48 protein-coding genes (1 of these 48 running past the window's edge) are annotated in these 57,671 nt (G+C 62.0%); 31 read left to right on the top strand and 17 right to left on the bottom strand.

Annotated features, from left to right (window positions below; translation table 11 throughout):
• Nucleotides 1–592: the 5' portion of an aldo/keto reductase gene (locus E7T06_RS01435; RefSeq protein ID WP_136364075.1), read on the bottom strand. Its footprint begins 392 nt before the window's first position; the window shows 592 of its 984 coding nt (coding positions 1–592); the start codon lies at nt 590–592; its stop codon lies off the left edge, out of view.
• A gap of 329 nt (nt 593–921) precedes the next feature.
• Between E7T06_RS01435 and E7T06_RS22025 the strand changes: the two genes are divergently transcribed.
• Complete coding sequence (locus E7T06_RS22025; protein ID WP_276605540.1) at nt 922–1,053, top strand: hypothetical protein; 132 nt, start codon at nt 922–924, stop codon at nt 1,051–1,053.
• Nucleotides 1,050–2,069, top strand: coding sequence for a Brp/Blh family beta-carotene 15,15'-dioxygenase (locus E7T06_RS01430; protein WP_168733317.1), 1,020 nt, complete (start codon nt 1,050–1,052; stop codon nt 2,067–2,069). The genes E7T06_RS22025 and E7T06_RS01430 overlap by 4 nt, the downstream gene beginning before the upstream one ends.
• A gap of 25 nt (nt 2,070–2,094) precedes the next feature.
• Here E7T06_RS01430 and E7T06_RS01425 read toward each other — a convergent pair whose 3' ends face one another.
• Both E7T06_RS01425 and E7T06_RS01420 read right to left on the bottom strand, forming a co-directional pair.
• A complete protein-coding gene (locus tag E7T06_RS01425) occupies nt 2,095–3,153 on the bottom strand; it encodes an aldo/keto reductase (protein ID WP_136364073.1) in 1,059 nt (352 codons plus the stop codon).
• 66 nt (nt 3,154–3,219) lie between these two features.
• Nucleotides 3,220–4,266 carry an aldo/keto reductase gene (locus tag E7T06_RS01420; RefSeq protein ID WP_136364072.1) on the bottom strand — a complete coding sequence of 349 codons (1,047 nt, stop codon included), beginning with the start codon at nt 4,264–4,266 and terminating at the stop codon, nt 3,220–3,222.
• A 150-nt stretch (nt 4,267–4,416) separates the two neighbouring features.
• Here E7T06_RS01420 and E7T06_RS01415 point away from each other — a divergent pair, with 150 nt between their 5' ends.
• The 7 genes from E7T06_RS01415 to dgoD all read left to right on the top strand — a co-directional run bounded on the left by E7T06_RS01415 (nt 4,417) and on the right by dgoD (nt 11,895).
• The gene (locus E7T06_RS01415; RefSeq protein WP_136364071.1) at nt 4,417–4,974 is read left to right on the top strand and encodes a TetR family transcriptional regulator; all 558 of its coding nucleotides are present in this window, start codon (nt 4,417–4,419) and stop codon (nt 4,972–4,974) included.
• Nucleotides 4,975–5,341: 367 nt separating this feature from the next.
• Nucleotides 5,342–6,253, top strand: a complete 912-nt coding sequence (locus E7T06_RS01410) for a YsnF/AvaK domain-containing protein (RefSeq protein ID WP_136364070.1) — start codon at nt 5,342–5,344, stop codon at nt 6,251–6,253.
• A 53-nt stretch (nt 6,254–6,306) separates the two neighbouring features.
• Nucleotides 6,307–6,606: a WGxxGxxG family protein gene (locus E7T06_RS01405; RefSeq protein ID WP_136364069.1), complete on the top strand. Its 300-nt coding sequence runs from the start codon at nt 6,307–6,309 to the stop codon at nt 6,604–6,606.
• Nucleotides 6,607–6,979: 373 nt separating this feature from the next.
• Nucleotides 6,980–8,899, top strand: coding sequence for an NPCBM/NEW2 domain-containing protein (locus E7T06_RS01400; protein WP_136364068.1), 1,920 nt, complete (start codon nt 6,980–6,982; stop codon nt 8,897–8,899).
• Between the two features lie 240 nt (nt 8,900–9,139).
• Nucleotides 9,140–10,087 (top strand): sugar kinase, encoded by a 948-nt coding sequence (locus E7T06_RS01395; RefSeq protein WP_240740792.1) that lies wholly within the window; start codon nt 9,140–9,142, stop codon nt 10,085–10,087.
• A gap of 30 nt (nt 10,088–10,117) precedes the next feature.
• On the top strand, nt 10,118–10,750 hold the full coding sequence (locus E7T06_RS01390; RefSeq protein ID WP_136364066.1) for a bifunctional 4-hydroxy-2-oxoglutarate aldolase/2-dehydro-3-deoxy-phosphogluconate aldolase: 633 nt from the start codon (nt 10,118–10,120) through the stop codon (nt 10,748–10,750).
• A complete protein-coding gene (gene dgoD, locus E7T06_RS01385; protein WP_136364065.1) occupies nt 10,747–11,895 on the top strand; it encodes a galactonate dehydratase in 1,149 nt (382 codons plus the stop codon). Before E7T06_RS01390 ends, dgoD begins: the two co-directional genes overlap by 4 nt.
• Nucleotides 11,896–11,913: 18 nt before the next feature.
• Here dgoD and E7T06_RS01380 read toward each other — a convergent pair whose 3' ends face one another.
• Nucleotides 11,914–12,867: a DUF808 domain-containing protein gene (locus E7T06_RS01380; RefSeq protein ID WP_136364064.1), complete on the bottom strand. Its 954-nt coding sequence runs from the start codon at nt 12,865–12,867 to the stop codon at nt 11,914–11,916.
• A gap of 418 nt (nt 12,868–13,285) precedes the next feature.
• Between E7T06_RS01380 and E7T06_RS01375 the strand changes: the two genes are divergently transcribed.
• Nucleotides 13,286–14,923 carry a carboxylesterase/lipase family protein gene (locus E7T06_RS01375; protein WP_136364063.1) on the top strand — a complete coding sequence of 546 codons (1,638 nt, stop codon included), beginning with the start codon at nt 13,286–13,288 and terminating at the stop codon, nt 14,921–14,923.
• A gap of 180 nt (nt 14,924–15,103) precedes the next feature.
• Nucleotides 15,104–16,630 carry a sensor domain-containing diguanylate cyclase gene (locus tag E7T06_RS01370; RefSeq protein ID WP_136364062.1) on the top strand — a complete coding sequence of 509 codons (1,527 nt, stop codon included), beginning with the start codon at nt 15,104–15,106 and terminating at the stop codon, nt 16,628–16,630.
• A gap of 59 nt (nt 16,631–16,689) precedes the next feature.
• Here the strand turns inward: E7T06_RS01370 and E7T06_RS01365 are convergent, their stop codons facing one another.
• The 3 genes from E7T06_RS01365 to E7T06_RS01355 all read right to left on the bottom strand — a co-directional run bounded on the left by E7T06_RS01365 (nt 16,690) and on the right by E7T06_RS01355 (nt 20,229).
• Complete coding sequence (locus tag E7T06_RS01365) at nt 16,690–17,418, bottom strand: hypothetical protein (RefSeq protein WP_136364061.1); 729 nt, start codon at nt 17,416–17,418, stop codon at nt 16,690–16,692.
• Between the two features lie 140 nt (nt 17,419–17,558).
• On the bottom strand, nt 17,559–19,817 hold the full coding sequence (locus E7T06_RS01360; RefSeq protein ID WP_136364060.1) for a hypothetical protein: 2,259 nt from the start codon (nt 19,815–19,817) through the stop codon (nt 17,559–17,561).
• Nucleotides 19,818–19,941: 124 nt separating this feature from the next.
• Nucleotides 19,942–20,229, bottom strand: coding sequence for a hypothetical protein (locus E7T06_RS01355; protein ID WP_136364059.1), 288 nt, complete (start codon nt 20,227–20,229; stop codon nt 19,942–19,944).
• 742 nt (nt 20,230–20,971) lie between these two features.
• On the opposite strand from E7T06_RS01355, the gene E7T06_RS01350 reads away from it, so the two are divergent.
• The 8 genes from E7T06_RS01350 to E7T06_RS01315 all read left to right on the top strand — a co-directional run bounded on the left by E7T06_RS01350 (nt 20,972) and on the right by E7T06_RS01315 (nt 30,524).
• Nucleotides 20,972–21,250: a hypothetical protein gene (locus tag E7T06_RS01350; RefSeq protein ID WP_136364058.1), complete on the top strand. Its 279-nt coding sequence runs from the start codon at nt 20,972–20,974 to the stop codon at nt 21,248–21,250.
• 89 nt (nt 21,251–21,339) lie between these two features.
• Nucleotides 21,340–22,812: a GT4 family glycosyltransferase PelF gene (pelF, locus tag E7T06_RS01345; RefSeq protein ID WP_136364057.1), complete on the top strand. Its 1,473-nt coding sequence runs from the start codon at nt 21,340–21,342 to the stop codon at nt 22,810–22,812.
• Nucleotides 22,809–24,365, top strand: coding sequence for a hypothetical protein (locus E7T06_RS01340; RefSeq protein WP_136364056.1), 1,557 nt, complete (start codon nt 22,809–22,811; stop codon nt 24,363–24,365). Before pelF ends, E7T06_RS01340 begins: the two co-directional genes overlap by 4 nt.
• Nucleotides 24,366–24,440: 75 nt before the next feature.
• Nucleotides 24,441–25,436 (top strand): GDP-mannose 4,6-dehydratase, encoded by a 996-nt coding sequence (locus tag E7T06_RS01335; RefSeq protein WP_136364055.1) that lies wholly within the window; start codon nt 24,441–24,443, stop codon nt 25,434–25,436.
• Between the two features lie 102 nt (nt 25,437–25,538).
• Nucleotides 25,539–26,327: a sugar phosphate nucleotidyltransferase gene (locus tag E7T06_RS01330; RefSeq protein ID WP_136364054.1), complete on the top strand. Its 789-nt coding sequence runs from the start codon at nt 25,539–25,541 to the stop codon at nt 26,325–26,327.
• A gap of 9 nt (nt 26,328–26,336) precedes the next feature.
• Complete coding sequence (locus tag E7T06_RS01325) at nt 26,337–27,443, top strand: NAD(P)-dependent oxidoreductase (RefSeq protein WP_136364053.1); 1,107 nt, start codon at nt 26,337–26,339, stop codon at nt 27,441–27,443.
• Nucleotides 27,424–29,580 (top strand): hypothetical protein, encoded by a 2,157-nt coding sequence (locus E7T06_RS01320; RefSeq protein WP_240740791.1) that lies wholly within the window; start codon nt 27,424–27,426, stop codon nt 29,578–29,580. The genes E7T06_RS01325 and E7T06_RS01320 overlap by 20 nt, the downstream gene beginning before the upstream one ends.
• Nucleotides 29,581–29,615: 35 nt before the next feature.
• Nucleotides 29,616–30,524 carry an endo alpha-1,4 polygalactosaminidase gene (locus tag E7T06_RS01315; protein ID WP_168733316.1) on the top strand — a complete coding sequence of 303 codons (909 nt, stop codon included), beginning with the start codon at nt 29,616–29,618 and terminating at the stop codon, nt 30,522–30,524.
• A gap of 190 nt (nt 30,525–30,714) precedes the next feature.
• On the opposite strand, the gene E7T06_RS01310 is transcribed toward E7T06_RS01315, so the two are convergent.
• Complete coding sequence (locus E7T06_RS01310) at nt 30,715–32,202, bottom strand: endo alpha-1,4 polygalactosaminidase (protein WP_240740790.1); 1,488 nt, start codon at nt 32,200–32,202, stop codon at nt 30,715–30,717.
• Between the two features lie 877 nt (nt 32,203–33,079).
• Between E7T06_RS01310 and E7T06_RS01305 the strand changes: the two genes are divergently transcribed.
• Nucleotides 33,080–33,997, top strand: coding sequence for an aldo/keto reductase (locus tag E7T06_RS01305; protein ID WP_136364051.1), 918 nt, complete (start codon nt 33,080–33,082; stop codon nt 33,995–33,997).
• A 16-nt stretch (nt 33,998–34,013) separates the two neighbouring features.
• Here the strand turns inward: E7T06_RS01305 and E7T06_RS01300 are convergent, their stop codons facing one another.
• A complete protein-coding gene (locus E7T06_RS01300; protein ID WP_136364050.1) occupies nt 34,014–34,619 on the bottom strand; it encodes a TetR/AcrR family transcriptional regulator in 606 nt (201 codons plus the stop codon).
• A gap of 225 nt (nt 34,620–34,844) precedes the next feature.
• Here E7T06_RS01300 and E7T06_RS01295 point away from each other — a divergent pair, with 225 nt between their 5' ends.
• Complete coding sequence (locus E7T06_RS01295; protein ID WP_136364049.1) at nt 34,845–35,660, top strand: SDR family NAD(P)-dependent oxidoreductase; 816 nt, start codon at nt 34,845–34,847, stop codon at nt 35,658–35,660.
• A gap of 172 nt (nt 35,661–35,832) precedes the next feature.
• Here the strand turns inward: E7T06_RS01295 and E7T06_RS01290 are convergent, their stop codons facing one another.
• From E7T06_RS01290 to E7T06_RS01280, 3 genes are all read right to left on the bottom strand, one after another.
• Complete coding sequence (locus tag E7T06_RS01290; RefSeq protein ID WP_136364048.1) at nt 35,833–37,026, bottom strand: permease prefix domain 1-containing protein; 1,194 nt, start codon at nt 37,024–37,026, stop codon at nt 35,833–35,835.
• The gene (locus E7T06_RS01285) at nt 37,019–37,348 is read right to left on the bottom strand and encodes a PadR family transcriptional regulator (protein WP_136364047.1); all 330 of its coding nucleotides are present in this window, start codon (nt 37,346–37,348) and stop codon (nt 37,019–37,021) included. Before E7T06_RS01285 ends, E7T06_RS01290 begins: the two co-directional genes overlap by 8 nt.
• Before the next feature lie 307 nt (nt 37,349–37,655).
• A complete protein-coding gene (locus tag E7T06_RS01280; RefSeq protein ID WP_136364046.1) occupies nt 37,656–38,756 on the bottom strand; it encodes a Gfo/Idh/MocA family oxidoreductase in 1,101 nt (366 codons plus the stop codon).
• Between the two features lie 225 nt (nt 38,757–38,981).
• Between E7T06_RS01280 and E7T06_RS01275 the strand changes: the two genes are divergently transcribed.
• From E7T06_RS01275 to E7T06_RS01255, 5 genes are all read left to right on the top strand, one after another.
• The gene (locus E7T06_RS01275; RefSeq protein ID WP_136364045.1) at nt 38,982–39,437 is read left to right on the top strand and encodes a tellurite resistance TerB family protein; all 456 of its coding nucleotides are present in this window, start codon (nt 38,982–38,984) and stop codon (nt 39,435–39,437) included.
• Nucleotides 39,438–39,614: 177 nt separating this feature from the next.
• Complete coding sequence (locus E7T06_RS01270; RefSeq protein ID WP_136364044.1) at nt 39,615–40,190, top strand: TerD family protein; 576 nt, start codon at nt 39,615–39,617, stop codon at nt 40,188–40,190.
• A gap of 123 nt (nt 40,191–40,313) precedes the next feature.
• Nucleotides 40,314–41,540, top strand: coding sequence for a TerD family protein (locus E7T06_RS01265; RefSeq protein WP_136364043.1), 1,227 nt, complete (start codon nt 40,314–40,316; stop codon nt 41,538–41,540).
• Nucleotides 41,537–42,802 carry a VWA domain-containing protein gene (locus E7T06_RS01260; RefSeq protein ID WP_136364042.1) on the top strand — a complete coding sequence of 422 codons (1,266 nt, stop codon included), beginning with the start codon at nt 41,537–41,539 and terminating at the stop codon, nt 42,800–42,802. The genes E7T06_RS01265 and E7T06_RS01260 overlap by 4 nt, the downstream gene beginning before the upstream one ends.
• 38 nt (nt 42,803–42,840) lie before the next feature.
• Entirely contained in the window at nt 42,841–43,422 is a 582-nt protein-coding gene (locus E7T06_RS01255) for a TerD family protein (RefSeq protein ID WP_136364041.1), read from the top strand.
• Between the two features lie 65 nt (nt 43,423–43,487).
• Here E7T06_RS01255 and allE read toward each other — a convergent pair whose 3' ends face one another.
• Genes allE through E7T06_RS01235 form a run of 4 tightly spaced genes read right to left on the bottom strand, consistent with a single transcriptional unit; the run spans nt 43,488 to nt 48,217 of the window.
• A complete protein-coding gene (gene allE / locus E7T06_RS01250; protein ID WP_136364040.1) occupies nt 43,488–44,255 on the bottom strand; it encodes a (S)-ureidoglycine aminohydrolase in 768 nt (255 codons plus the stop codon).
• Nucleotides 44,252–45,613 (bottom strand): allantoinase, encoded by a 1,362-nt coding sequence (locus E7T06_RS01245; RefSeq protein WP_136364039.1) that lies wholly within the window; start codon nt 45,611–45,613, stop codon nt 44,252–44,254. Before E7T06_RS01245 ends, allE begins: the two co-directional genes overlap by 4 nt.
• Nucleotides 45,603–46,847 (bottom strand): allantoate amidohydrolase, encoded by a 1,245-nt coding sequence (locus E7T06_RS01240; RefSeq protein WP_136364038.1) that lies wholly within the window; start codon nt 46,845–46,847, stop codon nt 45,603–45,605. Before E7T06_RS01240 ends, E7T06_RS01245 begins: the two co-directional genes overlap by 11 nt.
• Nucleotides 46,844–48,217: an aldolase/citrate lyase family protein gene (locus E7T06_RS01235; RefSeq protein ID WP_136364037.1), complete on the bottom strand. Its 1,374-nt coding sequence runs from the start codon at nt 48,215–48,217 to the stop codon at nt 46,844–46,846. Before E7T06_RS01235 ends, E7T06_RS01240 begins: the two co-directional genes overlap by 4 nt.
• Nucleotides 48,218–48,353: 136 nt before the next feature.
• On the opposite strand from E7T06_RS01235, the gene E7T06_RS01230 reads away from it, so the two are divergent.
• The 5 genes from E7T06_RS01230 (at nt 48,354) to guaD (ending at nt 56,259) form a co-directional block, all read left to right on the top strand.
• Nucleotides 48,354–49,697 carry a glycerate kinase gene (locus E7T06_RS01230; protein WP_136364036.1) on the top strand — a complete coding sequence of 448 codons (1,344 nt, stop codon included), beginning with the start codon at nt 48,354–48,356 and terminating at the stop codon, nt 49,695–49,697.
• Between the two features lie 277 nt (nt 49,698–49,974).
• Complete coding sequence (locus tag E7T06_RS01225; protein WP_136364035.1) at nt 49,975–51,417, top strand: FAD binding domain-containing protein; 1,443 nt, start codon at nt 49,975–49,977, stop codon at nt 51,415–51,417.
• Nucleotides 51,414–53,768: a xanthine dehydrogenase molybdopterin binding subunit gene (gene xdhB, locus E7T06_RS01220; protein WP_136364034.1), complete on the top strand. Its 2,355-nt coding sequence runs from the start codon at nt 51,414–51,416 to the stop codon at nt 53,766–53,768. Before E7T06_RS01225 ends, xdhB begins: the two co-directional genes overlap by 4 nt.
• A 317-nt stretch (nt 53,769–54,085) precedes the next feature.
• Nucleotides 54,086–54,925, top strand: a complete 840-nt coding sequence (xdhC, locus tag E7T06_RS01215; RefSeq protein ID WP_136364033.1) for a xanthine dehydrogenase accessory protein XdhC — start codon at nt 54,086–54,088, stop codon at nt 54,923–54,925.
• Complete coding sequence (gene guaD, locus E7T06_RS01210; protein ID WP_136364032.1) at nt 54,922–56,259, top strand: guanine deaminase; 1,338 nt, start codon at nt 54,922–54,924, stop codon at nt 56,257–56,259. The genes xdhC and guaD overlap by 4 nt, the downstream gene beginning before the upstream one ends.
• A 46-nt stretch (nt 56,260–56,305) precedes the next feature.
• Here the strand turns inward: guaD and E7T06_RS01205 are convergent, their stop codons facing one another.
• On the bottom strand, nt 56,306–56,542 hold the full coding sequence (locus E7T06_RS01205) for a KGG domain-containing protein (protein WP_136364031.1): 237 nt from the start codon (nt 56,540–56,542) through the stop codon (nt 56,306–56,308).
• Nucleotides 56,543–57,671 lie beyond the last annotated feature (1,129 nt).

The following is a 57,671-nucleotide window of genomic DNA, read 5'->3' as shown; positions in this document are numbered from 1 at the left end:
TGATGCCCACGTCATGCTCCCGCGCCGCTGCAAACAATTCCTCGGCAGGCTTGAGCCGGAAGGCGTTGAAGATGATCTGCACCGTCGCCACATGGGGATGCTGAATGGCCGTCAGGGCTTCTTGCACCGTTTCCACACTTACGCCGTACGCCCGCAGCAGGCCGCCCTGCACCATCTCATCAAGCGCGGCGTACACGTCATCCCGCTCATACACTTCACTCGGCGGGCAGTGCAGCTGCAGCAGATCCAGCGTTTCCACCCCCAGATTATTCAGGCTCCGTTCTACAAAAGCCCGCAAGTTCTGGCGGGTGTAGCCCGCGGCGGTGTGTGGGTCAAGGCGGCGGCCCGCTTTGGTGGCTACCACAAATGGCTCGGATCGCTCGCGGCGCAGGCGGGCCAGCAGTTTTTCGCTGTGGCCGTCGCCGTACACGTCCGCCGTATCAAAAAAATTGACGCCGAGATCGAGGGCGCGGTGCAGCGCGGTCAGGCTGGTGGCGTCGTCTACCGCGCCCCACGTGCCGCCGATGGCCCAAGCGCCGAAACCGATGGGGGAGACGAGGTGCCCCGTTTTGCCAAGTCGTCTGGGTTCCATTGTTGCTCCTGTACAGGCTAGAAATCCTGTGTGGGTTGAAGTTAAGGTGAACGTTCGAACCGGGAATGCTGTGTCCGACAAGTTTGAGGCCACCATAGCGTGCTGCCCGCCTCCCCAAAGACTTTCTGAAGCAGAGCCAAAGCCCGTTTGAGCGCCGCCCCAAACTGACCGCGCCAACTGTATGAACTGCTGAAGCGGGCTTCTGAGGCTTTGATTAGGGTAGGCGCAAGAAACCGAGCAACCATCCGGCAAGCGGCCTTGACACATGTGGGGCTTCCCTGTTCGTGGTGTGGGCAAACAACGATTGCTGAACGGCTTTCAGGAGGAGCGTGACCGTTTTGATCCTATCCACAGTGCTGCTTTCGCCCTCGCGGCTGTCCTCTCCTGTCGCCGCCGCCAGTGTTCAGCCTGCCCACGCCCCGTCCACCCCCGCTCAGGTTGCCCAAGCTCAGGCCGCATGAAGTGGACTTCTGATCGTGCGGCGGTGAGGTTGTGGCCCCAGTCCCTCCGCACCGCTCCCCTTCCCCTTACTCTGATTCCGTGGAGCAGCATGGCGCTGCTGCTGGTGCTGTGGCTGCTGTTTCCGCAGTCGCTCACCCGCCTGATGTATTTGCCTCTGCTGGTCAGTACGGTGCTGCTGGGCATTCCGCACGGGGCGCTAGACCACCTGATTCCTACCCGGTTGGGCTGGCGCTGGGGGCAACGGCTGGGCGCGGTGGCGCTGTATATCGCGGCCTACGCGCTGTTGGCGGCCCTTACGTTGGGCCTGTGGTGGCTGCTGCCCCGCGCCGCTTTCTGGGGATTCGTGCTGCTGTCGTGCCTGCATTGGGGCCACGGCGATCTGCATTACCTCGAAACGGTGCAGGGCCGCCGCCGCTGGCTGGGGCGCTGGAGCGCGGCTGTGACGCTGTTGGCACGGGGAAGCCTGCCCATTCTGGTGCCGCTGTTGGCCTTTCCGGAATGGTTCGGGCGCTTGGCGTCGGGCGTGGCGCAGGCTTTTGGGCAGGCGGAAGCCACCCTAACGGTCACGGCTCCGCTGTTGTCGCCCACCGTCTTCACCGGGTTGGCGGTGGCGGTGGGCGTCATCCTGCTGGCATATGTGGCCGATACGGTGCGTTCCAGCCGAGTCCCCATGACCGAGTTGGCCGAAACGGGGCTGCTCCTCTTGACCTTTTTAGTGGTACCCGCGCCGCTGTCTATCGGCATTTATTTTACGCTCTGGCACGCTTGGAGGCATCTGGGGCGGTTGCTGGGCCTTCAACCTGTGGCCGCACGCCCGCTGGTACGCCTTGGCCGCGACTTACTGCCCATTTCGCTGATCGCCCTCGCTCTGCTGGGCGGCCTGTACCTGTGGGCAGCTCCGCAAGTAGACAATCTGGAAACCTTCGCCGCGCTGTATCTGGCCCTAATAGCTGCGCTGACGCTGCCGCACGCTCTGTTGGTGGCCGTGATGGACGTGAAGCGCAGCCCCGGCTAAGCGTCGAAGTGGTGCCAAACGAATCTCAGTCTTCCCAACCCTGTACCGAAGCCCCGCCAAACACGGCGTTTTTCAGCATTTTGGTCATTCCGTGCGCCGGGTCAAGCACGCTGCGGTCATGCAGGCGCTTCAGGTGGTCGGGCGTCAGGTGCAGATCAAGTGCCTTGAAACTGTCGTGCAACTGCTCTAGTTTGCTGGCCCCCACGATGGGCGCAGACACGCCGGGTTGCGCCAAGACCCAAGCGAGGGCCACCTGCGCAGGCGGGCACTCGACTTCGGCAGCTATTTCGCGCACGGCGTCCAGCACTTGCCAGTTGTGCTCGGTGAACTTGGTATCGCCAAAGGGGTTGGGGCCGCTGAGCCGCCCTGTCTTGTCTCCCGCTGCGGCACTGGCCCCCGCCGATTCGCGGGTGTATTTGCCACTTAAAAAGCCCGCCCCCAACGGACTCCAAGGCGTAATGCCAATGCCACACGCTTTGGCGGCGGGGACATATTCCTGCTCGATCCCGCGTTCTACGAGGGAATACTGCGCTTGCAAGGCCACTGGGCCGGGGAGTCCATTCTCGGCGGCCAGTGTGGCGGCGCGGGCCAAATACCACGCGGGCACGTTGGAAAAGCCGTAATACCGGATCGTTCCCGCACGCACAAGGTCGCTGAGCGACTGCACCACTTCTTCTGCGGGCGTCACGGCGTCCCAAGCGTGCATCCAGTAGAGGTCGATGTAGTCGGTGTTCAGGCGGCGCAGCGAACCTTCCAGCGCCCGGTGCATGTTTTTGCGCCCATTGCCGCTGGCATTCGGATTGCCGCGCACCGCCCCGAAGGTAAATTTGGTGGCGAGCACCAATTGGTTTCTCAGCTTTCGGGCCGCCGTGTATTGGCCCACCAATTCCTCGCTGCGCCCGCCCGAATACACATCGGCGGTGTCTATAAAGTTGCCACCTGCATCTACGTACTCGTTAAAAATGCTCTCCGACACGTCATCGGTAGACCCCCAGCGCGGCGTGCCGAAGGTCATGGTGCCAAGGGAGAGCGGGCTGACGATCAGACCTGAACGGCCAAGAGTACGGAAATCGGTGAGCTTCATAGGTTCTCCTGCGGGGACATGGGGCCAAGCTTGGGGCGAAAGTGCTGAAGAGGCAATGGCTTGGGCCTACGCCGGACGGCCCGCATCGGCCAACTGCTGTGCCCGCGCCCCGCTCCACATGTCCAGCATCCAGCCGGGATATTCGGCGGGCAGCGCACTGACTTCACTCAAGCGCCGAAGCTCATCTGCGGAGAGTGTCACATCTACAGCGCCCAGATTGTCGTTCAACTGTTCCAGTTTGCGGGTGCCCAGCAGCACACTCGTAACGTGGGGTTGGTGCAGCAGCCAGGCAATCGCCAGTTGCGCGACTGTCGCGTCCTTCTGCTCGGCCAACTCCTGAAGCACGTCTATGACGGAGTAAGCCCGGTTCATGTCGACAGGCGGAAAAGCCATCGCGCCGCGCCGCGTGCCTGCCCCCGCGTCCTGAGTCCGGTTGACTTTGCCGCTGAGCAAACCGCCCGCCAAAGGACTCCAGACCAGCAGACCCAAGCCTTCGCTCTGAGCCATCGGCGCAATTTCGCGTTCCAGATCACGGGCCGCCAACGTGTAATAGGCCTGAAGTGAAGCAAATTTGGTCAGGTGGTGCAGCGCCGAGACGCCGAGAGCCTTGCTGATTTGCCACGCAGCCCAGTTCGACACGCCGATATAGCGCACCACCCCTTGCCTGACCAGATCGTTCAACGCAGTCAGGGTTTCTTCTATGGGCGTGGCCGGGTCAAAACCGTGGAGCTGATAGAGATCGATGTGATCGAGTTGCAGCCGTTCGAGGCTGGCGTGGGCGGCGTCCAGAATGTGCCCGCGCGACGAACCGCGAGCGTTCGGGCCAGTGCCCACATCGCCAAACACTTTGGTAGCCACCACGATCTCATCCCGCCGGACGCCGAGGTTTTTGAGGGCTTGTCCTGTGATGCGCTCGGAGTCGCCGCCCGAATAGGTGTCGGCGGTGTCTATCAAATTGACGCCTGCTTCGATGGCGCGGGCCAACAACGCATCGGCCTCAGCCTGCTCGACTTTGCCCATCGCCGCAAATGGGCCGCTGGCCCCGAAGGTCATGGTGCCGAAGGCCAGTTCTGAAACGAAAAGTCCGGTGTTGCCCAGTTTGTTGTAACGCATAAGTGGTGCCTCCAAAGCGGTGTGGGACGGCGGCTGAACTGCTTCAGCATCCTGAGAATCCTTGTATGCAACCAACTGGTTGCTTGGTAAATGCATTACAGCAGGCCTGCCCCAAGAAGTCAAGCAACCAGTTGGTTGTATGCTCTGGGTGTGAAGAGAGACGCTCAGGCTACACGGCAACGGATTTTGGAGGCAGCTACCGCTGAATTTGCCCGCTACGGCATTGCGGGTGCACGCATAGACCGGATTGCGGAAACTTCGGGCAGCAATAAAGCCATGATCTACGCCTATTACCACAGCAAAGACCAGTTGTTTGACGCCGTATTCGACGCCCTCATCGTTCGCAATATGGACGACGTTCCGGTGGACGTGCAGGACCTCGCAGAGTACGCTGCCCGGCTGTTCGATCAGTTTCAAAAGTATCCCGAAGTCTCCCGGATAGGGGCGTGGGACGGCTTAGAACGTGGCGCGGTAGGCATGAAGATTGAGGCGGTGATCGAGGCCAACCGTCATAAAGTGGCTGAAATTCGTAAGGCACAGGAGGCGGGCGTGCTGAGTGCCACCTTTCCGCCCAATATCCTGCTCGATCTGGTCATTGCCCTGACGCAAACCCGGCCCCTGCTGATGGACGGATCGGAACAAGAAACGGACGATGCTCAACGCAGACAAGCCATCAAGGACGCGGTGAATGCGCTGTTGCGGCAATAGGTTCAGTGCTTTCTCGACCATCGCTGTTGAATCGTTTTCAGAGCGGTATTCACATCACTCCCGTAGGTAGCATTCGCGCGCCCATTGGGTTAATCGTCTACATCACAAGTCATCTGAGGCACGCAGAAGTCTCTCGACAGTATAGCTAAAGCTTCCTCAGGTTTAATCCGAGCTTTAGCTTACGCATCTCCTGTTAATTATATGTTTAAGTCCACCGCTTTAAATTGATTGCTACTGGCAGAGGATGTCCATAAAACTAAATATCCTATGGTCTAAAAATAAATGGGTCTGAATCTGTTCTCAGGGATAGACGGCGACGCTGAATGTCACCATTCACAACGTACGTCTTCACCCTCAAGGAGCCAATATGACCCATTTACATAGACTTTCCCAGATTTCCAACGAGCACAGCGCCGACTTTCAAGATGCAGGCATGTACAGTCCAGTAGGCTCGACTGCCTATTTGTCTGGCAAGCAGCAGTTGGGCATGGTGCGTGACGCCCTTGTGGACGACGATTACGGCAAACTCCGTTACTTGATCGTGGATCAGGATGGTGGCGACCTGAACGGCGCAGTCCTGCTGCCCATCGGCCTCGCCCGTTTTGAAGACGACGGTGTGTACTTCGATGATCTGACCACTACCCAGCTGACCTCACTGCACCGCTACAGCGACGACGAAGATTACACCTTCGACGACCAGAACAGTGACGAGCGCGTGCTTCGCGGAGCCGACCTGGGTGCAGTGGCCCAAACGACGGCAACGCAGACGACGGCAACCGAGGCAATGGCTGTGCCAGCTACAGCAACGGCCACCGCCGCGCAGTCTTACGACTACCGTGACCAAGACACCAGCGACAAGATGTTTAAAGCGCCCGAGCGCCTGCAACTGCTGGAAGAGCGCCTCTCCGTAAACAAAGAGAAGTACCTTGCAGGCAGCGTGCAGGTCACCAAGCACGTCGAAACCCGTGAGGAAAAAGTGCAAGTGCCCGTGATGCGGGAAGAAGTAATCATTGAGCGCCACGCCGTCACCGATTCGCGCCCCGTGGAAGGCCAGGTGCAGTTGGGCAGCGGCAGCGAAACGCTCCGGGTAGACGTAGAGGCCGAACGCGCCAACGTGAGCAAGGAAGCCTTCGTGACCGAAGAAGTGGAAATTGGTAAGCGGGTCGTGACCACGCAGGAACAAGTAACGGGCACGGTAGGCCGCGAAGTCTTGGACGTGAATCAAACGGGTGACGCCCGCATTACTGACGAGACCGAAGACCAGCAGAACAAGCGTTAAGCCCGCTGAATCGCCCACTTCCCCTCTCCCATCTATGTTCTCCGGAGGATCATATGTCTCTAAATAAAAAGCACTTGCTGTTGGCCCTGACTTTGGCTCTCGCGCCCCTGCCTGCCAGCGCACAAACCGAAAGCACCGATACGTCTACGACAACCACCGATACTGCGGCGGCCACCGGGACAGATACCACCGTTCAGACAACCAATAACAATGACAACGGTTTCGATTGGAACTGGCTTGGCCTGCTCGGTCTATTGGGCTTGGCTGGCTTGTCGGGACGGCGTGAAACTGTGGCCCCTGCCCGCACCGAAGTTCGTCTAGGCGGCCCCACTGACGGCCCCCGCCCCAGCTGATCAACTGAGCCGATCAACATAGCTCATCAACTTTCAATCTTAAGAAGTCAGTTCTGGATGTCAGGGCTGGCTTCTTGCGTTGGGTGGTGAATGGGAGCCACTGTTCATGAAGACCCCCTTCCGCAATCGCAACTAAAAACCGAGTGCTACGGCCTTGCCTGCGCTTGGAGACGGCAATCCTTTCAACCCGACGTGTTTCAGAGCTGACCTGACTTTGGCTTAATTTGACCCCGTGCATCACTTTCTGAGTGGCTTCTGACCCGCTTCACACCAGCACTGAACCGGGGCTTTCTAGACTGCCCTCTCCCGGTCTCGCCGCACCTTTGGCCCTGAAATTTCGGCACTTTCTTCGGGACTCACTTGGAGGTTTCCGATGGCCCTGCACCGCCCGTTCCGTTTTTCCCGCCATGCTCAAAGTCTGTTGTTGGTCACGGGTCTGCTGTTGACGGCCTGTTCGCAGCAGACCAACCAGATAGACGCCGGTCAAACAGTCCCCTCCCCCGACGCCACCGATCCCTACGCAGACGGTATAGACCACAGTTGGACGGACTCGCAACCGCTGCTTCAAGGCTTGGGCATCGGCAACGGCAACAACGATCTGTCGGCGCTGAATTGGACTTCGGCCAGCAACGGCTGGGGGCCGGTAGAACGTGACCGCAGCAACGGCGAAACGGCGGCGGGCGATGGGCGTGCCCTGACCATCAACGGCAAAGTGTATGTCAAAGGCTTGGGCGTGCATTCGGTGTCCAGCATCGCCTACGCGCTGGGCGGCCAATGCTCTACCTTCACTGCCGATGTGGGCCTAGACGATGAAATAGACCAGCAAACACGCGGCTCGGTAGTGTTTCAGGTCTTCGCAGACGGAGCCAAACTGTTCGATTCTGGCAAGATGACGGGCAGTAGCACCGTGAAGAACGTGAATGTGAGCGTGGCGGGCAAGAGCGAACTCAAATTGGTGGTGACGGACGCTGGAGACGGGAAATCGTATGACCATGCAGACTGGGCCGCTCCCCGCCTGACGTGCAGTGTGACCAACGCTGGCCCGCCGCCTGCTGCCAGCATAAACGTCACGGTAGACGTGCCTGCCAGCCTCCGCGCTGCGCCTTTCAATGTGGCCCGCACGCTGAAAGTGCCCCCCAATTTCAAGATTTCGGTGTACACCCGGATAGACAAGGCGCGGTTTATGCTGCCGCTGCCGGGCGGCGACCTGCTGGTGTCTCAGCCAAGCACGGGCAAAGTGTTGTTGGTGCGCCCAGACGCAGGCGGCGTTGGCGTGGTCAGCGAGTTTGCCAGCGGCCTCACCTCTCCTCACGACCTCGTGCTGGACGCTCAGGGCGGCGTGAACTATCTGTATTTGGCCGAGAGCAACAAAATCTCGCGCTCGGTGTACGTGGCGGGCGACAGCTCCCGGCGCAGTGCCACCGCCATCATCAGCGGCCTCCCCGACGGCAGCACGCCGGAACTTCAGGGCACTTATTCGCACGCCCTCAAAAACATCGCCATAGACAGCAATCACAAGCTGTATGTATCCGTTGCTTCAGCCACCAATGCCAGCCCCAGCGACGTGACGGCCAGCTTCAAACGCGCAGCTATCTACGTGTACAACGCCGATGGCAGCGGCGGCAGACTGTTTGCACAGGGCATCCGTAACGCCGAGGGGCTGGCCGTGGTTCCGGGCACCACTACGCTGTGGGTGGCCGTGAATAACCGCGACAATATCGCCTATCCTTTCCATAACGACTGGCAAAACGATGGCAGCGGCGACGATTACGGCAAAGTGATTCAGTCCTACGTAGACAACCACCCGCCCGAGGAATTTACCAGCGTGCGCGACGGCGGTAACTACGGCTGGCCCTACTGCAATCCCAACCCCGATGCGGGCTTAGATCTGATGCCCTTTGACCGCGACGTGCAAAATAACGCCGATGGAAGCAAGCTGAATTGCGGCACAATTGACCGCATCAGCAAAGGCATTCAGGCGCATTCCGCCCCGCTGGGCCTGACGTTCCTGCAAGGCTCCAACGTGCCCGCCGCCTACCGCAACGGCGCAGTCATCGGGCTGCACGGCTGCTGGAATTGCTCAGCGTTCGTGGGCCATAAAGTCGTGTATTTTCCGTGGACAGCGCAGGGCACGGCGGGTACCGAACAGGATTTGGTGTCGGGCTGGGTCACGAACGCGGCCAGCAAAGTCCGTTGGGGCCGCCCGGTAGACGCCGTACCGGACGCGGCAGGCAACATCCTGATTTCCGACGACTACGCCAACGCCATCTATAAACTGAGTCCGACGCCCTAGGTTTGGAAGGCATTGGAGAGGGCAGCGGAGAGCAATTCCAGCCTGCACCTCTCCACTCCCATTGTTAACTCGCCTCCCGTGACCTAGAGTAAAAGCGTCCTCCAACCCGTTCCATTCTGGCCCTGCTCAAAGGATGCCCTTGACTGCTCGTATCCACTGTTCCGCATGCCCCAGCTTTGGCCCGACTTCACCGCGTACCAGTTGGCGGATGCTGCCTGATAGTCGCCTCTGGCGGCCCGCTTGAGCGGTGTCCTGACTTACGGCGAAGCCCTGCTGAAGCTGGCGCTGCCGCCTGCACAACGGTTGGAAGGGCTGGGCACGCTACGGGCCGAATGTGCTGGGTCAGAACTGAACGTCGCAGCGGCTCTAGCTATGCTGGGCCGTCCTGCCGCTTGGGTCAGCGCCCTGCCCGCTGGCCCGCTGGGAACTTGGGTGAAAGAGCAAGTTCATGCCCTGCGCGTCACTGATCTCAGCGTCATTCGGGCGGGGCGGCTGGGAACGTTTTATCTGGAAGACCACCATTCGCCGCGTTCCAGCCGCGTCATCTATGACCGGGCGGGCAGTGCGTTTACCGCGCTCATTGCCCCCGACTTTGCACCGGCTTGGCTGGCTGGACGCGCCGCCCTCCATCTCAGCGGCATCAGCTTGGTGCTGGCAGAAGGCCCACGCGCCCTTGCTGTGGCCCTCATTCAGCACGCCAAATCAGCGGGCCTGCTCATCAGCTTTGACGTGAATCACCGCCGTCTGCTGCTGCCTGAAGCCGAAGCGCCCGCTGCCTACCGTGCCGCAATGGAGCAGGCCGATCTGATTTTCGTGGCCCAGCGGGATACCGCCATGCTGGGCGGCTTGCACGGTCTCCGCGCCCTCAATCCTGCTGCTCTGATCGTGCAGACACTCGGCGCGGCAGGCAGTCAAGTGCTTCTGCCTAGTGGAGAAACCGTGACCCAGACAGCTTTGCCAACGCAGGGGCCGGGCCGCATCGGACGCGGCGACGCCTTTGCCGCTGGCTTCCTGCACGCCCACCTGAACGGCGAATCCCCGGCCCGTAGTCTCGCTTTTGCCAGTGCTTGCGCGGCCCTTAAAACCACGACTCCCGGCGACCAGTTGCAGGCCACCGAAGCCGAAGTCTGGGCCGTGCTGGACACTGCAAGCGCATTTGCATACAGCCGGGGCGAGCCGCTCCGATAATGGCCCTCTTGACTCCCTTTGGAACTCCCCATGACTGATCTACTGTCTCACCTGCGCCGCGCCCGCATCCTCGCCATCTTGCGCGGCGTGCCGCCTCAGCACGTGCCCAAACTGATAGAAACCCTGTTGGGCGCGGGCATAGAGCTGTTTGAAGTGGCCCTCAGCGACGACCTCGGTTTGCCGGGACTGCGGGCCGCGCACGCTGCTTTTGGGTCAGATGTACCGCTTGGAGCGGGAACGGTGATCACACCCGAACTGGCGCGGCAAGCCCAGCAAGCCGGGGCTACTTTCCTCGTCACGCCTCACCCGGTGCCGGAAGTCAACGCCTACGCCCGCGCACACGGCTTGGGGTTGCTGGGCGGCGCGTTCAGCCCCGGCGAAATTTACGCTGCATTTCAGGGGGGCTGTGCGGCGGTTAAGGTGTTCCCGGCAGGCGTGCTGGGGCCAGACTATTTCCGGCAGTTGCGCGGGCCGTATCCAGACTTGCCGTTGCTGGCGGTGGGCGGCGTGGATGCGGGCAATCTCCGCGCCTACTTAGACGCCGGAGCGGTGGGCGCAGGCATCGGCGGCGCACTGACCCGCGCCGACTGGAGTAACCCCGATTGGGCCGCGCTGGGCCGCACGGCAGCCGATATCCGGGCACAGGCGGGAGAACCCCTATGAAGATCACCCACCTCGAGACGTTTTTGGTGCCTCCGCGCTGGCTGTTCCTGAAACTGGAGACCGATGAGGGCGTGGTGGGCTGGGGCGAACCCGTCGTGGAAGGCCGCGCCCATACCGTGCAGGCCGCCGTTCACGAGCTGGCCGATGTGCTGATCGGCGCTGATCCGGCCCGGATCGAAGACCTCTGGCAAGTGATGTACCGCAGCGGGTTTTACCGGGGCGGCGCGGTGTTTATGAGCGCCATTGCCGGGATAGATCAGGCGCTGTGGGACATCAAGGGCAAGACGCTGGACACGCCGGTGCATAACCTGTTGGGCGGCGCCTGCCGCGAGCGTATCCGGGTATATTCGTGGATCGGTGGAGACCGCCCCGCCGAAGTGGGCAACGCAGCGCGGCTGGCGCAGGCCGCAGGCTTTACCGCCATCAAGATGAACGCCACCGAAGAACTGCAATACGTGGACTCTGCACACAAAGTAGACCAAGTGCTGGAGCGCGTGCAGGCCGTCCGCGACGCCACCTCTTCCGACTTTGGCATTGCCGTGGATTTTCATGGCCGCGTTCACCGCCCGATGGCGAAAGTGCTGGTGCGCGAGCTCGAGCCGATGCGCCTGCTGTTTATCGAAGAACCGGTGCTGAGCGAGAACATTGAGGCCCTGCGCGATGTGTGCCGCCTCACGAGTACGCCGATTGCCCTCGGAGAGCGGCTGTATTCCCGCTGGGACTTCAAACAGATTTTGCAAGAAGGGCTGGCCGACATTATTCAGCCTGACCTCTCGCACGCGGGAGGCATCACCGAATGCCGCAAAATCGCGTCGATGGCCGAAGCCTACGATGTGGCGCTGGCCCCGCATTGCCCGCTGGGGCCAATTGCGCTGGCTGCCTGCTTGCAACTGGACGCCGTATCGCACAACGCCTTTATTCAGGAGCAGAGTTTGGGCATCCACTACAACGCCGGAAACGATCTGTTGGACTACCTGACCGATCCGTTGGTGTTCGAGTACGCCGCCGGAATGGTGAATATTCCGCAGGGGCCGGGGTTGGGCATACAGGTGAACGAGGACTATGTGCGCGAAATGGCCGCGATAGGCCACCGCTGGAGAAACCCCGTGTGGCGGCATCCTGACGGCAGTGTGGCCGAGTGGTAAAAGAAGTTCGAGCGCCTCTCAGTGCTGGTTCTGACTGGACTTGTTCTTGCTGGGGAGCAGATGCATCACGGCCACGATGATGCCCCCGACGATCACGCCCACAAGTGCAGAACCGAGGGTATCTACCAACCATTCCACGACGGCTTTGGCCGCAGGCAACGCCGCCCCCGCCCCTACTGCCAAATCGTGCAGAACGTGGGCAGGCCCGCCTACACCGAACTTGTCGAGGCCGTCTATGATGATGTGCCCGCCTACCCACAACATGGCCGCCGTGCCGATAACCGACAGGGCCGACATCACGATGGGCATTCCTTTGACCAAGCCGCGCCCGATGCTGCGGGCCGCGCCAGAACCGCTTTTTGCCAGCTTCAGCCCCACATCGTCGGTTTTGACGATGATGCCGACCAAACCGTACACCAGCGCAGTAATCAGAACAGCTACCAAGATCAGAATGATGGCGCGTGAGACAAACGGTTGGTCAGCCACCTCGGCCAACGAAATGGCCATGATCTCTGCCGACAAAATGAAGTCGGTGCGGATGGCCCCGGCCACCATCGCCTGTTCATGCGCCTCGCTGGTCAGTTTGGCCGCCGATTCGTCCGTCGATTCTTTATGTCCTGCCACAGCTTCATAAAGCTTTTCAGCGCCCTCGTAGCACAGATAAGCGCCGCCCACCATCAGCAGGGGCGTCATGGCCCAAGGCAAAAACTGGCTGAGCAACAACGCGGCGGGCAAAATAAACACGATTTTGTTGCGGAGTGATCCTTTGGCAATTCGCCAAATAATCGGCAACTCGCGGTCTGGCGAAAAGCCCACCACGTAGCGCGGCGTGACTGCCGTGTCGTCTACCACGATCCCGATAGCTTTGGTGCCCGCCTTGCCTGCCGCCGCCGCGATATCGTCCAGAGAGGCGGCGGCGACTTTGGCGATGGCCGCCACATCGTCGAGCAGGGCCACCAAACCGCCACTCACAGCCTCACCTCGCCCGAATGCTTGGGCTGTGAAATAAGTGGTGAGGCTCTGCGGCCACTGCCGACAAATGAATGGGGGGAAGGGTGCGGCAAGTTCATCAGGCCTCTAGCCTATCAATCGGCGGACTCGTTCTCCGGGTGTGTCAGGTAGACCTTAAGGGCAAGGGAAGGGTTGACGTTGGGGCGGCAGACGGCCCGCACACTGAATTCTTGCGTCGGCCCCCGACATTTTGGCGCGGGCGCTGAGCTTCCACTCATGCAGACTCCGTAGGGCACGAATTTTTGGCCCGTCTACGCGCCTTTGTCCCTCTCCGTACAGAACATCTTCGTAAGCTTGCTTACCTTGAGGGCAATCTCAGATCGCCGTTCCACTTGACCGGGTGCCGCTCCGCCTCTTTCCTGCTTCCCTTGAGGTTTTTATGTTGAGAACAGCATTTTCCCGGCTCACGGCAACGACCGTGTTGCTCCTCTGTGCGGCGCAGGCCCAAACGCCAGCTACGCAGACTCCAACCACGCAGATTCCCGTGACCGTGCAGACTGATCAGGGGGCCGTCATAGGGCGGCAGGCCGACGCCAACAGCTTTTTGGGGATTCCCTACGCCGCGCCTCCGGTGGGGAGCTTGCGCTGGCAACCGCCGCAGGCCGCGCCCACTTGGACGGCTCCGCGTGACGCCAGCCAGCCGGGGTCAGTGTGTCCCCAAGTCGCCCTCGGCCTGTTTCCGGTGGCCGGGGTCACGCCCGGAGAAGTGCAGGGCAACGAAGACTGCTTGTTTTTGAATGTGTACACCCCCAGATCGGCCACCGTCGACCGCCGCCTGCCCGTGATGGTGTGGCTACACGGCGGCAGCTTTACGCTCGGTTCTGGCAGTGCCTACGACGGCAGCGTGATGGCCGAGAAATACGGCGTCGTGGTAGTCACTCTCAATTACCGCCTAGGAGCGCTGGGCTTCTTGTCGTTGCCTGCGCTGAATACCGAGGCCGCCGACCAGACTTCAGGTAATTACGGCCTCTTGGATCAACAGGCCGCCCTGCGCTGGGTGGGGCGCAACGTCGCCGGATTTGGGGGCAACCCCAGCGACGTGACCATTTTCGGTGAATCGGCAGGCGGCATGAGCGTGTGCGCCCAACTCGCGTCACCGCAGGCAGCGGGACTGTTCCAAAAGGCCATTATTCAGAGTGGGCTGTGTTTCAGTCCGGGCAACACCGTGACTTTGGCGCAGGCCTCGGGCCGCAACGTGCGCTACGCCGACAAATTGGCCTGCCGCCCCACCGACCTGACCTGTTTGCGTCAAGTCGCCCCCGAAACCCTGCTCAAAACCACCGTGCCGGGACTGCGGCCTGCCAGCAATCTGGTCTGGTCGCCCGTGTACGGGGCCGGAATCTTGCCCCTGACCCTTCAGGACGCCTACGCGCAGGGCCGCTTCAACCGGGTTCCCGTGCTGGCAGGCACCAACCATGATGAAGGCCGCCTGTTCGTTTCCGCCGTTTCCCCTCAGGGCAAACCCGTGAGCGTCATTCAGTACTGGGGCGGTTCGGGTCTTCTGGCGGGCGCGGCCAACCTCGGGCGGGTGCTGGCGCAGTATCCCGTCCGGTCTTACTCCACGCCTGCGCTGGCGTTTGCCACTCTCTTCACCGACGCAGTTTTTAGCTGCCCAGCGGTGCGGGTCGGCACGGCGCTGTCTCAGTACGTGCCTGTCTATGCCTTCGAATTCAGCGATCCGCAGGCCGCCACCTCCATCAAAGCGCCCGCCGACTTGCCGGGGCTGGGTTCGGCCCACAGCAGCGGCCTGATCTACGCTTTTCAGACCCCCATCGAGGGCTTAGGCTCTCCGCAGCAGTTCAGCCCGGAGCAGGCCACACTCTCCAATCATCTCAGCGAGGCGTGGGCGACTTTTGCCAAAACGGGCAAGCCAACCGTAACCGGGCAACCGGAATGGGCACCCTTTGACCCCGCCCGCGCCAACGTGCAGGTGTTCACACCCACTGGCGTGCAAGAAAGTACAGCCTTTGCCGCCGATCACAAGTGCGAGTTCTGGACACGCCTGAACTTGAACTGAGCGGCGTACCCTCTTGCGGCCTCCGGTCAGCCCCCGTGTGCCAGCCTTCCTCTCTCAGCCTCGGCGCAGCTTGAATCCAGACCGGTTCGCGCCTTTACTGACGGCTGAGTTTCTTAAATCATCATTGCTATAATTTGTTGTCAGGGACTTGCCAGAATGGAGCGTTTATGATGAGCTTACATGACCGGCGCTCCCTTCCCTGAACAAGAATATGCCCGGCTGTTGGCGCTGGCTCAGTACGAGATTCTCGATACTTTCCCGGAAGAAGCCTTTGACCGGGTGACTCGGCTGGCGGCCCACTTGCTCAAAACACCTGTGGCGATGGTCAATTTTGTAGATCAACACCGGTTGTGGGGCAAGGCGGCTGTTGGTGTAGACCCGGCCAGAATGCCGCGTTCCGAGGCGCTGTGCGCTTGGACGATTCTGCAAGACACGCCTATGGTCGTCGAGAATGCCCACCTCGATTCCCGCTTTTGCCACAACCCACTGGTCACGGGCGACCCGCATATCCACATGTACGCGGGTGCGCCCCTGACCAGCCCCAGCGGACACCGCATCGGCACGCTCTGTGTCGTAGACGATCAGCCCCACCCGCTGACTGCCGCCGATCTACAGGCCCTTCAAGACTTGGCGGCTCTGGTCGTAGATGAACTGGAACTCAGGATCAAGAATCTGCAACTCAGCCGCGAACTCGGGGCGCAGGAGCAACTGGGCCAAGAACTGCGCCGCATCATGGATCACGGCCGAGTGCTGGAAGGCGTCACCAGCCTGATGGATCTCGACCTCGGGCCAGAAGAAATTACGCTGGCGGCGGCGGGCCTGCTCGGAGAGGCTTTGAGCACCGATTACACGGGCCTGATCTTGTTTCAGGGCGATTCCTTGAGGGTAGAGGCCGCCTACATGCATCCTCGCCTGCCCGCTGTGGCGCAGGCCGTCCCAAAGCAACTCTTCAGCTGGCCGGGCACCATGACCCAAACGCTCAGGCACGCCGTTTCTCCGCTGTATCTGGACAACTACGCCGCCCACCCGAACGCCATACAACAAGTCATCGATGCGGGCATCGGGCAAATTGCTTGGCTGCCTCTGGGCACGCGGGGCAAAGTGACCTCGCTGCTGATGACGGTGCGCCTGAACGACAACCCCGTGACCGAGTGGCGCAGCAGTGACCGGGCGCTCTTGGAGGCAGCGGGGCGCAGCGTGCGGAGCGCCCTAGATCGGCGGTTGGTGATGGACGCGGCCCTGCAAGAAGCGCGTCAAGACCCACTGACTGGGGCGCTGAATCGGCGGGCCTTCGAGCAAGACCTGACCGAATGGAGCGCCGTAGACAAGGCGTTTACCCTCGCCATGCTGGATCTGGACGGCCTGAAAACCGTGAACGACGCCGAAGGCCACGCTCAAGGCGACAAAGTACTTCAAGTCTTCGCCGGAACCCTGTCTGTAGAGTTGGGCAAAGCCGCCAACTTGTACCGGGTCGGCGGCGACGAATTTATCTTGCTGTCGGTGACTACCGAAGAAGACGAACTCAACGAGCAGGTCGATGTGGCGGTCCTGGCCGCGCGGCAGGTGTCTGGACTGCGGGGCGTCAGCGTCGGCATTGCCCAAAGCGAGGAAGCGTCTGGCCCGGCGTTGATCGAGTTGGCAGACCGGCGAATGTACGCGGTCAAGCAGCGCCGTCAAGAACGCCGGGCTGCGTTGATGGCCGAATAGAGCAATACGGGATGAAAAGAGTCCTGCATATGTGCTGTCGCCCTCTGCACAAGGTGGACTCACCCCGCTTCTCCCAATTCCCGCCCCAGTTGCTCGGCGGCGCGTAAAGCCGCTTCTTCGGCCTGGGCGCCGTACTGAGAGAGCAGCGCCCGCAAACGCGACAGTTGTTCGACGTCAAGGTGCGCCCGCACACCCGTTTCGGTGATCTGGCCGGGCTGTCCGGTCAGGCCGCGCACCAGCCCCAGCACAAAGCGTTGTTGTGCGGGACTACTGGCGCGAATCTGGCGTTCAGGGTGGGTCAGGCGGTGGTGGGCGGCGGCAGTGGCGCTCTGCATCCGCTGTGCCAGTGAGCCCGTTTGGGCCAGCACATCGGCGGCCCGGATGGTGCGGGCGGCTTGGCGGTACTGCTCCGGGTCAGCGCCGTGGGTGTACGCCCAGCCGTCGGCGCGAACCTCAGCCAACTTGTTCAGGTCAACGGCGTCCAGCAGTTTCCGCAACTCGGTTTCCGTCAAATCCTCGGCGTCTACCAGTTGCGTCAGCACCTCATCTTGCTGCGGCGTGCCTACACGCGTCATCAGCGAGGCCGTTTCGCGCCATGAATCCAGCGCCGCCATCTCCTGAGACACGGGCAGGCTGGGATCAAGGTCATAGAGGGTCAGATCGTGTGTCCGCAGGTGCGCTAGGAGTAGCCGCCCCGCGTTGTGGCGCTCGCCGCCCACGCCCCGGCGGTACAGGTGAATTAGTTTGCGTCCTTTTTCTATGGCAGCGTCTAGGGCGGGCGAAGTCATGGCCTGATTCTGCCCGGTTTGGGTGCTGTGGGTGGGGCAAAGGTGGGGGGCGGTCTAAGAGTCGAGGGTCTCAGCTGCTAGGGCGTAGACGCTGATCGCACATCTCTTTGCTCTACACGCTTTAGCTCACCCCACCAGACCTATCCTGCCACCGCCGCCCGCCCCGCAATTTGCCCCGCGCTGTTCGCTCTCTGCACCGGCAGCAAGGTCAGCTCGTTCCAGCGCCATGTGGCAATGGTCAGGGCAATGTCCAGCGACTTCACGCTCAGTTCCAGCGGGCCGCCGTCTCCGGTTCCGGACAGTGCAAACCAGCAGCCCAGCGGCACTTGTGCGCCCATCTGTTGGCCCGCTTGCACCTCGCAGGCCGCGTGTTGGGTATACACCACTTGGGGGCCGCTGCCCACCCTCACCGCAAACGCATAAGCCGTCTCCGAGCTTTCCAGTTCGGGGGCGCTGTTTTGTACGTCTAGGCGGGCCACCATGTCCCAGCTGCCCGCAGGCACCGAGGGCCACAACAGGCGCAGCAGTGGCGGCTGGGCATACAGTCCGTTCCTGAGAATTTGAAGGTGGCCGCGTTCGGTGGCCACGCGGTAGCCGTTGCTGGTGCGGCATTCGGTGCGACTGGTCACCACGCCTTCGGGTTCGTGCTGGCTGGGATCGGCGGCGCGGCGGGCCGGAGCCGTAGCGGTAGCCGAAATGGGGGCGGCGAGCGGAGTCGGAAACTGTGCGCTGGCCTGCGCCGCCACATCAGTCAGGCCTGCGCGGGTGGCGTAGTACCGTGCCAGAGCCGGCTGAAGCGTCAAATGATGAACGGCCAGGAGGCTTCTGAGTTCCCGGCGTTCGCTGCTACTGAGGGTTCCCGCCAGCGCCACCCGCATCAGTTCGCTGGAAAAACACAGCCCGTCCTCAAGGTCGCTCGCCTGATACATCAAGCCCGGCATCCGTACCGTTTCTTCGGGTGCGGCGGTGGTCAGCAGGCCTAGCGCCGCGCCCTGTGCCAGCACCGCCGGGGCGTCTGATCCCAGCAGCACGTGGGCCACTGCCATGTCCAGCGGGCCGTACATCAGGCTCAGGCGGGCCAGTGCGCCCCGGAATGCAGGCGGCAGCGGGCCGAGTTCGCCCAGCAAGGCGTCGCGTACCCCAGCGGGCAGGGGCAGGCGCGTGCCGGGCAACTCCAGATCGGCTTCAATCAGTTCGCGGGCATGCAGATCAAGGCCGTCGGATTGCTGCACCACGCGGGTGGCGTAAGCGCGGCGTTGATCGGGGCTCAGCAGTTGTTGGCGCTCGCTCACGGCGTCCATCACTTCATGCACCGCCAGTGCGGGCACCTCCAGACGATGCAGGCGCGAGCGGTCTACGGTGCCCAGCGCGTCCCGTAGGGCGTGCTGCCCATCTGCCGAAGACGGCGACAGCACGAGCATCAGGCTGCTGGGTAGATTCATGGCAAACTGCATGCTGGTCGTCAGAAACGGTGTGGCCTGCCCGATATCGTGAATGGCGATGACCAGGGGATGTCCGGTGGCGGCCACCAGCGTCCACGCCCGCACCAGATCTTCTTCCCGGTGGCCGGGTTGGGCCAACAGTGCGTGCGCTTCGGCGTGTCGTTCGGGGGGCAGCAGGCGCAGCAATTGGTGCAAAAAGGCCGCCCGCTGGAGTTCCGGGTGCGGCGACGCCTGCATTTGAAGGGCCTGCCAATCGCTGCCCGCCACCGCGCCCTGAATCAGTTCGCGTTTGCCCTCGCTGCTGCGGCCACTGAGGATCACCAGTTGCGGCGTTTCTCGGGCCCGCTCCAGCAACTGCCGGAAGCGCCGCGTCAGTTCGGTGCGTTCAAATTTGACGCTGCCCATAGCCCGGCTGGGAGCCGGCGTGATGTGCAGCTGCATGCCCAGTTGGTCGGCCCGCGCCCGGATCAGGCCCGCTGCCGCCAAGCGTCCATTTTGCACCGAACGGGCGTACACCCGCGAAAAAGCGGCCTCCACCTCCTGGCTGATCACCCAGCGCTGACTGTCTACCCACTCACGGAATTCGGTGGAACCCAAGTCTTCCAGCCCGCTCAGCGGCAATCCGCTGCCCTGCGACAGCCACTCGCCCAGGCGCGAATCGGGCAAATGATCGGCCTCCCGCAGCCAGCGGTCGAGGTCGGTGGGCAAGGCCGCCTCCAGCAGCGGTTGGTGCGACGGAAACAAGTCCAGATCGAGGTGGCGCAGGCGGTGCAGTTCCACCCGCAAATTCCGCAGGGCGTCGGGGGTATTCCACATCAATTCGGCCAAATGCTCGCGGTGTTGGGGGCGGCGTTGCAGCGTTAGGTAAATCAGGAGCGCCACCGCCTTCAGCGAGGCATTGACGGGCTTGCCGTCTTTGGCGAGGTAACTGTGCCCAAGCAAATGAATGGTCAGCATAGACAACTCCCTGAAATAATGGCAGAGCAAGAGGGCTGAGCAAGCGGTACTGGCAATCGGTGTACACAAGCGGGGGGCGTGGTAAGGATCAGCAAGCCATTCAACCTTAGGGGCGGCGACATGATCAGGTCATGATCGGCAATGCAGAGCAGCCCAAGCAGGAGGGTTCTTTCCTCTGACACAATGATTCTCTCGGATCCCAACTCTTGTATTCGCTCTGTGCCCCTGACTTGATGGTCTGAAGATTCGTTGGCTTGAAAAAGCTTGAGTTCGAATTCCTCTTTGTCATGTCAAGGAAATCGGGCTGTGGATAAAGCAGTTCGGTGACGTCCTGCTGATGCAGAATGCCGAGTGCAACGAACAGCATGTTGCCGAAGAAGCCGATTGCCGACGCGAGGTAGACCGAAGACACAAGCAAGACAAGCTCAACCGTAACCCAAAGGTCTAAAACATGAGGGGAGAAGTGGGAAACTTCCGTTGGCTCTCATGTTACCAGCAGTGGAACGTTTCCAACGTCAATCAAACGTTAAATTCATCCCTGAATAAGTGACCCGAGATTCATATTAAGATCGCTTTGAAGCGTTCATCTAAAGTCAAAGTTGCTTTTCCTCTCTCCAACGTCAGTTGTGGCAGTGAGCTGCATCCCAGCGGGCAGCGATCTTCTGCCCCTTTCTCTGTCGGGCGGCGATTGGCTCGTTGCTTCGGCCAACGCTCTTTGCCTTACAGCGTGAAGAACCTGTTTCTCAGCCGCAGTGGGTTGGTGCGTCCGCTCAAGCTTCTGCCTCAATGCCCCTGATCGGGTCGAAGATCGTACCCAGCGATCAAAAATTCAGGGCGCAGCATCGACCCCAAGATTCCCAATTCTCGGCTCACAGACGGCTCATCTGTATTCATTGACGCAATTTGATCTATATGAGTAACCTAAAAAGCGAGCCGATTTTTAATGAGAGATTAATGCTACTCCTGCGAATTTAACGCGGCTCAACCCTTCTCATAAATACAGTACAGACGCAGACAGTTTTAGGTTTTGGTGCCCAGAGTTTCATCTGTGGGTACGGCTTAAGCCCTGTGTGAAACAGGAGCAGGCGGATACCCGCTGCGGGTGCTAGGGCCGAGACTTAATTTTCTGCGATCAGGACAAGGAGAAAGTGCCTATGACAGACATCAGTCGCACGGAAGCCGCCCAGAGCGTCCCCTTTTTTACGCAGACCGTATTGCCTCCTCAGCATCAGGTGCCTCAGAAGTCTGTGGCTCCGTTTGGCGTGCAGACGGCTGGAACCACGCTGCCGAGCTTGGCGGCGCTGGCCGAAGAACTGCGGCGGTTGCAACAACTGTGCGTGGCTCAGGCGCGTCGACTTGATGAACTTGAAGCCCGCGAACACCTCAACTGGCCCACCAGAAGCGCCTATGCCCACCTTGAAATCGATCCGTAACGGGAGGTGCAGGCGCCGGGTACAGCCGCGCCGCCGTCACCCGCTCTGCACGCCGTACCGCGCCGATTCTGTCCGATCTGGAGGCCTGAATGATCAAGATCGCCCTGCTGTGTGAAGGCACGTACCCGCATATGCAGGGCGGCGTGAGCGTGTGGTGCGATCAATTGATTGCGGGGTTGCCCGAACATACCTTCGACGTGTACGCCATCAGCGGCCAGCGCATCAGCGAGGGCGGTTGGAAATTGCCGCCCAACGTGAAGCGGCTGGTGAGTGTGCCCCTCTGGGACACGCCTTCGCTGAACCGGGACTCTGGCACTGGGCGTGGCTGGCACAATCAGCACGCGCTCGACAGTGCTTATTCTCAACTGCTGTACAGCCTCCTCATCGGCACCAATGACACCGAACTGTTTTTGACGGCCCTGCGGAAAATCTTTGACTACGCTCAACTCGGAGACTTGACGCAGGCGCTGACCACCCGCCACAACACGGTGCAGCTGTACCAGATGTGGCGCACTTACGGGCGCAGCAGCAGTGTGAAGGAACGTCAAGGCGATCTGCTGCTCCAACCTACCCTCGACGACGCTCTGCAGGCCAGCGTGTGGCTGGAGCATTTTTTGCGGCCCCTCTCTTGTCCGCCGCCCCAAGTGGACGTGTGCCACGCGGCGTCCAATGGCCTCAGCCCCTTGCTGGCCTTTGCCTGCAAATGGGCTTACGGCACGCCGTTCGTGCTGACCGAACACGGTATTTATCTGCGCGAACGCTTTTTAGAGATGCGCCACAGCACCCACACGCCCGCCTTCAAGTCGTTCCTGATGCGCTTTTACCGCCTGCTGACCTCGGCGGCGTACCAGATGGCCGACCTGATTACGCCGGGATCGCACTACAACGAACGCTGGGAAGTCCGCAATGGGGCCGACCCAGACCGCATTCGCCCTGTCTACAACGGTGTCAATCCCGCTTTCTTTCCTACGCCCACGGCAGAACCCAGTGCCCCGACCATCAGTTGGGTGGGCCGCATCGATCCCCTGAAAGATTTGGGCACGCTGATTCGGGCCTTTGGCGTAGTGCGGGAAGCCATGCCCGACGCCAAATTACGGATGTTCGGGGCCGTGCCGAAGGGCAATGAGGGCTACGCGCTGCATTGTCAGGCCATGATCGACCAGTTTGGCCTGAACGACGCCGCCACCTTTGAAGGACGGATCGAAGACGTGGTAGACGCCTATCACGCCGGACATATGGTGGCCCTGACCAGTATTTCGGAAGGGTTTCCTTACACCCTCATCGAAGCGATGGCGTCGGGCAAAGCCACTGTGGCGACTGATGTGGGCGGCGTCACCGAGGCGCTGGGCAGCACGGGATTGATCGTGCCGTCGCGGGATCACGGGGCGGTGGCGCAGGCCAGCCTGAGGCTGTTGGGCAACGCGGGCCTCCGCAATACCCTCGGGCAAGCGGCCCGGACGCGGGTGCTGTCGCAGTTTACGCTGGAGAGTTTCTTGCACGTGTACCGCCACATTTACCCGCATGTGGTGTTGCAGAGCAGCGCGGGGCGGTGGGCGCAGTGACGGCCCCGCTGAGAACGGCCCTGACTGCGGCCCAACGTGGTCCGGAACGCCGCTCTTCTGACCCCTTGGCCGTGCTGTCGCGCCACCTGAATCAAGACTGCTTGCATGCCCTCCAACCGCAGGAATTGGCCGCCATTCTGGAAGCCGAAGGCTACACGGACGCGCTGATTCAGGAACGGTACGGTGATCCCAGCGTGTTTGCCTGCGCCGAGCGCCTGTTTCAGTTGGTGCCCTACCGACCGCCGACGCTGGCCCGTGCGGCCGCGCCCACCCTGCGTCCCGGTTCTCTCGGGCGTGACCTGCTGCGCGGCGTGATTTACCTGCTTCCGGCGGTGTGGTCGCCTGCGGTACTGGCCCTGGGCTGGAACGGAAGCCAAAGCGTAGGAGGAGACGCCAGCCAAAGCACCAGTCTCAGCAGCATTCAGGGCGCGGGCCTCGGCCTTCTCATCTCCAGCTTCTTCGGCTGGGGCTGGATGCAGAGCGTGGCCTACTTGGGCTATCTCGGCTTGGCGACCAGCCCAGCAGAGACGGCCAGAATGCTGCGCTGGGCCGGGGCGGGCGCGGTGGCCCTCACGGGTGTGCTGGCGGCGGCGGTGGCCCTGTGGCTGGGGCAAGACCCAGTGCAAGTGGGCGTGGTAGCGCTGAGCATCGCGTGCTATTTGGCGGCCGCCACCACACTTTTGGTTCTCAGCAGCGAAATCCTGTTGGTCATCAGCCTGCTGCCCGCCCTGACATGGACGGGTTTACAGGCGGCCTTCTCGGGCGGCGTGGTGCCCGACAACGCCCCGCAACAAGCCGCCGCAGTCTTGGCGCTGGCCGTGGGATTGCCCGTGGTGGCCGCCCTCTACAGCAGCCAACCCGCCCTGATCGGGGCGATGCAAGCAGCGGCGGCACGGGCGCGGGGCGTTTCTCTGGCCGCTTCGTCGGCCCGCAGATTGGGCTGGGCCGCCTTTCAGCGGGCGTTGCCGCACGCGGGCTACGGCTGGCTGTGCGCCGGATTTTTGTCGCTGGCGCTGCTGCATCCCTTCACGCCGTCTGCCCAGATTGGGGCCGCTGACGCTGCCGGAATGCTGGGCCTGTCGTGGAGCCTCGCGCCGCTGGTGCTGAGCATGGGCGTGCTGGAACTGAGCGTGCGCCGAATCCACGCCGCTCTGAAACAGCAGGCGGGCACGACTGGAACGGTTCGCAGCATCGTCAGAAGCAGCGCGTGGCAGGTGCTCAAGGTGTGCTTTCAGTACACGGCACTCCTGTTCTTCGCTTACGTGTTGGCCCGCCTGTTGGCCCCGGAATTCGGGTTTCAGCGCCCGTCGTGGCTGCTGGTCCTGGGGCATCTGCACGTGGCGGCGGCGCTCCTGCTCAGCGGCCTGCTGATCAATTTTGGGGCGCTACACCGGGTCTTGGGGGCGTGGGCGTTGGCCCTGGCCGCACAAGTGGCCTTGCTGCTGGCGCACGTCGATGTCGTGGGGAGCTACGCCCTCAGCGCAGGCGGCGTGCTGGCGCTCCTGCTGGCCCTGATGTGGCTGGCACTGATGGATATCCGCAACCTCGGCTGAACCTCTGCGCCCTTTCCCTCTGTCTCTCCATTCAAAACCCTCTCTCCAACAGCTGCTGGTTGAAAAGGAACGCCCATGAATAAGCTCGTGACAGTGACAGGTGCAGAAGGATTTATCGGCTCCCATTTGGTAGAGGCCTTGGTCAGAAGCGGTGTGCGGGTGCGGGCGATGGTGCTGTACAACTCGTTCAATGCTTGGGGCTGGCTGGATCAGTTGCCGCCCGACGTGCTGGAGAATGTAGACGTCGTGATGGGCGATGTGCGCGATCCGGTGTCGGTGCGCGAGTGCATGCGGGACGCCGAAGTGGTGTACCATCTGGCCGCCCTGATCGCCATTCCGTATTCCTATCAGGCCCCCCATTCTTACGTACAAACCAATGTGGTGGGCACACTGAATGTGCTGGAAGCTGCCCGCGATCTGCACACGCCGCGGGTCATTCACACCAGCACCAGCGAGGTCTACGGCACGGCGCGGGAAGTGCCCATTCACGAGTCTCACCCGTTGCAGGCACAGTCGCCCTACGCGGCGTCCAAGGTAGGGGCCGACAAGTTGGCCGAAAGTTACCACCTCAGCTTTGGCCTGCCCGTGGTCACGCTGCGGCCCTTCAATACTTACGGCCCCCGCCAATCGGCCCGCGCCGTCATTCCCACCATCATCAGCCAAATCGCCGCCCGCGCCCCGGTGGTCAAAGTCGGCTCTCTGGCTCCTACCCGCGACTTCAATTATGTGTCCGACACGGCGAAGTCCTTCCTCGCGGTGGGCAACGCACCGGCCGCCGACGTGGTGGGGCGCACCTTTAATACCGGAACTGGCGTAGAGGTGTCGGTGGGCGAACTGATCGGGGCCATTGCCGACGTGATGGGCCGGGAGGTGGAAATACAGCAAGAAGCCGTGCGCCTTCGCCCCGACGCCTCAGAAGTCCTGCGCCTCGTGAGCAACAGCGGAGAACTGCGCCGCGTGACCGGTTGGCAGCCCGAATTTCCGCTGCGTTCGGGGCTGGAACGCACCAGCACGTGGTTCCTGGACGGCGGCAATCTGGCCCACTACCGCACGGGGATGTACGTGGTGTAGCAGGTGTTCTAGCGCTCCCCTCTAAGGAGGGCGGTGTAAAGCAACGGGGGGGTTGCCCTCCAACCTTTACCTCTCATTTCATTCCCCAAAAGGAGACTCATCATGCACGCAGTTATTCTGGCAGGCGGCAAAGGCACCCGGCTTCTTCCCTACACCACCTGCGTTCCCAAGCCGCTCGTGCCCATCGGCGACCGCTTTTCCATCCTCGAAATCGTGTTGCACCAACTGTCGCACTTCGGATTCCGGCGCGTGACGCTGGCGATCGGGCATATGGGACCGCTGATCCGGGCCTTCGTGGGTGACGGCGGGCGCTGGGGCCTGAACGTCAACTACTTGCAAGAAACCTCGCCACTGGGCACCATCGGGCCGCTGCTGGGCGCACTGCATACGCTGCCCGAACACTTTTTGGTCATGAACGGCGACGTCCTGACGGACCTCGATTACGGCAAGCTGCTGCGCCAACACAGCGCCTCTGCCGCGCCCGTCACGGTGGCGACCTACGCCCGCGAAGTTCGCAGTGAATTTGGCGTGCTGGATATTCAGGAAGGCGAGATCATCAAGTTCCGTGAAAAGCCCGTCTTCGATTTTATGGTCAGCATGGGCATCTACGGTTTTTCGCGCGCCACGCTCACCAACTACGCGCCCGGCCAACCCTTCGGCTTCGATGATCTGGTTCTGGATTTGCTAGCCCGCAACCAGCATCCGGCCAGCTTTCCGTTCAACGGCTACTGGCTCGATATCGGCCGCCCCGAAGACTATGACCGCGCCAACGCCGAGTTCAACACCCGCCTGCCTCAGCTGATGCCGGGGTTCGCGTCGGACTTGCCGGGCTTTGGTCCCAGCGAACTTGCCGAATCTGCCGACCTGCGGGCCCCGCAGCCCAGCAACTAGGCCGGATGTATGCAGCCCCCTCACTCCCCAACCCCGCGCCTGACCCGCGTGTTGCTGCTCGGCGGCGGCGGTTTTATCGGCCTGCACATCGGGCGGCGGCTGCGGCAACAGCCTGACCTCCTGACGTTGGTGGGGCCGCCCCGCGCCCAGCTGGATTTGGTGCGGGCCAGCGCCTCGGCGTGGGACTGCCTGATCACGGCGGCCCGCCCAGACGTGATTATCAATGCCGCTGGCCGGGTGTCCGGAACCCCGCAAGAGCTGTTCGACGGCAATATGCTGATCGTCTCCGGGTTGCTGGCCAGTCTGAACCGGCTGCAACTGTGGCCCTGGCTGGTGCATCTGGGTTCGGCGGCAGAATACGGCGTCACGGCGCCCGGGCTCCCGGTCAAAGAAGACGCGCCTTGTCACCCCGTCAGCCCTTACGGCGTGGGCAAATTGGCCGCCACGCAACTGATTCAGGAGGCCCTCCACTGGAATACGGCGCGGGGCGTGGTGCTGCGGGTGTTTAATCCGCTGGGCGCGGGCCAAAGCGGGGCCACCTTGCCTGGACACGCCGCGAGCCTGCTGCGCGAGGCCATGCGGCAGCCCAACAGTGCCCCCAGCGGCACCCTTAGCTTCGGTGATCTGTCGAGCAAACGCGATTACGTGGATGTGCGTGACGTGGCCCGCGCCGCCGTGTTTGCTGCCCACTTGGGTCAGTGTCCGTCAGAGTTCGTGTCTGCGGCTCTCCAGCCCTCTGCCCTCCCAAGTGCTGGCGTGCTGAATGTGGGTTCTGGGCAAGCACGCCCCTCCCGCGCTGTGGTGAGCGGCTTGGCGCAATTGGCCGGATTCACGGGCCGCATCACCGAAACAGCTCCCAGTTCGCCGCGTTCCGACACGGTGCAGAGCCAGCAGGCCAGCATTCAGCAACTCTGCGCCCTCGGTTGGTCTCCGCATTACACCTTCGAAGACGCTCTCCACGACCTGTGGTTTCACCCGTCGCCCCTGGATTGGGACGCGCCTTCCGCATTTCCACCGGGTCACCTCCCGTCAGGCTCGATCTTGTCAGGACCAAGCTCACCTGGCCCCCGCTCGCCCGTACCAAAGGAGTCTGCACATGAAAAATCCCGGATCTAGGCATTTAGGGTACAAAACGGCGGCTCAGGCAGTCCTGACCGTGGCAGGACTGCTGCTGCTGGGCGGCTGTATGCAGGACACCAAGACCGTGCAGGCGCAGCCAGATGAGATTCAGGCTGGCGATCAGGGTGCCGACGACTTCAGTCATCTGCAAAACCACCTGCACGCCCCTGCGCTTGCCCCACCTGCCCGGCCCGACGCCCGCAATGTCACGCCGCTGCGGGAGCTTCGTGGAGCCAAGCCCCGGCTGCCTCTGCAAACCCTGAGTCTCACGCCCAATACGAATGTGGTGGCCCTCAAAGTGCTGGTGCTGAGCGCCAACGCTTATGACGGAACCCAAAGCGCCGCGACGACCATGCTGGCGCAGGCGGGCGTGCCCTACGACGTAGTCAATCCCAGTGTGCCGGGCAGTTTCACCGCCGATACGTTGGTGGCCGAAGACGGCACGGGCAAGTATCAGGGTGTCATGTTAACCACTGGGAATCTGGCGTACGAGGCCAGTCCGGGCAACTGGCAAAGTGCGCTGGACTGGGCAGGCTGGAACCTGCTGTGGCAATACGAGCAAGACTACAAGGTGCGCCAAGTGTCGCTGTACACCTACCCCAGCTCCTGGCCCGAAGATTACGGCCTGCGTGACGCTGGGCTGGCGTCGGCCACCGCCAATCCCAAGCTTACGGCGGCGGGCAACGGCGTCTTCACCGACCTGCGCCCCGGAGTCGTCTTGCCCATTCAGTACGCCTACAACTACCCGGCGACGGTGGCTGCCGTGCCGGGCGTCACCACCACACCGCTGCTCAGCGATGCAAATGGCCGCGTGCTGGCGGCCCGCTCGGACACCGCCGGGCGCGAACGGCTGGCCCTGACCTTTGCCCAAAACCCTGATCTGCTGCATTCCGAACTGTTGGGGTACAGCCTCGTCAAGTGGCTCACCAAAGGCGTGCATCTGGGTGAATACCGCCGGTTCAATCAACTCGACATCGATGACTGGTTCTTGCCCGGCGACCTGTACAACGCCACCACTAAAACCGTCAGCCCCGACGCCTTCCGCATCTCGGCCAGCGACGCCCTCTCGTTGTCAGCGCAGCAAACGTCCTTGCGTCAGCGGTATCCGGTTTCTTCAGAATTTAAGTTTGCCATCGTGTACAACGGTGGGGGAGCCAATACCGCCGCACCCCTGAGCTGTGCGACCAACGCCGTCAGCCCTGACCGCCTGACCAGTATGTCGCGCTGCCTCGCCAACAGTTTCGATTGGGTCAGCCACACCCGCGATCACCTGTACATGGATTTCCTGAACTACGACGATTCGTTTGCACAGTTGCAGCCCAATCTGACCATCGGGGCGCAACTGGGCCTGAATATCAGTACCAAGAGTCTGGTTACGGGCGACATGTCGGGGCTGGGCTATTACAACCCGGCGGGCGAAGGCCCCAAAACAGATTTCGGCTTGGCTGCGTCCAATACGAGTTTCTTGTCGGCGGCCCAAAACACAGGCACGCGCTACCTGTCTTCTAACCGCTCTGTGCCCAGCCAGTGGGATGCGGGCTGCATGAACTGCGGCCTGACCCACCCGCTGAACCCCAATATTTTCCTGATTCCGCGCTGGCCCACCAACGTTTTTTACCATGTGACCACGCCCGCGCAGGCAGTCACGGCCTACAACGGCGTGTACGGCCCCACCGGAACGGCTCCGTACTGGCCCGCCGATCTCACCTACAATCAATATCTCGACAAAGAGACCGATTTGGCCCTCGGTCACGTCCTCAGCGGCAGCGCCTACCCGCACTACATGCATCAGGGCAACTTGCGCCAGCACACCACAGGCCGCAGCCTCGCCTCCGACTGGGAATCGGCGCTGCTGACCAAATATTCCAAATACAGCACCCTGCCCCTGAAAACCCTGCGCTGGGACAGCCTCGGAGCCTACATCGAAGCCCGAACCTCTTATATGAAGAGCGGCATGAGCGGCAGTTGGGATAGGGCCGCCAAAACCTTGACGCTGCGTTCTGTGGGCGGTGGAGCAGGCTTCGTCACGGGTGCAGCGGCAAGTGGCCTCGGCAGCAGCGAAGTGTATAGCGGCAATACCATCAGCACGTTTACGTTGGGGGCTGGACAGGTCGTTACGGCGCCTGTGCCCTGATGGGCCGTCTGACCCGTACTTCTCCTCTCCCTCCCGTGCCGTCTTCGGTTCCGGAGCGCAGCCGTCACCGTCATGCTCTGGCGCTGTATTACGGCCAAGACGCCTTGCCGCTGCTGGCCCGCTATCAGCGGGTGGTGGTACAGCCGGGTCATTTCAGCGCCGCTCAGGTGACTTGGTTGCGCCAGCGCGGCGTGCAGGTGTTGGCTTACCTGAGCCTCGGGGAAGACGGCAGCGGCCAACCGCAAGACTGGCTGACCGATGAACCGCCGACCGTCTGGAAGACCCGCTTGGTCAATGCCAGCCATCCGGCGTGGCGGGCACATATTCAGGCACAAGTGATGCGCGGCAATGCTGTGTTCAGCGGCTTTTTTCTGGATACCCTCGACGCGGCTACCCGCGACCCCCGGCAAGTGCGGGGCATGCTGAAACTGGTGCGGTTGGTGCGCCAGTGGGCTGGCCCCCGCTACCTGTTGACCAACCGGGGCGTTGGCCTGCTCCACCGGTTACGTGGCACCGTCAACGGCGTGCTGATCGAATCTTTCTCGACGACTTGGCAGGCCAGTTCGGGCCAGTTCAGTGCAAGTCAACCCGGTGCAGATCAGCCCGGTGCCAATCAGTTCAGTGCCGATCAGCCCAGAACCGATCAGCCCAGTACCGGGCCAGAAGGCTACCGCGCCTACACCAAGCCGGAATTGGAATACACCTCGCACCTGTTAGAGCAAGTGCGGCGGCTGGGTTTAGAGGTGTACGCCCTCGACTACGCCGATACCCCCCAGCTCCGAAGGTTCGCGCTGCGGCGGGCAGCCAGCTTCGGCGTGTCCACGTTCATCAGCAACCGCGAACTCTCGTTGCCCACAGGGTACACGCCGCCGCCCAAGCGGTCTGGAGCTGCCAGACAGAACACCACCGCACAGGGCGGTGGACATAGCAGCCTCGGCCGCTAGCGGGTTGAAAACGTCAGCGCTCTAATTGATCAAGAGCAAACCAATGAAGCCAACTCAGCGGAAACTAGATCAACAGGAGATGCGCCCAGCCGACTGTACAAGTCCGACTGGAACGCATCTTCACTTTAGTTTCGGTCAGGGGGCTTTAGCTTTTGGCTACCCTGCCCACTCACTCTTCACAAAACGCTGATCAGTTGCAGCTTTCGCGTTTGTAACCGGAAGCGTTGCCGCCCGCCAGATTCAAGTCTTTGCGAATGGTATTGATCTTGAGGCTGTTCGACAGATTGCAGTCGAGGGCTGACTTGTATTCCGTATTCAGGGCCAACTTGCCGCGCTTCACGTACTCGGCGAGTGGAGCACATTCGCCGTACTGCTGGCACTCTTCGTTCAAGATGCCGTCGAATTTTTCCACCATCATCTTGCCTGTGCGGTCTTTGAGCAAAATCTTGTCGGGGCCGTTTTTCTGGAGCACCGCCAGCCCGGCGGCGTGCGCCTGATCGGCCACCCAGCCGTTGAAATCGATCTGCTGCTGGGTCGTGATTTTGCCGCCGCTCACATTTTCGTCGTTTTGCAAGTTATCGGGTTCGATGGCCGCGAAGCCTTTGTCCTTGCACATTTTGAAGCGGTTTTTGAGGATGATAGCCAGCACCGAATTGGGTTTGAACACGTCATTGACATCCAAAAAGTACTCGGCGGGCCAATCGGGGTCTTGCTGGATTTTCAGGTAGCTGGGGTACTGGGCAGAATCGGGGCGGCCCGGCTCGTAGCTGCCGACATCCAAATAGCAAACGGTGTAGACGCCCTGACTGTTCAGCTGCGCCACTTTTGCCGCCGAAATATCGAAGCCGTCCAGATCTATCAATTTCACTCCGCTGGGAACGGTGACGTTGCTGTCGCTCCCCGCGCCGATTTGCCAATCCCAAGATACGGTGCCGGTGGGCGGCAGCTTGAGGCCTGTGGTGGGGGCAGCAGGAGGCGTGGGAGTCGGGGCGGGAGCCGGAACCGGAGTTGGAGCAGGAACAGGGGCGGGCGGCGTAGGAACGGGAGTGGGAGCAGGAGGCGTGGGCTTGGGCGGAGTCGGGGTTGGGGCAGGCGTCGTGGCCGCCGTCACCGGGTCGATCAGCAATTCGTCGATCAACGTGCCCCGGTTCCAAGTCTGCTCGCCGTTCAGGAACACCACGCTCAGCCGGTCGCCGGGCGCAAGAGTGAACTTGCCAAACGAGACAGTCGCGTAAGTGGCCGACTTGATCTCTAGCCGTGCCAATTCCACACCGCCGCGCCGCAAGGCCACGACTGGGTTGCCCTGATAAGCCTCGGCCAGTGCCTTGACCCGGATCAGGTAGCTGCCCGCTTTGGTTGTGGCTGGCACAGTGAAACGCACGCTGCTGCCTGTGCTGTACAGCCCCACAGCTTTGCCGCCGCTGGCCGCTGGGTCGTCGATGATTTCGGCGTCGCGCAATGTTCCCGGCTGCACCACCGTTTGCGGCTGGAGTTGTTCACCGGAAAACTGAGTGGCGCGTTCCACAGTCGCCTGCTCGGCTTGAAAGGAGGCCTCAGCCGAGGGGGCCACCGGGTCGGCGGAGGAGAGAACGGAGGTTCCGCAGGCGCTCAGCAACGATGCCGTGACCAACAGCATTAAGGGTGTGCGGCGGGAGTTCAGCGGATTAATAATCTTCATGAGCGGTAGGCTACAGGCCGTTCAATTAATTGCATAACGGAAAATCGACATGTATTATTAGATTTCTCGCTTCGCTAACGCTTTAAGAGGTTTATGTAAATCGTGGAGATCAGTCACATGTAAGGAAAGTGTCAGATCAGGCAATTCAATTATGAATATAACTTTATAAGAACATGAGAACTTGATGCACTTTTCTATCGATCTGGTTCGTTAAAGTAGAATATTTTGGGCGATATGGAGTGGGCCTACGTTTTGTATATATGTTATGAACAAAAACTGACTGCTTTTTGTTGAAGTCGAGTATGTTTAGGTGAGTAAGGCAAGACTTCAAGATCGGCATTCATGCCTATAAAATTCGCGTATTCACTTGAAATTACTTCCACCTGTGAAAGAGTCGTTTTGAAAAGGCCCGTTTCTGGTCAAGCAGTATTGTGAAATCGGCTGCCAGTGGGGTAAAGCCTGTCCCTCGAACCATGAGCCGAGCTGAATCGGTTCAGACATTTGGAGGCTCGCTGGTTGCCAGCGGCTCTGGTCACCTGCTTCCCTCTTCGCTGTTCCCGTTCATCAGTGGTCAGAACACATGAGCAGACTTCATGAAGCAAAAATTAAGACAGCCCTGAAGGCTCTTTTTTGATGGACTTCACATACGAGCAAGTTGTGCAACTGAGATTCATCCCTTCGCCCATGTTGAGTGCCGGTTACATTGCCTCAAAGATCGGCCTGGTCCCGCGTGACCGAGTCATAAGCAATCTTTTATCTGGGCGGCGCGTTGCCTGTTGGTGTGACAGTCTGAAGACCGTCGTGTGGGCAATGCAGCAATACAGCCAGCTTTGGCTGATCTGCCCTGCCCACACCAGTTCTGAGGAGGACAGCGATTATGCGAACCATCAAACTTGGCAGCAGTGACTTAGATGTGCCTGTGGTGTCCGTCGGCTGTATGCGGATCAATTCGCTGGAGAAGCAGGATGCGGCGCGATTTGTGCAGACTGCATTGGATGCGGGTGCGAATTTCTTCGATCACGCCGATATTTACGGCAAAGGCACTTGCGAGGAAATCTTTGCAGACGCCATCGGCATGAGCAGCAGCGTGCGCGAGAAGCTCATTTTGCAGTCTAAATGCGGCATTCGCCCCGGCATGTTCGACTTCTCCAAAGAACACATCCTGTCTTCGGTAGACGGCATCCTGAAACGCCTGAAGACCGACTACATCGATAGTTTGCTGTTGCACCGTCCCGACGCCCTTGTGGAACCTGAAGAAGTGGCCGCCGCGTTCGACGAACTAGAAACGTCGGGCAAGGTGCGTCATTTTGGTGTGTCCAATCAGCATCCGCGCCAAATCGATTTGCTGAAAAAGTACGTGAAGCAGCCCATTGTCGCCAACCAACTGCAACTGAGCATTACCAACGCCACCATGATTACGGGCGGATTTAACGTGAACATGGAAAATGACGCGGCGGTGAACCGTGACGGCGGCGTGCTGGATTACTGCCGTCTGCACGACATCACCATTCAGCCTTGGTCGCCCTTCCAATTCGGATTTTTTGAAGGGGTCTTCCTCGACAACGCCAAATTCCCCGAACTGAACGCCAAAATTGACGAGATCGCGGCTAAATACAGCGTCGGCAATACGACGATTGCGATGGCTTGGCTGCTGCGTCACCCCGCCAAAATGCAGCCAGTGACAGGCACCATGAATCTTCAGCGCCTCAAGGACTGCTGTAAAGCCAGCGAGATTGACCTGACCCGCGAGGAATGGTACGGGATTTTGCTGGCCGCCGGAAACGTCTTGCCCTGAGCCTCCTTCCTCTCCACTAACCTTTTTCGCCGCCCAACAGCGCCCGCGCCACCGCCTGCGCCTGCTGGGCGGCGTTTGGGTCACGGGTCATTCGGGCCACAGCCGTCGCGCCTTCGATTAACAACAGGAATTGGCTGGCGAGGGCAGAAGGGTTCGGGGCGTCGGCCTCGGCCAACCAGCCTTCCAGCAGGGCGCGAACCCGCTCTTTATGGTCGGCCAACAGTGCCTGTGCCGGGTGCTGCGGGTCGGCCAATTCTGTGCCGACATTGCCAAGCAAACAGCCCCGAAAAAACGGCAACGCAAACCATTCGGCCAGGGCGTCGAACACGGCCAGCGGGCGGGCGCGGGCTTCCGGGGCCAACGCCCGCACCCGTTCGTCTAGCCACGCTATCCAGCGGGCATCGCCTTGCCGCATAAATTCCAAGATCAATTCGTCTTTGGTGGCAAAGTGCGCGTACAAGGTGGCTTTGGCGACGCCGCTTTCGGCGATGATTTCGTTGATGCCTACATTGGTCACGCCGCGCCTATAAAACAGCACGCGGGCCGTGTCCAAAATACGGTGGCGCGGCGTGGCGGGCGGCTCCCCTGCGAAGGTCGGGCCAGTGGGACCGGGGGAAGTCATGCCCCAGCTTACACCAGCTACTAGACAGACCGGTCTGTATGGGACTACGGTTGTCCCAAGACGTTGGCAGGGGAACGCGGCAGGGCTGGCTTCTTTTGGCTGGAGAGACGTTTTAGATTTGGGTGATTTGCGGGCGGCACGCGGCGTGGAAATGTTGTTGCCCTTGTGGTTGCGCGTCTGGAGACGACGGGGAGACACACCGTTCAATTTGAGGATCATGCGCGGATGACTCAGAATTCTGGCAACCAGTCAGCACGCGACTTGCAGGGCAAAACGGTGCTGCTCACCGGGGCCACCGCCGGAATTGGCCGGGCCACCGCACAGGCTTTGGCGGCAGAGTTGCTCAGCGCAGGCGCGGGCCAAGTCCAAATGTTTTCCGCCGATCTGTCCCGCCTTGCCGATGTGCGGCGTGTGGCACAAGACGTTCAGAGTGCCAGAGGGCAGTTGCACGTCTTGATCAACAATGCGGGCGCGTTTTTTCAGACGCGGGAAGAAACCGTAGGCGGCCTAGAGTGCACGCTGGCGCTGAATCACCTTTCGCCCACGCTGCTCACGCACCTCCTGACGCCGCTGCTGACGGCCACGCCCGCCTCCCGCGTTGTCATGGTCAGTTCGAGCGCACAGGCCAACGGTCACCTTGATTTTGATGACCTGCAAGGCCAAAAACGCTATTCAGGCTTCCGCGCCTACAGCCAAAGCAAGCTGGCAAACGTGGTGTTTTCCAACGAACTCGCCCGCCGCCTCGCTCCGCACGGGGTCACGTCCAACGCGCTGCATCCCGGCGTGGTCAACAGCAATGTTGGCCCTGGCAGCCGGGGCGTCATGGGCTTAGGCTTCAGCCTGATCAAGCGGTTTGGGGCCATTTCGCCGCAGCAGGGCGCACAAACTACGCTGTATCTGGCCGCCGCACCCGACGTGCAGGGCGTGACCGGGCAGTATTTCGACCGCCAAAAACCCGCCCGCGTGAACCCAGAAGCGCAGAACGTGGAGATTGCCCGGAGGTTGTGGGAAGTCAGTGAAGGCTTGGTGGGGCTGGGTTAGGCGGCTGTTGTAGAGGAGTGAGTAGAGCTTTTATCCCCACCTCTAAGGGGGGGCGTTGCGCCAGCAACAGGGGGATTCACCTTCCAACGCCGAATGCAACCCCCCAGTCGGCTTCGCAGCCAGCCCCCCTTAGAAGTGAGCGAAAAGCCCTTCCCACACCCTACGTCCCTCGTTATTGCTCGCCTATGCTCAGGCCCGACGCTGGAACTAGGTTAAACGTGGGCGTGTTGGCTGCCCCGGTGGTCAAGCTTCCGCTGAGGCGCAGCAGCAGGGCATGGGCCGGAGCGTTCGTGCTGGCGTAGTCGCGCCACTGGGCTGGATCGGTCAGGCGGCGGGCGTCTTGCTGCAAGTCGGCCACAGTGCTGCTCAGGCGCAGGGCGGCCAAATCGTAGGGCAGGGCAAAAGTCAAGCGGCCATCGGCTGCGGGGCGGGCCAGATCGAAGGCCAGCACCAGCGGGCGCGGCTGTCCGCTCACCTCTGGGCGCACCGCCCGCATCACGCTGACCAGCGCGTATACGCCGTCGGGCTGGGCTTGGGTCAGGGTTGGGGGCAGGGTGTGGGTGCTGTACAAGTCCACGCCACCCCACTTGGCGCTGTAGGCCGACGGCAATCCCACTTGCTGCACCAATGGCGATAGCGCGAGGCTATACAGGTTGTAGGCGTCCACCGGTTGCGCTGCCGTGCCCAACTTGACCTTCAGAGTGCCGACTTGCAGTTCGGGATTTTGCCAGCCCTGCACCCGCACATCCAGCCCCGCCTTCAGCAGCGACTGCGCCAGCGTATTGGCATCCAGATACGTTTTGCCCGTGGCATAGTCGCGCAACAACGCCCGTGTTACGAAGGGGGTTTGATTGTCCTCGTCCGCGCCGATCTTCACCACCACCGGGTTGGGCTGGCCTGTAAACGTCAGCACGGGGCGCTGCGGATGGCCCGACACGGCCACGCCCGCCTTCAGCAGCTCACCTTGCAGGCTTTGGGTGTCGAGGTAGGTGTACGGCCCGGCGGGAAGGGCGAACAGAGGCTGATACCCCTGCACCTGTGCAAATCCGCGTGAGCCTGTGGTGATCGCCAAAAACGCCGTGCAGATCATCAGCGCACCGATGGCCGTGACCCGCGCCATTTGGGGCAGCAGATACACCTGAGCCATGCCCAAGCTGACCTGCTCCGGCTGGCCTAATTCGCGCAGCGTGTGCCGAATGGCCTCAGCGGGCGTCAGTCCGGCAAGGCGCAGTTCTTGGCAGCGGGCCTCCAAGTGGCCGCGAAGCTCCTGCCGAAGCTCCCGGCGTTGGCGTCCCCACAGTCCGCGTGTAGAACGCTGCAAATACCGCGCAATATCGCCGCTGTGACCCGGTTTACCGTTACTCATAAGGCCTCCCCAGAGCTTGTAGGTGCGTGCTGAAGGTTCTGAATTCCTGACGTTTGCGGGCCAACAGCGTCCGGCCATCGTCGGTCAGCCAGTAGGTCTTGACGGGTGCGCCGCCTCTGGGCGCGGGCCGAAACTCGCCGTCTATCGCCCCGGCCAGTTCCAAGCGGTGCAGCGCCGGATACAGGCTGCCCACCCGCAGATCAAAGTAGCCGTCCGTATCTACTTGCGCCTGTTTGCTGATCTCGAGGCCGTACATGGGGCCGCCCTCCAAAATCGCCAGCAGAATGAGGTCAAGGTGTCCTTTGAGTAAGTTTGGTTCCATAAACACTTCCTTTTTTGACGGCTGTCAGGGTGGCGACGTTGGTTGCTCAAGCCTAAGCGGCGAAGGATTGACACCGCGAATGTTGGGCGGCTTGGGCTGTATCGGCTGCCTATATCGTAATCCGATAGATGGCAGGCACAGCTACCGGACTTACTTTGTGAAGCCAGATTCAAGGGTTGAGGGGTCGGTCTGTTTTGCAGTGCCAGACAGTCTTTTGTCTTCTGCTGTTGCCAGGCTCGCAAGGCAGTAAAACAGAGGGGGTCGTGCACCACCACGCCCCCTCATGACTTCATCTGGCTGACTTTTCTTACCCCGGCAACTCCGGTTTCTCGCCCCTGAACACGTCCAGACCAGCGTAGTTTTCCAGTCGCACCACCTGGCCCGTGCGGGCGCTTTCGTAAATGGCATCCATGATGCGGTGATCCTGCACCCCTTCTTCTCCCGGTGTCCACGGCGTGTTGCCGTCTCTGATGCGTTCGGCAAAATGATCGATCTCTAGCCCAAATTGATCGTAGCTACCGAAGGCCGGAAGGGTTTGGCCGCCCTTATCGGTGATGCTCAGGCTGAGGCCGGTATAGCTGAAAGCCGGATCCATCAGGGCGTTGCCTTCCTCGCCCAGCACGCGCAAAGTGGTCGTTTTGTGCGCTCCATAACTGGTCAGCGCATTGGCAATCACGCCGCCCGGAAAGCCCAGCATGAACGACACCGATTCTTCTATCTCGCGGAATCGGGAGTCATTTTTCGGTTGATGCTGTGCGGCAAACACCCATTCCGGCTCGGTGCCCAGCACAAAGCGCAGGATGTTCAGGCTGTACAGGCCCACATCGGGCAGGGGGCCGCCGCCCGCCAACGCGATTTTCATGCGCCACGCTTCGGGATCGGTTTCGACTTGCACATGGATGGAATCCAGCAGCTTGACTGCGCCCAATCTGCCGCCCTGCACGGCGTCGCGGGCGGCCCAGTGGTGCGGCGTGTACTGGCAACGGTAGGCCGTCATCAGCTGCACTCCAGCGGCGCGGCAGGCGTCCACCATCGCCTGAGCCTCTGCCGCATTCACCGACAGCGGTTTTTCGCACAGCACATGCTTGCCCATGCGGGCGGCCCGTTCGGTAAATTCGCGGTGCAGGCTGTTGGGCAGCACGATATACACGCCGTCCACGTCTTCCCGGTCTTTCAGCGCCTCGAAATCGTCGTAGGCGTACACATCGCCGTCGGTCAGATCGAAGGCGCGGGCCAAAGCGCGGCCTTCCTCCACGTCTGACGTGACGAGCGCGGCCACGCGGGTATGCTGGCTGGTGCGAATGGCCGGAATCAGTTCCTCGGCACTCAGTTTGCCCAGCCCCACGATAGCCAGTCCAACGCGCTTCTGAACAGATTCCGGCTCCGGTAGATCAGGTTTAAGCGGCATGTCAAAAAGGCTAAAGCGGCGGCGTGCGCCTTGATGACACGCCGCCTGAACGTGCCTTTAGGCTCGGTGGCTGTGACTGATCTATGGATGTCTATTGACCTCACATTAGCCTCAAACTCACATTCTTACCGCTATGCTGGACACAGGGGATGCTGTCCCCGCAGTCCTGTCTCGTTTCCCGTGACCCTCTTACGCAACGCTATGCACCGCACAACAGGAGAATCGATGAGCTTTTTGAACAAACTTAAGGCGATGGGCAGTCAGGCCGGCAAGGAAGCGCAGGATACGTGGAGCCGCTTTAACAACACCGCTTTTGCCGACGCGACGATGGCCGCCTGCGCCCTGATCGGCGCGGCAGACGGCAAAATCGACCAGAACGAGCGCACCCGTACCGCCCAGTTCATTACCACCAGCGACAAGCTCAAAGCCTTCAACGTGGGCGATATGAAGACCAAGTACGACAACTTTTGCAACAAGATCACCGCCGACTTCGACTTCGGCAAGATCGAACTGATGCAGGTCATTGGCCGCGTGGCAGGCAAGCCTGATCAGGCCCGCGCCGTGGTGCAGCTCGCCCTCGTGATCGCCAACGCCGACGGCGAATTCAGCCCCGACGAGCAGCAAGTCATGCGCGACGTGATTTTTGCGCTGAAGCTGACGCCCGCCGAATTCGGCCTGTAAAATTCCGCGGCCCCACGCGGCGCATGAGTATCAGATGTCAAAAGGCCGCTCCAGCTTTGAGTCTCCCCAATTGTGATTGACAGAACGCTTTGATGGCGACATTCTAGAGGTAGAGTCTCATACTCCTCTTTCAATTCGTTGTGCACACCTACACCACACCCATTTCAGGAGGGCACCATGGCAGTATCACTTTCTAAAGGCGGCAACGTTTCACTTTCCAAAGAAGCTCCCGGACTCACGGCCATCGTCATCGGCCTCGGCTGGGATCCCCGCGCTACCGACGGCAAGCAGTTTGACCTTGACGCCAGCGCCTTTATGCTGAAAGACGACGCCAAAGTGCGGGCTGACGGCGACTTTATTTTCTACAACAACAAAGTGTCTTCCGACGGCAGCGTGACCCACAACGGCGACAACCTGACCGGAGAAGGCAGCGGCGACGATGAAACGCTCGACGTAGATTTGACCAAAGTGCCTGCCGAAGTGCAGAAGGTCGCGCTGTGCGTCACCATCGATCAGGCCGATACACGCGGCCAGAGCTTCGGGCAAGTGGGCAACGCTTACATTCGCGTGCTGAACAAGGCCAACGGCAGTGAAATCGCCCGCTACGACCTGTCCGAAGACGCCTCCACCGACACTGCCATGATCTTCGGCGAAATTTACCGCAACGGAGCCGACTGGAAATTTAAAGCCGTCGGTCAGGGCTATGCAGGTGGCCTCGCGCCGCTGGCCCGCAACTACGGCGTCAACGTCTAAACTTGTTTTCCGGAGGCGGGTGGGGCTGCTGTGGCCTCCGCCCGCTTTTTGCGCTTGCTGGAGCTGAACAGTGACGCACGGTGAACACTACTCCACTTCCACTCTTGATCTGATAAGGAATCCATGCAGACCTTCCAAACTGGACAAAAATCGCCCCTGAGCGCCCTCACACCCCACACCGCTCTCACGCTGACGGTGCGTGTGACTGGCCCCGCGCCCGAATACGACCTGATTTTGTTTGGCTTAGACGCGGCGGGCAAGCTCTCCGATGACCGCTATATGGTGTTTTTTAATCAGCCCCAGAGTCCGGAGGGGGCACTGACAATGCAGAGTGGGGCGCGGAACGAGAAAGTTTTTCAACTTGATCTGGCGCGCCTGCCTGCTTCGGTGCGCCGCCTGAGCCTCGCCTCCACCGTTGATCAGGGTTCGTTTGCAGCCATTGATCATGCCGAAGTGACGCTGAGCAGCGGCGCGGGCCAACACCTGACCTACCGCGTGACCGGGCGCGATTTTCAGCAGCAGCGGGCCATCATGCTGCTGGATGTGTACTTTAAAGACGTGTGGCGAGTTGGGGCCATCGGGCAGGGGTTCAACGGCGGCTTAGACGCATTGGTCAAGCATTTTGGCGGTACGGTGCAGGACACTCCTCTCGGGCGGCCCCCAGTTCCGCCGCCCGCTCCGGCTGCCGCGCCCCCTTCTGCCCCGATTCCCGCCGCTCCAGTACCACCCCCAGCACCCACCCCCAGCATCAGCCTGCAGAAAATTACGCTGGACAAGCAGGGCCAAAGCACCAAGATTTCCCTGCGCAAAGACGGCGGCCAAGACCCCATCCGCGTGAACCTGAACTGGGAACGCGGCGGCAGTAAGGGTGGATTTCTCGGCTTTGGCGCAACGTCGGGCGCTGACCTCGACTTGGGCTGCATGTTCGTGCTCAACAACGGGCAAATGGGCGTGATTCAGTCGCTCGGCAACAATTTCGGCTCCGACCGTTTCGAGCCGTACATTATGCTCGACAAGGATGACCGCACCGGAGCCTCAAGCGACGGCGAAAACCTGATTATTTTCCGGCCTGACCTGATCCATACGGTGCTGATCTTTGCCTTCATCTACGAGGGAACCAGCGATTTTACCCGTGTGGGCGCACACCTGACCCTGAAAGACCCGCGTGGCAACGAAATCACGGTGCGCCTGAGCAACCCCGACATGCGCCGGACGTTTTGCGCCATTGCCAACATCGAGAACGTGGGGGGCGACATCAAAATTACCAAAGAGGAACGCTATTTCAGCGATCATTCCACCTGTGACGAGCATTACGGCTTCGGCTTTCGCTGGTCGGCGGGCAGCAAATGACGTCCCTGACTGCTGGGCAACGCTTGCCCCTCGCCACTCTGGGCCTCGGCTCCAGCTTCTCCGTGCAGGTCCATTGCACGCTCAGCGGCACCGATATCACCGCCTTTGGTCTCAAAGACGGCAAGCTGTCCGATGACCGTTACATGGTGTTTTTCAACCAGCCCAAGAGTCCAGAAGGGGCGCTGGCGCTCACCGCTCAGGGCGTAGATACGGCCTTCAGCGTCAATGTGCAGACCCTTCCCGCCGACATCACCGAAGTCTATTTCACGGCCACACACGACACGACGCCGGTGGGCCAAGCCGGGGCATTGTCGGTCACGCTGGGCAGCGCCACATTCGACGTGAAACCGCACCTGAAGGCCGAAAAAGCCGTGATGCTGGTGCGCCTCTACCGTCATCAGGGCGAGTGGCGGCTGGCAACCGTCGCGCAGGGCTTCGACGGCGGTCTAGACGCGCTGGTGCGGCATTTCGGCGGCGAGGTGGCTGAAGCCGCCGCGCCTGCGCCCGCTACACCCGCCGTTGCTCCCCCTCCCGCCGCTGCACCCGTCAACCTCAAAAAAGAGCGCCAGCGCGTGCTGCTGGAAAAGGCCGAACGCGAGCAACCGCAACTGGTGAGCCTGATCAAGGCGGCCAGCGTGAGCCTCGAAAAACGTGGCCTCGGCGAAGCGCAGTACCGGGTGAATCTGGTGCTGGACATCAGCGGCAGCATGTACGACGAGTACCGCTCCGGGTCGGTGCAGGCCCTGGCAGAGCGGGCTTTGGCGTTGGCGGCCCGCCTGGACGATGACGGGGAGGTCGAAGTGTATCTGTTCGGTCTCAAGGCACACCGCCAAGGAGCCTTATCGCTGGGCAATGTGGGCGGCTTCGTGGCCCGCATGGACATTAAGCTAGAAGGCGGCACCCATTACAGCCCCGTTATGACCATGGTGCGCGACGACGCCCGCCAAGCAGGCCACCGCCTGCCGACGCTGGTGCTGTTCATCACTGACGGCGGTACATCCAACCGCCCCGCTGTGGTCAAACAAATGATGGACGCCGCCCACGAACCGATCTTCTGGAAATTCATGGGCATCGAAGCGGGCCGGGTGGACTTTGATTTCCTGGAGAAGCTGGACGATCTGAAGGGCAGGCGAGTGGACAACGCCGACTTTTTCCGCGTGCCCGCGCCCATCCGGATTCCAGACGGCGAATTGTTCGAACTGCTCGTCAATGAACTCGATTCATGGCAACGCGACGCCAAGCAGCAAGGTATCTTGCGCTAACCCCCCCCTCGTTCACATTCTCTTTGGAGGCAACACTTATGGCTATTTCACTGCAAAAAGGGCAACAGATCAGTCTCGCCAAAGAGGCTGGCCCCTCGCTGGGCAAGGTCCGCATGGGTCTTGGCTGGGACGCCATCAAGAAAAAGGGCTTTTTGGGCTTCGGCGGCGGGCAAGTCGCCGTTGACCTGGACGCCAACGCCCTGCTGTTCGACGCGGGCGGGAACCTTGTGGACGCCGTGTGGTTCCGGCAACTGCAAAGCAAAGACGGCAGCATTCGCCACAGCGGAGACAACCGCACCGGCGCGGGCGACGGCGACGATGAAACCATTGAAGTTGATTTGGCCCGTCTGCCTGCCAACGTCGTGACCGTCATTTTCAGCGTCAACAACTACACCGGGCAGGATTTTAGCCAGATCGAAAACGCTTATTGCCGCCTCGTGAACCTTCAGGGCGAGAAAGAAATTGCCCGCTACAATCTCTCGGCGCAGGGCGGCCACAGCGCCATGATTCTGGCGAGCCTGAAACGTCAGGGCAACGACTGGACCATGACCGCCATCGGCGCGACGTCACGCGGGCGCACCTATAACGACAACTTGCCCGATATGCGGCCCTTTTTGTAAGCAGATTAAGCGAGTTGTGTTAGACGGGCGTCCTGTGTGGCGTCCGTTCTTTTTTGATTCAGCACTTATTCCATCCCCGCCCCCAGCATTGCCAAAGGATGCCGGTTCATATCCTTGTACAGCAGGTACTTGCTCCAGCTTCGGCCCAATGCGCCGTACCACTGCGGGCAATACGCGCCCATCCAAATCACGTCACCCACGCCGACTGGGTAATAGGTGTCTTGTAATTTATACAACCCCTCGCCTTCCAGCATCAGCAGGCCGTGTTCCATGTAATGAATTTCGGGGTAAGGCAGGCTTGCGCCGGGAGCAAAGCTCATCGTGGACATCATGAAGTCGAAGCGGGCGTCGTCGGGCAGCAGTTTGCGGGCCATCAGGTGGTCGTCGCCCTCGAAGGCGTAACCGGGATTGTGGGGCTCGTTGCCCCACACCACGTCCGGCGCGGCTTGGCCCGCTGCCGCCTCATACGGTTTTTCAAACACGGCGAGGCGGGTGGGCTGCGTGGCGGTCAGCGTCTGCGCCGTCCCTGCCGGGGCAAACACATAGTCGGAGGGCCCCAGCCTACGGGTCTCGCCGTCGATGCTCACCTCTACTTCACCGTCTAGCACGAAGGCAAAGCGTTGATAGCCGTGTACCGACGCGCTGGCCTGGGCGCCCTGCGGCATCTCGGCAGTGAACTGGACGAAGCGGGCGCGCAGGCCGATCACTGGGGCAATGTGCAACACAACGGCGCTGCCGGGCCATTCGGCCAGTGCCGTGCGAACGAAGGTTTCGGGTGTAATGACAGCGTGCGATTGGTGCAGGCTGCTGCGGGTATGGCCGAGGTGTTTCATGTGGCTCCTTGAAGGTGCGGCGTTAAGAGCTGTCCTCTGACCGCTGTGTCAAACTTCCCGTTCTGGTACACAGCCTGGCCCCGCACATACGTCGCTTGCACGTTGCCCTGAAATGAAGTGCCGACATACGGGTTTTGCTGCCAACGGTCATGTAAATCAGTCTGCCCCAGCGTCCAGCGGTGGCCCAGGTTCACCACAGCAACATCGGCGTCTGCGCCTACACGGAGTTCACCTTTGTGGGGAAGATGGAATCGCCGCGCTGGATTCAGGGCGGTCAAGGCTGCAATCGCCGCCACCGCCAAGCCGCGCTGCGCGTGTCCATCCGTCAGCAGTACATTCAGCGTGCTTTGTGCGCCACTGATGCCGCCCCACAGCGCAAAAAAGTCGGCACTGGCCTTCAGGTCAGGCGGGGCAGGGGAGTGATCGGAACCAATGATGTCAATTTCACCGCGCAACAGGGCCGCCCACAGGTCATCTTGTACCGCCTGCGGGCGCAGCGGCGGCGCACATTTTAGGGCTGCGCCGATGCGTTCTACATCTGCGTCGGTGAAATGCAGGTAGTGGGGGCAAGTTTCGATGCTCACGTCTACGCCCCGCGCCTTGGCCTCCACGGCCAAGGCCACTGCCTGCCCGCTGCTGAGGTGAACCAAATGCAGCGGCGCGTTCAACTCCTGCGCGTACAGCAGGGCACGCTGCACCGCTTCCAACTCTGTCACCACCGGACGCGAATTCAGGTAGTCGCGGGCTGAAGAAGCCCCACCCGTGCGGGCCAATTCGGTCAGGCGGCGCGTAAAGCCGTCACTTTCGGCGTGGGTGGCGAGCGGCAAGCCGAGGCGTTTGGCGGCTTTCAGTCCCTCATACAGCGTCACGTCATCCACCGCCGGAAATTCATCCAGCCCGCTGTGGCTCATAAAGGCTTTGAAGCCGATCACGCCTGCGTGGGCCAACTCGTCCATGTTGTCCAGATTCAGCGGGGTCAGGCCGCCCCACAGCCCAAAATCCAGCAACGATTTGGCTTCGGCGAGGGCGCGTTTGGCCCTAAAAGTGGCCGCGTCCAGCACGGGTGGCGAGGAATTGAGGGGCATATCAAAAAAGCTGGTGGCCCCGCCCGCCGCCAGCGCCCGTGAACCGGTTTCGAAGCCTTCCCAGTGGGTCCGCCCCGGCTCGTTCAGGTGCACATGGGCGTCCAGCACGCCGGGAAACACGTGCAGGCCCGTGGCGTCCAGCGTGTGCGCGGCTCCGCCTAACACCTCATCGGCAATGGCGACGATTTGCCCGCCTTCCACCGCTAGATCGGCCTGCCGCTCGCCCTGCGCCGTGACGAGGGTGCCGCCCCGAATGATCAGATCAAAGCCCATGCCTGCCCCCTTCTGCCGCCAGCAACTGCAAAAAGCGGCTGCCCACAGCCAACGCGTCGGTCACGTCTTCGGCCAACACCGCTTCGTCGGGATGGTGGCTCAGCCCGCCTGGCGAGCGCACGAACAGCATGGCGGCGGGCATTCGGGCCGCCAGCACCATCGCGTCGTGGCCCGCGCCGCTTACAAGGTCAGGGTGAGGCAACCCCGCGTCAGCCGCCGCCTGATGCAGCAGCGCCCGGAACTGCGGGTGCATCGGTGTGGCCTGCACTTCCATTTTCGGCGTGACGGTCAGGGTGACGCCGCGTTCGCTGGCAAAGCCTTCAGCCGAAGCCAACAGCTCCGGGAGCGCGGCCAAGCGCACCTCGTCGCGGGCGTGGCGAAGGTCCAGCGAGCAGCGCGCTTCGCCGGGAATGACGTTGCCAGCGCCGGGTTTCACGTCCATCATGCCCACCGTCGCCACCAGCCCAGGTGTGCTGCGGGCCAGGTCCTCGGCGGCCACCACAAATCGGGCAGCGGCGGCCAACGCGTCGCGCCGCAGCAGCATCGGCGTGGTTCCGGCGTGCGAGGCGCGGCCGGTGAAGGTCAGATCGAAGCGGTTCTGGCCGGCAATCGCTTCTACAATCCCCACACTCTGGCCCGCCGCCTCCAACACTGGCCCCTGCTCGATATGAATTTCAAAGTATCCCAGGGCCTCCCCGGTGATTTCGGCAGACGGCAACGCTTGGGCGTCCAGTCCAAATGCGGTCAGCGCTTCCCGCACCGTTTGGCCGCCCGCGTCACGCAAGTCCAGCATCGGCCCCGCCGTGCCCAGCAGCGCCAAACTGCCGAAAAACGACGCGCCGTAGCGCACGCCCTCCTCTTCCGAAAAGCCCAAGACTTCCAGCGCAAACGGCAACCGCTGGCCGCCCAACGCTTCGACGAGCGCGAACCCCAGCACCACACCCAAGATGCCGTCATAGGCTCCGGCGTTCGGCACGGTGTCCAGATGCGATCCTAGATAGAGCGTGGGCGCCTCCGGCGCGCTTCCTTCCCAGCGGCAGCGCAAGTTCCCGGCGGCGTCTACATGGCTGGTCATGCCCAATCTCTGCGCCCAATCGGTCAGGTAGGCGTGGACGTCGTGCATGGGCGGCGTCAGGAACAGGCGGGTGATGCTGCCGGGTGTGGTGGTGAATTCGGCCAGCGTGTGGCAAGCGTCCAGCACGGTCTGGGTCAGGTGAGGGTGGGTTCGGGTCATGCTGAGGCCTCCGGTAACGACTGCGCGGCGCGCGGGAAATAGGGGATGCAGAGTTCGGTTAAGACCAGATGATCGAGCAGTTTGGCTTCTGGGGTTGCGTCATCCGCTTGGGCGCGGCGCTCGTGCAGGTAGCACTGAGCCGTCAGGCGTTCGCCGCCGTCCAGTTCTGCGCCGCAGCCCACCCACTGCCACAGCTGGGCGCGGGCCAGTTCCGCCGTCGCCGTGTCCTCGATCCGGCCCCCACGCACTACCACGCCTCTCCCCGCGTACCATGCCCGGAAGACTGCCAATGCCAGTCCAATCGTGTCCTGTACGGTGTTCAGCGGCAACACCTGGGCTCCTGGCAAGTTCAGCAACCGCTCCCGCGTGCGCTCCGGCGATTCGGGCGGCAGCGGTTCAGCGCTTACGCCCTCAAATCCGGCCCGCACTGGTGCCAACAGGTCTGGGAGTCCGGCCCAAGCCGCCGTGAATCCTTGCAAAGCTTCGCGGCGTTTGTCGGCCTGCACTGTGTTTAACGCCGATTGTGTATCACTTGGATCGGGCGCGACGGCGGCGCTTCCGCCAATCGCTTCTGCGTTCCGGCGCTGGCACACGCGCACCAAGGCTTCGGCGTACGCCCGCATCGCGTCCACCTCCATGCCCAACTCGGCGCGGGGCGGCAGGGCTGCACTCGTTCTTCCCACCCATTTGGTCAAGCTGAACACGTAATCCCAGCGCCCTGCGTTCAGGCCGTAGGCTCGCCCGCGCAGGGCGTACAAGAGGGCGTCGGCGTGCAGCACACCCAAAAACGTCTCGATTTGGAGGCACACCCGAATAGCATTGGGGGCCAAGTTCAGTTCCGCTTCGGCCACAGCCAAGGCGTCTTCCCAAAACTTCGCCTCGGCCACCGTTTCCAACTTGGGAATATACAGGTGGATGGGCTGCTGGGGCCGCGCCGCCACTATGGCCGCTAAATCGCACAAACTGGCAATGCCAGGGCCGTCAAAATCCAACCCCTGTTCCACCGCATACAGCGCGCGGGGCCGTGCCAGCAGCGGCGTTGATGTGGAAGTGGCCCAAGCCAAAGCGTCATATGCCGCCTGCACATTGGCCCGTGTGGGGGCAAACGTGTCATCAAAATCAATCACCACCGCGTCTGCATCTGAGGCCAACGCTTGCCGCAGTGCATCAACATCCGACGCTTCTACGATCAGTTCGGCGCGGCGGCCCCGCAAGTCGGTGGGAATGGGTGCGGCTGCGTATTCGGGCGGTGCAGGTGGGTCAGGATCGCCGGGAAGGGCGTCCCAGCGGGCACGCAGCGCCGTATGCAGGCGCGTGGCGAGCTGGTGCGCAGGCGCTGAGAGTTGGAGAGATGCAAGCTCGGAAGTCATGAGGCGTCCTTGGAGTAGGGGAGAGCGCGGGCGGCTTTGGCCTCAGCCTATCAACCCGCAACGCAGGTGCACGCCAGATCCTGAGGCGTCTAGATGTCCGTTGCCGTGTCCTGCACACGCCTATGCTGAGGCCGAGATGTCAGCCCCCATCGCCAACCCCCGCGCCCTCCTGGACGCCACCTACCGCGCCGCACTGCGGGCCACCGACGCGGGCGCCTTGGTGCGGGCGCGGTTGCTTCAGCCCGGCTTCAAAGCCCCATCTCTCGTCGCCGCTTTCGGAAAAGCCAGCCTGCCGATGCTGGACGCGGCCCTCTCCGTGTATCCAAACTCGCGGTTCTTGGCGCTCGCCCCAGACGGCTTGGAGGTCAGCCCCGCCGTGCAGGCCGCCCTTGATCAGGGTCAAGGTGAACTCCACTTGGCCCGCCATCCCGTACCTGATGAACGCGGCGTGCGTGGGGCAACGCGGCTCCTCGAACTGGTGAACGGCTTGCAGGCGGGCGCAGACCTGCTGGTGCTGGGTTCGGGCGGCGGAAGCGCGCTGCTGTGTGCGCCTTGGGGCGTGACGTTGGGGCAAAAGCAGGCGCTGACGCGGGATCTACTGGCATCTGGCGCAAGCATTCACGATCTGAATACCGTTCGCAAGCACCTCTCGCACGTCAAGGGCGGGCGCTTGGCACAGGCGGCGTTGGGGCGCGGCGCGTCCGTCACCGCTCTCCTGCTCTCCGACGTGATCGGGGACGATCCCAGCGTGATCGCGTCCGGTCCCACCGTGCCTGATGCCAGTACTTTTTCTGATGCTTTGGCCGTGCTCGGTAGATTCGGGCTGGGTCATCCGGCAGCGCGGGCGCACCTGCAACGCGGCCGAGCCGGAGAACTCCCCGACACGCCCAACCCCGGCCCTGCGTTCGCCCGTGTCCACACAGAAGTCATCGGCTCCAACCGCCTGCTGCTGAATGCGGCGGCGGCCCACTTGGATTCTCAGGGCGTGCGGGCGATCATTCTGGGCGACGCCTTCGGCGGAGAAGCCCGCGATCTGGCCGCTACACACGCTGCCATCATTCGCTCTGTGTATACGTCCGGCACGCCTGCCCTGGCTCCGGTTGCCCTCATTTCCGGCGGAGAAGCCACTGTCACGCTCGGCCCAGCGTTCGTTTTTGATGCAGCTCCGGGCATCGGCGGGCGCAATCAGGAGTTTGCGTTGGCCTTCCTGATGGAAATGGGGTTGCTGGAATCGGAAGGCTTGAACCTGAATCTCTGGGGCCTGTCGGCAGGCTCGGACGGCATAGACGGTACATCTGCGGCTGCCGGCGCTTTCCTCATGCCAGACAGCCTCGTGCGGGCGCGGGCACGGGGCCTTGATCCTGCCGCCGCTCTGCATCGCCACGATTCCGGCACTTTTTTTGCGGCTCTAGGCGACGCTCTGATCACTGGCCCCACCGGACAAAATCTGAACGACTTGCGCGTGCTGCTGGCGCTGTAAGCGTTTGGCTTGCAATCGCCCCAGCGCCGTCCTAGAGTAGTTCCAGAGCATTGCCCACACTCCAGACGGCTGTTCTGCATGGATAACCAGCCGTCCGCCCAGAGCCTTTCCAGCCCTATGCGTCAACCATGCGTTTGCCCCCCAGCCGTAGATCAACACGGCGGGCGGCCGGCGCACGCTGACCACCGGGCTGTTCTCTTGTCATAGTTTTTATCGTCTCCACCGCAATTCTTAGCTTCTTTTTGTGCCACCCTCTCAGACATCAGGAGGCCCATCCATGCCCAATCTGCACGCAGTCGAACTGACCATCAACGGGCGGCACCAGACCGCTCAGAATGTGCGCCCACACACCACCTTGCTGAACTGGCTGCGCGATCAGGGCCTCACCGGATGCAAAGAAGGCTGCGCGGAAGGCGAGTGCGGAGCGTGCGCGGTGCTGGTGGCGCGGCCCCAGGAGGACGGCGGCACGCGCTTGGAATCGGTGAACGCCTGCCTGGTCCTGATGGGCAGCTTGGCGGGTCAAGAAGTGGTGACGGCGGAGGGGTTGGGGCGTCCGGACGCGCTTCATCCCGTGCAGCACGAGTTGGCGGTGCGCGGCGGCTCGCAGTGCGGCTACTGCACCCCCGGCTTCGTGGTCAGTATGGCCGCCGAGTATTACCGGCCTGAACGGGTTGAAGGTGACCCGCATCACGGCCCGAATGGATTTGACATTCACGCCCTCAGCGGGAACCTCTGCCGCTGCACAGGCTACCGCCCCATTCAGGACGCGGCTTACGCCCTCGCACTGCCCCCCGAGGCCGATGCACTCGCCCAGCGCCGCACCCAAGCGCCGCCTCTGCCCCAGCCCACGTACCTCAGCACCCCCGACGGCGACTTCCACCGCCCCGGGACGTTGGCCGAAGCTCTGGCCGTGCTGACCGCTCACCCTGACGCCAAAGTACTGGCAGGCGGCACCGATTGGGGCGTCGAAGTGAACTTGCGCCACGCCCGCGCCGGCGTCACCATCGCGGTAGACGGGCTGCCGGAACTGCGCACGCTGACCGTCACCGACCACTTCATCGAACTCGGCGCGGGCCTGAATCTGTCGGAATTGGAGCGGCGCTTGGGCGACCAAATCCCGCTGCTGCGTGAGTGGTTTCCGCACTTCGCCTCGCGCCTGATCCGCAACAGTGCCACGCTGGGCGGCAATCTGGGCACGGCCTCGCCCATCGGAGACAGCCCGCCGGTGCTGCTGGCGCTGGAGGCGGGCGTGGTGTTGGTGGGGCCGCAGGGAGAGCGCGACGTGCCGCTGGCCGACTATTTTGCGGGGTACCGCCAGACCGTCAGGCAATCCGGTGAACTGATCCGCGCCGTGCGAATTCCGCTGCCGCTTGCGCCCGTCACGGGTTTTTACAAGGTGGCCAAACGCCGCTTCGACGATATTTCCAGTGTGGCGGTGGGCATTGCGCTGGAATTGGAAGGCCAAACGGTGCAGCGTATTCGCATCGGCTTGGGCGGCGTGGCGGCCACCCCCATTCGCGGGCTGAAGGCTGAAGCCGCGTTGACCGGGCAAGTCTGGAATGAACAAAACGTGCGCCGGGCGGCTCAACTCCTTGCCACCGAGGGCACGCCGCTGGACGACCACCGCGCTTCGGGGGCTTACCGCGCCGCCATGTTGGAGCAGACCTTGCTGAAGTTCTACTTTGAACGCACGGAGCAGCGTCAGGAGGTGCTTGTATGAGCTTGTTCGAACGCCCGCCACTGGGCGCCGTGGGCGACCCCGTCCCGCACGAGAGCGCCGGCCTGCACGTCACCGGGCACGCGCTGTACACCGACGACCTCGGCGTGCGCCTGCAAGGGCTGCTGCACGCCTGGCCCCTGCAAGCGCCCCATGCCCACGCCCGGATACTGGGTCTGGACACTGCGCCCGCCCTGAGCGTTCCCGGCGTGGTGCGCGTCTTGACGGCCGCCGACGTACCGGGCGTCAACGATTCGGGCGTGAAACACGATGAGCCGTTGTTTCCTACAGAAGTCATGTTCTACGGCCACGCGGTCTGCTGGGTGTTGGCCGACAGCGCCGACGCGGCGCGGCTGGGGGCCGAAGCGATTCGGGTGGAATATGAAGTTTTGCCCGCCCTGCTGACCATTGCCGAAGCGGTTGCAGCGGGCAGTTTTCAGGGGTCTCAGCCCACCTTGCGCCGGGGAGATGTCTCACTGGGCTTTGAGCAGGCCGCGCATCTCTTTGAAGGTGAATTCGAGTTTGGCGGCCAAGAGCATTTTTATCTGGAAACCAACGCCGCCCTCGCTTACACCGACGAATCGGGCCAAATGTTCATTCAGTGCAGCACCCAGCATCCCACCGAAACCCAGGAGATCGTGGCGCATGTGCTGGGCCTGACCTCCAGCCAAGTCACCGTGCAGTGCCTGCGCATGGGGGGCGGCTTCGGCGGCAAAGAGATGCAGCCACACGGCTTTGCGGCCATTGCAGCGCTAGGCGCGGCGCTCACCGGACGCCCCGTCAGAGTGCGCCTGAACCGCACCCAAGACCTCACCATGACCGGCAAGCGCCACCCTTTTCACGCCCGCTGGAAAGTGGGATTCGACGATTCAGGCCACCTGATGGCCCTGCAAGCTACCCTCAGCAGTGACGGCGGCTGGAGCCTCGACCTGTCTGAACCCGTGCTGGCCCGCGCCCTGTGCCACATCGACAACGCCTACTACATTCCGCACGTGGAAGTGTTGGGCCGCATCTGCAAAACCAATAAAACGTCCCAGACGGCGTTCCGGGGCTTCGGCGGGCCACAAGGCATGTTGGTGATCGAAGATATTCTGGGCCGCTGCGCGCCTGTGTTGGGGCTAGACGCCGCCGATCTGCGCCAGCGCAATTTCTACGCCCCCGGCGAGGCCACGCCCTACGGGCAACCCGTGCGCCACGCCGAACGCCTGCAACTGGTGTGGCAAACGCTGCTGGAAAAGAGCGATTTTGCGGCCCGACAAGCCGAGATTGAGGTGTTCAACGCGGCCCATCCTCACACCAAACGCGGCCTCGCCATCACGCCCGTCAAGTTCGGGATTGCCTTCAATTTCACCGCCTACAACCAAGCGGGCGCGCTCGTTCACGTCTACAAAGACGGCTCTGTGCTGATCAATCACGGCGGCACGGAAATGGGGCAGGGGCTTCACACCAAGATGATTCAGGTGGCGGCGACGGCGCTGGGCGTCCCCCTCAAATGCGTGCGCCTCGCGCCGACCCGGACCGACAAAGTACCGAACACCTCGGCCACGGCGGCCAGTTCCGGGGCCGACCTGAACGGCGGGGCCATCAAGGATGCCTGCGACCAGATCAAGGGGCGCTTGGCGGCGGTGGCGGCGGGTGCGCTGGGCGTGCATCCCAACGACGTGCGTTTTGAGAATGGCCGCGTGTACCCGCTGGGTCACCCCGACCAAGGCCTGGATTTTGCCAAGCTCGTCCACGACGCCTACCACCTGCGCACCCAACTCTGGGCGGCGGGCTACTACCGCACGCCGGGCCTGCACTGGGACCGGGCGGCCATGCAGGGCGAACCATTCAAATATTTCTCTTACGGCGCGTCTGTATCGGAAGTGGAAGTGGACGGCTTTACGGGCGCGTACCGCCTGCTGCGCGCCGACCTGCTGCACGATGTAGGCGACAGCCTTTCGCCCCTGATCGATATAGGCCAAGTCGAAGGCGGTTTCGTGCAGGGGGCGGGCTGGCTGACCCTCGAAGAGTTGCGCTGGGACACTTCTGATGGGCCGCACCGGGGCCGCCTCGCCACCCAGTCGGCCAGCACCTACAAGCTGCCCAGTTTCTCCGAAATGCCTGAAATCTTTCATGTGGCCCTGCTGGAACAAGCCACCGAAGACGGCGTGGTGTACGGTTCTAAGGCCGTCGGAGAGCCGCCCTTGATGCTGGCGATCAGCGTGCGCGAAGCCCTGCGGGAGGCCGCCGCCGCGTTTGGCCCCAGCGGGCGGCCGCAACAGCTCGCCAGCCCGGCCACCCCCGAAGCCGTGTTCTGGGCGCTGGAAGAGGCGCGGCAGGAGCGGGCGCAAGTGGTGGCGGCGGATGACTAGCGGGGAGGTGGAACGTGGGACACAGCAGCAGTAGGAACGGCTCTGCACTCCTTTCCATCCATCAATCCCGCCGCTCGACTCCGTGTGAGGCCTCCGTGCGTGCAAGGCGCGGGCCACTCTCAGTGTCAGGACAACTGGCTATTCCGCTTCAGGTGAGGGACTCAGACAAGTTGGAATTCAACAAGCTCACTCCTCAGCGGCCCCGCAGAGCTGCGCAGCCGAGCTGCCCCTCTCCTGACCCCTCTGGAGGCGGGGCTGGGGGAGTCCAACGTGGGAGCCACCATCAAACTTAAATCGACGTTACCAAGGACCCCCAAGTGAACTGGCTCGCTGCCCTCCAACACCTGACTGACCACAATGAATCCGGCGTCCTCATCACCGTCGCTGCCGTGCGCGGTCATGCCCCGCGTGAGGCCGGAGCCAAAATGGTGGTCAGTCAGGGTGAAACGTGGGACAGCGTCGGCGGCGGCAACCTGGAGGCCACCGCCGTCGCCCGCGCCCGCGCACTACTCCGCACTCACGCCCAGGCCCCCGAACTGTTGACCCTGCGCCTGAACGACAGCGCCCCCAACGAGTATGGCCGCCAATGCTGCGGCGGAGAGGTGACGCTGCTGTTCGAGCCGCTGGCAACGGTGCGGCCGCACATCGCCCTGTTCGGCATCGGGCATGTGGGCCTGGAGTTGGCGCTGATCTTGTCGCGCCTGCCCGTGCAGCTGCACCTCACCGATTCGCGGGCAGCGCAACTGGCCCCCGAACGGCTGGCGGGTGTGCTGGCAGGCGCGGCCACCGTTCACCTTCACGCCGTCCCCATTCCCGAGTTGACCCTGCCCGATCTGCCCGCCGGAAGTCACCTGATCGTCATGACCCACGACCACGCTGAAGACGCCGCCCTGTGTGACGCGGCCCTGCGCCGCCCTGATCTGGGGTTCATCGGACTGATCGGCTCCAGCGTGAAATGGATTCGGTTCCGCGAGCAACTGAAGGCGGTCGGCCATGCCGAAGCCGACCTAGAGCGCATCACCACGCCGATTGGTTTACCGGGCATCAGCGGCAAAGCGCCCGCCGTGATCGCCGTGAGTGTGGCGGCCCAACTGGTGCAGGTGCTCGAGCAGTCCTCCCGTCCCCAGCCTGTGCTCCCTCCCCAAAGGATTTCATGACCCTCTACCGCGCTACTTTTCTGCACACGCCCGCCAATCCGTTCCACTCCGATCAAGCTCTGCACACCGAAGACGATGGCGGCCTGCTCGTTCAGAACGGCCACATCATTCAGAGTGGACGCTTTGCCGACGTTCGCGCCGCCCATCCCGACGAACCGGTAGACGACCTGCGCGGCGGCCTGCTGTTGCCCGGATTTATCGATACGCATGTGCATTACCCGCAGGTGCGCGTGATCGGCGGGCTGGGGTTGCCGCTGCTGGACTGGCTGGACACCATCACCTTGCCCGAAGAAGCCAAATTCGGCGACGATGCTTACGCTGCCGCCATTGCCCGCGAATTCGTGTCGGGTCTGACCAGCAACGGCACCACCACCGCGCTGATGTTCGGCTCTCACTTCGCGAGTGCCGTCGACCTGTTGTTTCAGGAAGCCAGCCGGGTGGGGCTGCGGGCGGTGGCGGGTCAGGTCGTCTCCGACCGGCTGCTGCGCCCCGAGCTGCACACCACGCCGGAGCGGGCCTACGCGGAAGGCAAGGCGCTGATAGAGCGCTGGCACGGGCGAGACCGCAATCTCTACGCCGTCACGCCGCGGTTTTCCCTGTCGGCCTCAGAAAGAATCTTGGACGCCTGCGCCGCGTTGATGACCGAGTTCCCGGACGTGAGATTCACCAGCCACATCAATGAAAATGGGCGTGAAATCCAAACGGTGCGCGAGTTGTTTCCCAGCAGCCGCGATTACCTGGATACGTATGAACGCGCCGGACTGGTCACGCGCCGCAGCGTGCTGGCCCACAGCGTTCATCCCACCGACCGGGAACTGGGGGCCATGGCCGAACACCGCTGCACCGCCGCGCATTGCCCGTGCAGCAATTCGGCGCTGGGCAGCGGCCTGTTCCCGCTGCGGCGTCACCTGGCCGCGGGCGTTCACGTTGCCCTGGGCACTGACGTGGGCGGCGGCACGGGCTTTTCGATGCTGAAAGAGGGCTTGCAGGCCCACTTTATGCAGCAACTGATGGGGCCGGAAGGCGTACCGCTCTCGCCCGCGCACCTGCTGTATCTCGCGACCCGCGCCGGAGCCGAAGCCCTGGATCTAGAGGGCCACATTGGAGATTTCAGCGCCGGCAAGAGCTTTGACGCAGTATACTTCCGCCCGCCCGAAGGCAGCATCATGCACACCGTGTTGGCCCATGCCCCCAGCACCGAACGCGCGCTGGCCTCCCTGTTTGCCGGCGGCACCCAAAGCGACGTAGCGCAGGTCTGGATCGGTGGCGACGCGGTGTATAGCCGGGCCCCACACCGGCACAAAAAACTCCAGCCGAGTGGGCTGGAGGGGTAGGAGGAGGGCACAGCCTGCGTCGAAGGAGCGGTGTCGGCGCTGCGCGTCAATCTGCAGATTGGGTGTTTTGTGGCGCCGCCCCATCTGCCTTGGTGCGGCCGCGGGAGGCCTGACCGCCTTTGCGGCCGGCGGCGCGGGCCTCTTCAGAGGTAAATTGATGGGCATTGCCGCTGGCGTGGGCTGCTTGTCCACCCTTGCTGGCAATCTCGCGCTGCCTTTGGGGGTCCATCCGGGCAAAACCGCGTCCACTGCTTGCGCTGTTCTTCTCTTTCTTGCTGGTCATGTCACGCCTCCGGCCGAATCTGGTCCACGAAGAAGCAGAAGTTTCCGCTCGCTGGCCCCGATTGTGCCACAAGATGGAGCTCAGCCGTACTCGTCCCACTAAAGACTCCACTGTATAGAAATGTTGATCATAGATAGGTTTGATAAAGCAGTCTTAATCACACTTACACATTAAGAAAACATAGGATTCGGGGCGGTGCTGTGCAGCCGGTACTGTCGGGAAACAGGGGCGCTGGGCTTTGCACACCGTGCGCCTCGCGTTGTTCCGCGTGGTCCACCCTGCGTCCCACACTCCAAAGGAAGGCCGTTCCTAGTCTATGGGGAAATCGCGGTGGGTGAACGCACCGTCCGTGCAGTCCTGCCAAGGGCGCCGTTCCCCTGGTGGGCCAAGGCGTCCAATGCTCTATGTTCGGCTGCCGGTGATGGATCCTGCGCTCACGTCGCCACGGGCAACGAGGTGATGTTCAGGAGTGAGGCCGTGGCCGATGAACTCTCCGTGAATGTCTGGGAGCGCCTGAAAGTCATGGTATGGCGCTGGGGCAAGCGGACCATCAGTGATGAGTCCGGGTTGATCACTCCTCACCGGTGCGGCAGAGGTGGACGCGGTACCCTCTATCCCTCGTCAAGCCCTAGCCACTCAAATGCCGCATTTTGAACTTCGCTCGGCACGGTGTGGCCGCCTGCGAACTTGAGCAAGGACACGTTCTGTTCTGTCAGGTGACGTATATCGCACCTATGTTTGAGATAACAGCAGAGCCGAGGTTGTTCAGGGCGTCCATCAGTGCCGCTCCCAACTGAGTGACAGAGTCATCGCATCGGCGCGGCGTCCTGAAAGCTGAGTTCTTTAACGGTTTCGGCGGCGTACCCGTTGACTGGAGCGTAATGTGTTGACCTTTGGAGTGTCAGGATTCATCCAAGCGCACTGATGCAAGATCGCCTTGACATCCGCCCACCCGCACTTGGATGCCACTGAGACACACCTGGGGCGTTTAGAGCTTTTGCCTGAGACCTACCTGAGGCATTGAGGGGGCACTGCCTGAGACACACCTGAGGGGTTGACGCTGTTTCCCTCAGGTGGGCCTCACCCGATTTTACGTAGGTCTGGTTAAGCCACTAAAGCTTGCCTCTCC

It is taken from the genome of Deinococcus sp. Arct2-2, from assembly GCF_004801315.1.
In the GTDB taxonomy this organism is placed as follows: Bacteria; Deinococcota; Deinococci; order Deinococcales; family Deinococcaceae; genus Deinococcus.
The sequence above is the reverse complement of the archived record's forward strand: the minus strand, read 5'-3'. Positions and strand labels throughout refer to the sequence as shown.

What these genes read in the sequence shown, in the direction of transcription:
- E7T06_RS01390 (WP_136364066.1), top strand. Translation starts at nt 10,118, where the DNA reads ATGACTGATCTACTGTCTCACCTGCGCCGCGCCCGCATCCTCGCCATC.
- E7T06_RS01400 (WP_136364068.1), top strand. Translation starts at nt 6,980, where the DNA reads ATGGCCCTGCACCGCCCGTTCCGTTTTTCCCGCCATGCTCAAAGTCTG.
- E7T06_RS01410 (WP_136364070.1), top strand. Translation starts at nt 5,342, where the DNA reads ATGACCCATTTACATAGACTTTCCCAGATTTCCAACGAGCACAGCGCC.
- E7T06_RS01365 (WP_136364061.1), bottom strand. Translation starts at nt 17,418, where the DNA reads ATGACTTCGCCCGCCCTAGACGCTGCCATAGAAAAAGGACGCAAACTA.
- E7T06_RS01325 (WP_136364053.1), top strand. Translation starts at nt 26,337, where the DNA reads ATGCAGCCCCCTCACTCCCCAACCCCGCGCCTGACCCGCGTGTTGCTG.
- E7T06_RS01290 (WP_136364048.1), bottom strand. Translation starts at nt 37,026, where the DNA reads ATGAGTAACGGTAAACCGGGTCACAGCGGCGATATTGCGCGGTATTTG.
- pelF (WP_136364057.1), top strand. Translation starts at nt 21,340, where the DNA reads ATGATCAAGATCGCCCTGCTGTGTGAAGGCACGTACCCGCATATGCAG.
- E7T06_RS01275 (WP_136364045.1), top strand. Translation starts at nt 38,982, where the DNA reads ATGAGCTTTTTGAACAAACTTAAGGCGATGGGCAGTCAGGCCGGCAAG.
- E7T06_RS01370 (WP_136364062.1), top strand. Translation starts at nt 15,104, where the DNA reads ATGACCGGCGCTCCCTTCCCTGAACAAGAATATGCCCGGCTGTTGGCG.
- E7T06_RS01280 (WP_136364046.1), bottom strand. Translation starts at nt 38,756, where the DNA reads ATGCCGCTTAAACCTGATCTACCGGAGCCGGAATCTGTTCAGAAGCGC.
- E7T06_RS01310 (WP_240740790.1), bottom strand. Translation starts at nt 32,202, where the DNA reads ATGAAGATTATTAATCCGCTGAACTCCCGCCGCACACCCTTAATGCTG.
- E7T06_RS01255 (WP_136364041.1), top strand. Translation starts at nt 42,841, where the DNA reads ATGGCTATTTCACTGCAAAAAGGGCAACAGATCAGTCTCGCCAAAGAG.
- E7T06_RS01405 (WP_136364069.1), top strand. Translation starts at nt 6,307, where the DNA reads ATGTCTCTAAATAAAAAGCACTTGCTGTTGGCCCTGACTTTGGCTCTC.
- E7T06_RS01260 (WP_136364042.1), top strand. Translation starts at nt 41,537, where the DNA reads ATGACGTCCCTGACTGCTGGGCAACGCTTGCCCCTCGCCACTCTGGGC.
- E7T06_RS01235 (WP_136364037.1), bottom strand. Translation starts at nt 48,217, where the DNA reads ATGACTTCCGAGCTTGCATCTCTCCAACTCTCAGCGCCTGCGCACCAG.
- E7T06_RS01225 (WP_136364035.1), top strand. Translation starts at nt 49,975, where the DNA reads ATGCCCAATCTGCACGCAGTCGAACTGACCATCAACGGGCGGCACCAG.
- E7T06_RS01300 (WP_136364050.1), bottom strand. Translation starts at nt 34,619, where the DNA reads ATGACTTCCCCCGGTCCCACTGGCCCGACCTTCGCAGGGGAGCCGCCC.
- E7T06_RS01360 (WP_136364060.1), bottom strand. Translation starts at nt 19,817, where the DNA reads ATGCTGACCATTCATTTGCTTGGGCACAGTTACCTCGCCAAAGACGGC.
- dgoD (WP_136364065.1), top strand. Translation starts at nt 10,747, where the DNA reads ATGAAGATCACCCACCTCGAGACGTTTTTGGTGCCTCCGCGCTGGCTG.
- E7T06_RS01270 (WP_136364044.1), top strand. Translation starts at nt 39,615, where the DNA reads ATGGCAGTATCACTTTCTAAAGGCGGCAACGTTTCACTTTCCAAAGAA.
- E7T06_RS01320 (WP_240740791.1), top strand. Translation starts at nt 27,424, where the DNA reads ATGAAAAATCCCGGATCTAGGCATTTAGGGTACAAAACGGCGGCTCAG.
- E7T06_RS01420 (WP_136364072.1), bottom strand. Translation starts at nt 4,266, where the DNA reads ATGCGTTACAACAAACTGGGCAACACCGGACTTTTCGTTTCAGAACTG.
- E7T06_RS01330 (WP_136364054.1), top strand. Translation starts at nt 25,539, where the DNA reads ATGCACGCAGTTATTCTGGCAGGCGGCAAAGGCACCCGGCTTCTTCCC.
- E7T06_RS01265 (WP_136364043.1), top strand. Translation starts at nt 40,314, where the DNA reads ATGCAGACCTTCCAAACTGGACAAAAATCGCCCCTGAGCGCCCTCACA.
- E7T06_RS01350 (WP_136364058.1), top strand. Translation starts at nt 20,972, where the DNA reads ATGACAGACATCAGTCGCACGGAAGCCGCCCAGAGCGTCCCCTTTTTT.
- guaD (WP_136364032.1), top strand. Translation starts at nt 54,922, where the DNA reads ATGACCCTCTACCGCGCTACTTTTCTGCACACGCCCGCCAATCCGTTC.
- E7T06_RS01375 (WP_136364063.1), top strand. Translation starts at nt 13,286, where the DNA reads ATGTTGAGAACAGCATTTTCCCGGCTCACGGCAACGACCGTGTTGCTC.
- E7T06_RS01205 (WP_136364031.1), bottom strand. Translation starts at nt 56,542, where the DNA reads ATGACCAGCAAGAAAGAGAAGAACAGCGCAAGCAGTGGACGCGGTTTT.
- E7T06_RS01245 (WP_136364039.1), bottom strand. Translation starts at nt 45,613, where the DNA reads ATGGGCTTTGATCTGATCATTCGGGGCGGCACCCTCGTCACGGCGCAG.
- E7T06_RS01295 (WP_136364049.1), top strand. Translation starts at nt 34,845, where the DNA reads ATGACTCAGAATTCTGGCAACCAGTCAGCACGCGACTTGCAGGGCAAA.
- E7T06_RS01430 (WP_168733317.1), top strand. Translation starts at nt 1,050, where the DNA reads ATGAAGTGGACTTCTGATCGTGCGGCGGTGAGGTTGTGGCCCCAGTCC.
- E7T06_RS01285 (WP_136364047.1), bottom strand. Translation starts at nt 37,348, where the DNA reads ATGGAACCAAACTTACTCAAAGGACACCTTGACCTCATTCTGCTGGCG.
- E7T06_RS01240 (WP_136364038.1), bottom strand. Translation starts at nt 46,847, where the DNA reads ATGACCCGAACCCACCCTCACCTGACCCAGACCGTGCTGGACGCTTGC.
- E7T06_RS01305 (WP_136364051.1), top strand. Translation starts at nt 33,080, where the DNA reads ATGCGAACCATCAAACTTGGCAGCAGTGACTTAGATGTGCCTGTGGTG.
- E7T06_RS01335 (WP_136364055.1), top strand. Translation starts at nt 24,441, where the DNA reads ATGAATAAGCTCGTGACAGTGACAGGTGCAGAAGGATTTATCGGCTCC.
- xdhB (WP_136364034.1), top strand. Translation starts at nt 51,414, where the DNA reads ATGAGCTTGTTCGAACGCCCGCCACTGGGCGCCGTGGGCGACCCCGTC.
- E7T06_RS01230 (WP_136364036.1), top strand. Translation starts at nt 48,354, where the DNA reads ATGTCAGCCCCCATCGCCAACCCCCGCGCCCTCCTGGACGCCACCTAC.
- allE (WP_136364040.1), bottom strand. Translation starts at nt 44,255, where the DNA reads ATGAAACACCTCGGCCATACCCGCAGCAGCCTGCACCAATCGCACGCT.
- E7T06_RS01425 (WP_136364073.1), bottom strand. Translation starts at nt 3,153, where the DNA reads ATGAAGCTCACCGATTTCCGTACTCTTGGCCGTTCAGGTCTGATCGTC.